This is a genomic window from Saprospira grandis (assembly GCF_027594745.1).
GTDB classification, from domain to species: Bacteria; Bacteroidota; Bacteroidia; order Chitinophagales; family Saprospiraceae; genus Saprospira; species Saprospira grandis.
In genome coordinates this window covers 2,536,888-2,594,558 of record NZ_CP110854.1, presented here as the reverse complement: position 1 = coordinate 2,594,558, position 57,671 = coordinate 2,536,888, and the positions used below count along the sequence as shown (strand labels likewise).

General features: G+C 47.6%; 44 protein-coding genes (2 of these 44 only partly in view). 27 read left to right on the top strand and 17 right to left on the bottom strand.

The window, feature by feature from the left end; all coding sequences use genetic code 11:
- A protein-coding gene (locus tag OP864_RS10335) for a hypothetical protein (protein WP_270098123.1) crosses the window boundary here: on the top strand, positions 1-702 show its 3' portion. It extends 459 nt beyond the left edge of the window; 702 of the gene's 1,161 nt are visible here — the last part of the coding sequence; its start codon lies off the left edge, out of view; its stop codon occupies positions 700-702.
- Between the two features lie 115 nt (positions 703-817).
- Entirely contained in the window at positions 818-3,220 is a 2,403-nt protein-coding gene (locus tag OP864_RS10330; RefSeq protein WP_015692931.1) for an endonuclease MutS2, read from the top strand.
- Between the two features lie 509 nt (positions 3,221-3,729).
- Here OP864_RS10330 and OP864_RS10325 read toward each other — a convergent pair.
- Together OP864_RS10325 and OP864_RS10320 are read right to left on the bottom strand one after the other, a co-directional pair.
- On the bottom strand, positions 3,730-4,383 hold the full coding sequence (locus OP864_RS10325) for an SMI1/KNR4 family protein (protein WP_270098122.1): 654 nt from the start codon (positions 4,381-4,383) through the stop codon (positions 3,730-3,732).
- Between the two features lie 242 nt (positions 4,384-4,625).
- Positions 4,626-5,420 carry a DUF4625 domain-containing protein gene (locus OP864_RS10320; RefSeq protein WP_270098121.1) on the bottom strand — a complete coding sequence of 265 codons (795 nt, stop codon included), beginning with the start codon at positions 5,418-5,420 and terminating at the stop codon, positions 4,626-4,628.
- A gap of 110 nt (positions 5,421-5,530) precedes the next feature.
- Between OP864_RS10320 and OP864_RS10315 the strand changes: the two genes are divergently transcribed.
- Positions 5,531-7,897: a TonB-dependent receptor gene (locus OP864_RS10315; RefSeq protein WP_270098120.1), complete on the top strand. Its 2,367-nt coding sequence runs from the start codon at positions 5,531-5,533 to the stop codon at positions 7,895-7,897.
- 47 nt (positions 7,898-7,944) lie between these two features.
- Here the strand turns inward: OP864_RS10315 and porN are convergent, their stop codons facing one another.
- The 4 genes from porN to OP864_RS10295 all read right to left on the bottom strand — a co-directional run bounded on the left by porN (position 7,945) and on the right by OP864_RS10295 (position 10,998).
- Positions 7,945-8,763, bottom strand: a complete 819-nt coding sequence (porN, locus tag OP864_RS10310; protein WP_270098119.1) for a type IX secretion system ring subunit PorN/GldN — start codon at positions 8,761-8,763, stop codon at positions 7,945-7,947.
- A gap of 590 nt (positions 8,764-9,353) precedes the next feature.
- Positions 9,354-9,896, bottom strand: a complete 543-nt coding sequence (locus tag OP864_RS10305; RefSeq protein WP_270098118.1) for a hypothetical protein — start codon at positions 9,894-9,896, stop codon at positions 9,354-9,356.
- Positions 9,897-9,922: 26 nt separating this feature from the next.
- Positions 9,923-10,420, bottom strand: a complete 498-nt coding sequence (locus tag OP864_RS10300; RefSeq protein WP_270098117.1) for a hypothetical protein — start codon at positions 10,418-10,420, stop codon at positions 9,923-9,925.
- Positions 10,421-10,509: 89 nt separating this feature from the next.
- The gene (locus OP864_RS10295) at positions 10,510-10,998 is read right to left on the bottom strand and encodes a hypothetical protein (protein ID WP_270098116.1); all 489 of its coding nucleotides are present in this window, start codon (positions 10,996-10,998) and stop codon (positions 10,510-10,512) included.
- 788 nt (positions 10,999-11,786) lie between these two features.
- Here OP864_RS10295 and OP864_RS10290 point away from each other — a divergent pair.
- From OP864_RS10290 to OP864_RS10280, 3 genes are all read left to right on the top strand, one after another.
- Positions 11,787-12,617: a septal ring lytic transglycosylase RlpA family protein gene (locus tag OP864_RS10290; protein ID WP_015692921.1), complete on the top strand. Its 831-nt coding sequence runs from the start codon at positions 11,787-11,789 to the stop codon at positions 12,615-12,617.
- 60 nt (positions 12,618-12,677) lie between these two features.
- Entirely contained in the window at positions 12,678-13,592 is a 915-nt protein-coding gene (locus tag OP864_RS10285) for a mechanosensitive ion channel family protein (RefSeq protein ID WP_270098115.1), read from the top strand.
- A 121-nt stretch (positions 13,593-13,713) separates the two neighbouring features.
- Positions 13,714-14,499 (top strand): CIS tube protein, encoded by a 786-nt coding sequence (locus OP864_RS10280; protein ID WP_270098114.1) that lies wholly within the window; start codon positions 13,714-13,716, stop codon positions 14,497-14,499.
- A gap of 80 nt (positions 14,500-14,579) precedes the next feature.
- Here the strand turns inward: OP864_RS10280 and OP864_RS10275 are convergent, their stop codons facing one another.
- Both OP864_RS10275 and OP864_RS10270 read right to left on the bottom strand, forming a co-directional pair.
- Complete coding sequence (locus tag OP864_RS10275; protein ID WP_270098113.1) at positions 14,580-16,232, bottom strand: VWA domain-containing protein; 1,653 nt, start codon at positions 16,230-16,232, stop codon at positions 14,580-14,582.
- Positions 16,233-16,457: 225 nt separating this feature from the next.
- On the bottom strand, positions 16,458-17,543 hold the full coding sequence (locus OP864_RS10270; protein ID WP_270098111.1) for a methylmalonyl-CoA mutase family protein: 1,086 nt from the start codon (positions 17,541-17,543) through the stop codon (positions 16,458-16,460).
- Between the two features lie 427 nt (positions 17,544-17,970).
- Here OP864_RS10270 and OP864_RS10265 point away from each other — a divergent pair, with 427 nt between their 5' ends.
- From OP864_RS10265 to OP864_RS10225, 9 genes are all read left to right on the top strand, one after another.
- Entirely contained in the window at positions 17,971-18,963 is a 993-nt protein-coding gene (locus OP864_RS10265) for an aspartate-semialdehyde dehydrogenase (protein ID WP_270098110.1), read from the top strand.
- A 192-nt stretch (positions 18,964-19,155) separates the two neighbouring features.
- Complete coding sequence (locus OP864_RS10260) at positions 19,156-19,929, top strand: exodeoxyribonuclease III (RefSeq protein WP_270098109.1); 774 nt, start codon at positions 19,156-19,158, stop codon at positions 19,927-19,929.
- Between the two features lie 31 nt (positions 19,930-19,960).
- Positions 19,961-21,325, top strand: a complete 1,365-nt coding sequence (locus OP864_RS10255) for an AAA family ATPase (protein ID WP_270098108.1) — start codon at positions 19,961-19,963, stop codon at positions 21,323-21,325.
- A gap of 2 nt (positions 21,326-21,327) precedes the next feature.
- Complete coding sequence (locus OP864_RS10250) at positions 21,328-21,981, top strand: DUF4276 family protein (protein ID WP_270098107.1); 654 nt, start codon at positions 21,328-21,330, stop codon at positions 21,979-21,981.
- A 6-nt stretch (positions 21,982-21,987) separates the two neighbouring features.
- Positions 21,988-23,013 (top strand): Holliday junction branch migration DNA helicase RuvB, encoded by a 1,026-nt coding sequence (gene ruvB / locus OP864_RS10245; protein WP_015692910.1) that lies wholly within the window; start codon positions 21,988-21,990, stop codon positions 23,011-23,013.
- Between the two features lie 260 nt (positions 23,014-23,273).
- A complete protein-coding gene (gene rnhB, locus OP864_RS10240) occupies positions 23,274-23,891 on the top strand; it encodes a ribonuclease HII (protein ID WP_270098106.1) in 618 nt (205 codons plus the stop codon).
- Between the two features lie 199 nt (positions 23,892-24,090).
- Positions 24,091-24,411, top strand: a complete 321-nt coding sequence (locus tag OP864_RS10235; RefSeq protein WP_002657994.1) for an HU family DNA-binding protein — start codon at positions 24,091-24,093, stop codon at positions 24,409-24,411.
- Between the two features lie 121 nt (positions 24,412-24,532).
- On the top strand, positions 24,533-25,426 hold the full coding sequence (locus OP864_RS10230) for a tetratricopeptide repeat protein (RefSeq protein WP_270098105.1): 894 nt from the start codon (positions 24,533-24,535) through the stop codon (positions 25,424-25,426).
- A gap of 618 nt (positions 25,427-26,044) precedes the next feature.
- Positions 26,045-27,607, top strand: a complete 1,563-nt coding sequence (locus OP864_RS10225) for an Rne/Rng family ribonuclease (protein WP_270098104.1) — start codon at positions 26,045-26,047, stop codon at positions 27,605-27,607.
- A gap of 218 nt (positions 27,608-27,825) precedes the next feature.
- Here the strand turns inward: OP864_RS10225 and OP864_RS10220 are convergent, their stop codons facing one another.
- Genes OP864_RS10220 through OP864_RS10210 form a run of 3 tightly spaced genes read right to left on the bottom strand, consistent with a single transcriptional unit; the run spans position 27,826 to position 30,365 of the window.
- Positions 27,826-28,986, bottom strand: a complete 1,161-nt coding sequence (locus OP864_RS10220) for a glycosyltransferase (RefSeq protein WP_270098103.1) — start codon at positions 28,984-28,986, stop codon at positions 27,826-27,828.
- Between the two features lie 2 nt (positions 28,987-28,988).
- Positions 28,989-29,456 (bottom strand): helix-hairpin-helix domain-containing protein, encoded by a 468-nt coding sequence (locus OP864_RS10215; protein WP_270098102.1) that lies wholly within the window; start codon positions 29,454-29,456, stop codon positions 28,989-28,991.
- A 21-nt stretch (positions 29,457-29,477) separates the two neighbouring features.
- Complete coding sequence (locus OP864_RS10210; RefSeq protein ID WP_270098101.1) at positions 29,478-30,365, bottom strand: porin family protein; 888 nt, start codon at positions 30,363-30,365, stop codon at positions 29,478-29,480.
- Between the two features lie 1,108 nt (positions 30,366-31,473).
- Between OP864_RS10210 and OP864_RS10205 the strand changes: the two genes are divergently transcribed.
- The 5 genes from OP864_RS10205 (at position 31,474) to OP864_RS10185 (ending at position 40,958) form a co-directional block, all read left to right on the top strand.
- Positions 31,474-36,042: a T9SS type B sorting domain-containing protein gene (locus OP864_RS10205; protein WP_270098100.1), complete on the top strand. Its 4,569-nt coding sequence runs from the start codon at positions 31,474-31,476 to the stop codon at positions 36,040-36,042.
- A 49-nt stretch (positions 36,043-36,091) separates the two neighbouring features.
- A complete protein-coding gene (locus tag OP864_RS10200; protein ID WP_270098098.1) occupies positions 36,092-37,078 on the top strand; it encodes a PorP/SprF family type IX secretion system membrane protein in 987 nt (328 codons plus the stop codon).
- A gap of 540 nt (positions 37,079-37,618) precedes the next feature.
- Positions 37,619-38,623, top strand: a complete 1,005-nt coding sequence (locus tag OP864_RS10195) for a Gfo/Idh/MocA family protein (protein WP_270098097.1) — start codon at positions 37,619-37,621, stop codon at positions 38,621-38,623.
- A gap of 4 nt (positions 38,624-38,627) precedes the next feature.
- Positions 38,628-39,509: a hypothetical protein gene (locus tag OP864_RS10190; protein ID WP_270098096.1), complete on the top strand. Its 882-nt coding sequence runs from the start codon at positions 38,628-38,630 to the stop codon at positions 39,507-39,509.
- Positions 39,510-39,539: 30 nt separating this feature from the next.
- The gene (locus tag OP864_RS10185; protein WP_270098095.1) at positions 39,540-40,958 is read left to right on the top strand and encodes a sugar transferase; all 1,419 of its coding nucleotides are present in this window, start codon (positions 39,540-39,542) and stop codon (positions 40,956-40,958) included.
- A 61-nt stretch (positions 40,959-41,019) separates the two neighbouring features.
- Here OP864_RS10185 and OP864_RS10180 read toward each other — a convergent pair whose 3' ends face one another.
- Positions 41,020-42,387: a pyridoxal-phosphate dependent enzyme gene (locus OP864_RS10180; RefSeq protein WP_270098094.1), complete on the bottom strand. Its 1,368-nt coding sequence runs from the start codon at positions 42,385-42,387 to the stop codon at positions 41,020-41,022.
- Positions 42,388-42,723: 336 nt separating this feature from the next.
- Here OP864_RS10180 and OP864_RS10175 point away from each other — a divergent pair, with 336 nt between their 5' ends.
- The 5 genes from OP864_RS10175 to porD all read left to right on the top strand — a co-directional run bounded on the left by OP864_RS10175 (position 42,724) and on the right by porD (position 46,819).
- On the top strand, positions 42,724-43,044 hold the full coding sequence (locus OP864_RS10175; RefSeq protein WP_015692888.1) for a hypothetical protein: 321 nt from the start codon (positions 42,724-42,726) through the stop codon (positions 43,042-43,044).
- Positions 43,045-43,146: 102 nt separating this feature from the next.
- Complete coding sequence (locus OP864_RS10170) at positions 43,147-43,959, top strand: outer membrane protein assembly factor BamD (protein WP_270098093.1); 813 nt, start codon at positions 43,147-43,149, stop codon at positions 43,957-43,959.
- The gene (locus OP864_RS10165) at positions 43,952-44,293 is read left to right on the top strand and encodes a DNA-directed RNA polymerase subunit omega (RefSeq protein ID WP_015692886.1); all 342 of its coding nucleotides are present in this window, start codon (positions 43,952-43,954) and stop codon (positions 44,291-44,293) included. The genes OP864_RS10170 and OP864_RS10165 overlap by 8 nt, the downstream gene beginning before the upstream one ends.
- A 372-nt stretch (positions 44,294-44,665) precedes the next feature.
- Entirely contained in the window at positions 44,666-45,907 is a 1,242-nt protein-coding gene (gene coaBC / locus OP864_RS10160; protein ID WP_270098092.1) for a bifunctional phosphopantothenoylcysteine decarboxylase/phosphopantothenate--cysteine ligase CoaBC, read from the top strand.
- Positions 45,908-45,913: 6 nt separating this feature from the next.
- Positions 45,914-46,819 carry a type IX secretion system protein PorD gene (porD, locus tag OP864_RS10155; RefSeq protein ID WP_015692884.1) on the top strand — a complete coding sequence of 302 codons (906 nt, stop codon included), beginning with the start codon at positions 45,914-45,916 and terminating at the stop codon, positions 46,817-46,819.
- Between the two features lie 73 nt (positions 46,820-46,892).
- Here the strand turns inward: porD and OP864_RS10150 are convergent, their stop codons facing one another.
- The 3 genes from OP864_RS10150 to OP864_RS10140 form a co-directional block, all read right to left on the bottom strand.
- On the bottom strand, positions 46,893-47,264 hold the full coding sequence (locus OP864_RS10150; RefSeq protein WP_270098091.1) for a hypothetical protein: 372 nt from the start codon (positions 47,262-47,264) through the stop codon (positions 46,893-46,895).
- A 113-nt stretch (positions 47,265-47,377) separates the two neighbouring features.
- Positions 47,378-48,364, bottom strand: a complete 987-nt coding sequence (locus tag OP864_RS10145) for a pyruvate dehydrogenase complex E1 component subunit beta (RefSeq protein WP_270098090.1) — start codon at positions 48,362-48,364, stop codon at positions 47,378-47,380.
- Between the two features lie 524 nt (positions 48,365-48,888).
- A complete protein-coding gene (locus tag OP864_RS10140) occupies positions 48,889-49,254 on the bottom strand; it encodes a DUF3127 domain-containing protein (protein WP_015692880.1) in 366 nt (121 codons plus the stop codon).
- Between the two features lie 109 nt (positions 49,255-49,363).
- Here OP864_RS10140 and OP864_RS10135 point away from each other — a divergent pair, with 109 nt between their 5' ends.
- A complete protein-coding gene (locus tag OP864_RS10135; protein ID WP_270098089.1) occupies positions 49,364-51,304 on the top strand; it encodes a hypothetical protein in 1,941 nt (646 codons plus the stop codon).
- Positions 51,305-51,708: 404 nt separating this feature from the next.
- Here the strand turns inward: OP864_RS10135 and OP864_RS10130 are convergent, their stop codons facing one another.
- Positions 51,709-55,314: a VPS10 domain-containing protein gene (locus tag OP864_RS10130; protein WP_270098088.1), complete on the bottom strand. Its 3,606-nt coding sequence runs from the start codon at positions 55,312-55,314 to the stop codon at positions 51,709-51,711.
- A 168-nt stretch (positions 55,315-55,482) separates the two neighbouring features.
- Here OP864_RS10130 and OP864_RS10125 point away from each other — a divergent pair, with 168 nt between their 5' ends.
- Positions 55,483-55,938, top strand: a complete 456-nt coding sequence (locus OP864_RS10125) for an Hsp20/alpha crystallin family protein (RefSeq protein WP_270098087.1) — start codon at positions 55,483-55,485, stop codon at positions 55,936-55,938.
- Positions 55,939-56,169: 231 nt separating this feature from the next.
- On the opposite strand, the gene OP864_RS10120 is transcribed toward OP864_RS10125, so the two are convergent.
- A protein-coding gene (locus OP864_RS10120; RefSeq protein ID WP_270098086.1) for a T9SS type A sorting domain-containing protein crosses the window boundary here: on the bottom strand, positions 56,170-57,671 show its 3' portion. 553 nt of this gene lie beyond the right edge of the window; only the last 1,502 of its 2,055 coding nucleotides appear in the window; its start codon lies beyond the right edge, outside the window — the gene reads right to left on this strand; its stop codon occupies positions 56,170-56,172.

Below are 57,671 nucleotides of genomic sequence, written 5' to 3'. Positions count from 1 at the left end.
ACAAATACCATTGACGAATCGCAATATCCCAAAACCATTACGACCATCCGCTACCAATTAGAGGACAAAGATGAGGGGGGACAAGAAGTGGTAGAGCTCAAAGAAATTGAGACCCAAACTGTAGTAGAGCGAGGCGGACAAAAAATGCTGCGCCGCCGTAAAGAGAAGCGCGAAAAAGTGACTGCTTTTACGAGCTTGCCCATGCAGCCCGTTCTTTATGATAGCCTCTTTTCTATTTGTTTTGATGCAGAGAACAGCTATGAGCAGGCGGTCCGTCTATTTCAAGGCGCTTGCCTAACGCCCAACCAAAGCAGCCGTTTGCTTGGCATGCTGTCTAAGGAGGAAGCGGCCAAATTGCCTCAGCAAGCCCAGTTGCGCTGTGCTTATCCGCCCAACTGTAAGTTTGAGGCCGCCAGCCTGCCTAGCGAAACAGATATTGCCCAAACAGAAAAAGAAGTGGTGGAAGAAGTTAAAAAAGAGGTAGAAGTTGAAATAGAAGAAAAACCCAAAACAGCTGCCGAGCTCAAAGCCGAACTCAAAGCGGCCAAAAAAGCCGAGAAAGCCCGCAAAAAGGCCGAGAAGAAAGCCGCCAAAGAAAAACGCAAAGCCGAAAAAGCAGCAGCCAAGGCCAAACGCAAAGCCGAAAAGGCCGCCGCCAAAGAAGCCAAGCGCAAAGCGAAGGAAGCAAAAAAGAAGAAATAGGCTTGAACTATTTCCGCTTTTCTGCTCTTTGGTTAGCAGCTGAATTAAAAAATTAGACCCCAAGAACTGCCCAATTGGGCAGTTCTTGTTTTAGAACAGACATTATTTTACTGTCATGAACTTAGCACCGAAAGACCTCTATCAGAAATTAGAATTTGATAAGGTCCTAGAACGATTACAGGAGTACTGCCTTGGAGAATTGGGGCGGGCTCATTTTGCCGAATTGCGCCTGAGCCAAAACCCTCAGGAAATTGAACGCTCCTTGCAGGAGTCTTTTGAGTTTCTACAAACCTATGAGCAAAATCATAGCATCCCGCTGCGGGTCTATCATAGTATAGAGGCCGACCTAAAGATGCTCAAAATTGAGGGCTATGTGCTTTCTGTAGATAGCCTTCGGAATATTGCCAGCATTTTGCTCTGTACAGAGGCCCTTTTCCGTTTCTTCGATCCCAAAACAGAGCGCCGAGAGCTCTATCCTCATCTCTTTGATATTTTGAGGCCCCTACATTTTGAGCCCGAACTGCTCAAAGCCATTAACCAGGTGGTCGATGCCGAGGGGAATATCCGCCCAGATGCTTCGCCCGAATTGCAACGCATTGCCAGAATGCAAGGCTCTAAGCGGCAAGAAATGGATAAGAAGTTTAGACAAACGGCAGGCTTTTATCAAAGTAAAAACTGGTTGGCCGATTCGGTGGAGACGGTCCGTAATGGCCGCCGAGTACTAGCCGTACAGGCCGAGTACAAGCGGCAGTTAAGAGGGATTTTGCATGATGAGTCGGCTTCTGGCCGTACCGTATATATTGAGCCCGATGAGGTGATTGATTTGAATAATGACCTCTTTGACCTGGAACAGGAATACAAAAGAGAGATTTATCGGATCCTCAGAGATCTGAGTGCTTTGCTCCGTCCTTATGTGGAAGACCTTCGGGCTTTTCAGGACCTTATGCTGCGCTTTGATGTGATCCAAGCCAAAACCCAATTGGCCTACAAACTCAATGCGACCAAGCCTTTGCTGCGCCCCAAGCCCTTCTATAAAATTGAGAAGGCCTATCATCCGCTTTTGTTGCTGAAGAATAAGGAAGAGGGCGAGCCGGTGGTCCCTTTTAGCCTCAGTTTTGAGAAAGAGCAGCGCATTTTATTGCTTAGTGGTCCCAATGCTGGGGGTAAATCTATTACCCTGAAGGCCCTGGGCCTTTTGCAGATGATGCTGCAGGCGGGCCTTCTTCTTCCTATGGAGGAAGGGAGCGAAATGGGGGTCTTCGAGCAAATCTTTGCCGATATTGGCGACCAGCAGTCTTTGGAAGATGAGCTGAGTACCTATAGCTCTAGATTGGAAAATGCCCGCTATTTTATGAAGCAGGCCAATGCCAATACCTTGGTCCTCATTGATGAGTTTGGCTCGGGGACCGACCCTCAAATGGGGGGCGCTATTGCCGAGGCCATTTTGCGAGAGCTCAATAAGGCCAAGGTCTATGGGTTGATTACCACCCACTATGCCAACCTCAAGAGCTTCGCCTTTAACCAAAAAGGCCTTGTCAATGGCCATATGGTGTTTGATATGAATAGCCTGGCCCCCACTTACCAAATGCGCATCGGCCAACCCGGTAGCTCTTACGCTTTTGAAATTGCCGAAAAAACAGGACTGCCCTTTAAGGTGGTAGAGTATGCCAAACGAAAGGTGGGCAAAAAGGTGCATAACTTTGAGCAGATGCTCTCCGATTTGCAAAGAGAACGGCAAGAACTTAAGGAAAAAGAAGCCGAGGTGGCCGAACAACAGCGGCAGTTGGACCAGCTCATTAAGAATTATAATTATGCGCAAAAAGATTTAGAGTTTGGGCGCAAAAAGCTCAAATTGCAAGTCCGTGAGCAAGAAATGCTGGCCCTACAACAAGACCGCCAAGACCTAAAGGATGCCCTCAAGGAGCTCCGTGAGGCCGAAAACAAAGCCAATGCCCGCGCCAAAGCCGAGGCCCTTTTGGCCAAAAACCGAGAGCAACAAGCCGAACTGACTGAAAAGGTCGATGATATTAAGGAAAATATTTATCAGGCTTATCATCAGCAAGTGAAGGGCGAAATTGTGGTAGGTTCTCAGGTCCGATTGCGAGCTGGCGGCATGCTGGGCGTGGTCCGAGAAATCAAGAAAAAGGAAGCCCTAGTCGAGCTAGAGCACATTAGTTTGAGCGTAAAATTGCGCGACCTCATTTTGGTGGAAGGCGCCTTTGAAAAGAAACAGGCCAATACGGTAAAAACCAATTTACAGAGCCAATCTCAGGTTTTTGATGCCAAAATTGATATTCGGGGAATGCGCTATGAGGATGCCGTAGAACGCCTACAGATTTTTCTAGACAAGGCCCTGATGTCGAATGCCTATGAAGTGGAAATTATTCACGGAAAGGGCTCTGGTGTTTTGCGGCGGGCCGTGCAGAAAAAACTGCGGGAGTATCCCAATGTAAAGGACAGCTTTTTTGCCGCCCCCCAACAAGGCGGAGATGGCAAAACCATTGTTCAGTTCGAGTAAAAACAGAAACAGTCTACATGCAGTTGTAGGCTGTTTTTTTTGGGGCCTCCCGCCTGCGGCGGGCGCTACGTTTACTCCCCTTGGTCGTCGAACTGCAGACTAAAGTCCTTGTTGTCGCAGCTCGCTGATTTTTTGGGGCCTCCGCTGCGGCTTCGCCTTGCGGCGCTACGTTTCGCAGCTCGCTGTTCGCTCGGCCCTGCGGCGGCAAAGCCGCCTGGGTCTGGCCTTCGGCCACTGCTGCACATCGCTAGGCCATTTGGCCTTCGGCCACTGCTGCACATCGCTAGGCCATTTGGCCTTCGGCCACTGCTGCAGATCGGTTACTCCCTTTGGTCGTCGAACTGTGCCCTAAAGGGCTTGTTGTGGCCATTTGGCCTTCGGCCACCCCGCCACATCGGTTACTCCCTTTGGTCGTCGAAGACGCCCTAAAGGGCTTGTTGTGGCCATTTGGGCCAAAGAAAAAGGGCGGCTAGCTCTGCTAGCCGCCCTGCAGAGGAAGCGTTTTGGTCCTATTCTTCTTTGACGACTTCAAAGCCTTCTAGGTCATCATTTTCGCTATCGTGCCAGAAGCTATGTTGGCTATCGTCGCTTACACCATTGAGGCGTTGTTTTTGGATAATCCCGCCCATTCTTTCTGAATAGCGGTAGTGGCCTTCTTCTAGATGGCGCACATATCGGCTGATCCAAGCCTCAAAAGAGGGGGCGAGTAGAATACGTTCGGCAGAGTCGCGGGGCATATAGATAATTTGGCCCAAATTGCCTTGGCGGCTAGGGGCAAAATCCATAAAAATGAAGCTGCCTGCTTTATCTGTAGTGAGGGGGAGCCAGTAGGGGTTCCACCACTCCATTCGGATGCCCTCTTGGGGTTCAGATTCTAGATCGTCGAATGCGCCCTCATCAAACTGATGGCGGAGTTGGGCCCAAATGCTGAGCATTTGCTCTAGAGGCAGTAAAATATGCGTATCAATCAGGCCCTCTTCAGATTCTGAGTATTGGCCATCATGGATGCGGTAAAATTCCTTAAAGGCTTGGGGGAGTTCTGAGCGAATAGCTCTTTCGATCGGCTCAAAATGTTCTTCTTCTGCGCCTCCATTCAAATCGTCTAGCAATAGGTTGGCATAGCGGTCTATCCAAGCTTCGAAGCGTTCCCAAATTTCTTTCATAACTAAAGTTGCAGTAAATATTTAAGCAGTAGGCTAAAGGGGCCGGAGCATTTGGCCGAGCATTTTCTGGACCGATGAGCGGCCTAGTGATGTGCAAGGGGGCGGCGAAGCCGCAGACCAAAGCCGCCGCAGGCGGCTGCAGGGCCGAGCAGACCTGCGAGCCCTGGAACGTAACGGCCGCCGAAGGCGGCAGGCCCCTAAAAAATAGAACACAAAGTTAAAGATTTATTCAGGGAATCCCACTAATTGAGCTGAATATCCACCGAGCTGCTTTCTGTGGTATTGCCCACCGCATCGATAATGCGCAAAAAGTAGCGGTAATTGCCTGCGGTCAGGCTGTTGGGGATGGTATAGGGCCAGTTAAAATTGTAGTTGGTTCCGCTGCCAGCGGTGAGGGCCAGTTCTTGGGCCAACTGCAGGTTTCCGGAGGGAGATTCATAGCGAAGTTCGAGTTTTCCGCCAGTGAGGTCCATATTATCGAGGGCCTCCCCTTCAAAGAAAATTTGGCTCCCTCGGTTGGCGATTAGGCTGCCTTGGGGGCTATTGAGGCGAATTTCGGGGGCGATACTATCTTGGCTAGAAATCAGCTTGATGCTATAGGCCGTGCTGCCGCCTGTTTCATTGCCCGAAGCATCGAGCAAGCGGAGCTGAAAATGGTAATTGCCCGCCCAGGCATCTGTGGGGGGAACATAAAAGAGCTCGAGATCCTGCTCGCTGCCGCTGAGGTCAATCAGATCGAGCACCGACCAGCTATCTAGGGTTGGGCTACGGTGGCCGTGGCAATCAAAATTGGCGTGAATATCTACTTTGAGCTGAGAAAGTTCCTCATTATCAATTAGGCCCAAATTCATTTTGAGGGTATCGCCAGTTCGGAGAGGAATCACATTATCAGGCTCTAATTGGCCGCAAATCGTATCCGAAACCCTATTGGGGCTAAAACTATATATATTTAGAATGGGGGCACGCAGATCGGTTTCGGCAGGTTGGCAGGCCTGCAAAAAGAAAAGGCCGAGGAGGAAAAGGGCGAAGCGTTTCATATTTTAACAAATTTTAAGCGAGATAAGGAGGCAAAGTTAAGACATTAGTTGCAACGGTGTTGCAGAAAAGCTGTACTTTTGTAGGAGCTTAACAAGATGAAGCCCTAATTATGCGCAATTTATACATTTTACTTTGTTTTTGGCCCATTTTCCTTTGGGGCCAAGATTATCAGATTCATGGGGAGGTTTACGATTATGAGAGCCATGAATTAGTCTTGGGGCAGCCCGTTCTTCTATTACCCGACAGTTTGGGCCAGCTCACTGATTTTGAGGGTCATTTTCATTTTGAGCTTTCGGGAGAGTTGGGCGACAGCCTTGAGTTGCAAGCCTTTGGGGAGCAGGGTAGTTTTGTATCCAAACGCTTTGTTTTGGGCCTTGAAAAAGACATCCACCTTCATTTATACTTGGCTGCGGATGCCAATTGTTTGCGTTGTCAGGAGGTGGATGTGGTTTTGGTGCAGGAGCAAGATTTGGGCCCCAAGCCGCAGCCCTCTCAGCAGCTATTGAATGCAGAAAATATTCAGAAAAACTTGGCGGGAAATTTAGCCCAGAGCTTAGCCGAAATTCCGGGGGTTTCGGCCTTATCGGTGGGAGTAGGCATTGCCAAGCCGATTATTCGGGGGCAAATGGGCAATCGGGTACAATTGCTAGAGGGGAATTTGGCCCAAGAGGGGCAACAATGGGGCAATGACCATGGTCTGGCCATAGATGCCTTGAGTGTAGGCCGTATGGAGCTGACGAAGGGAGCGGGTAGTTTGCGTTATGGCTCAGATGCCTTGGGCGGCAGCATTCGCCTCTTGCCGGCTAAGGTAGCGCCACACAACAGTTGGCAGGGGCAAATCTTGCTTTTGGGCAAAAGCAACAATGAACATTTGGGGCTAAACCTACAATTGGGTCGCAACTGGCACAACTACTTTTGGCAGCTTCAATATAGTGAGCAGCGCTATGGGGATTATCGAGTACCTGCCGATGAATTTGTCTATCAGGGCTTTGTTTTGCCTTTGTATGAGCAGCGCTTGAAGAATACGGCTGGACAAGAGCGATCTGGCAAGATAGTACTGGGCAAACTCTGGAAAAAAGGGGGCTTGCGTTGGACCAACAGTTTGTACCAGATGAAAGGCGGTTTATTTTCTGGGGCCATGGGGGTGCCCAGAGCCTATGAGTTGCAGCCCGATGGCAATTGGCGAGATATAGATTTTCCCTCTCAAGCGATTCGACATTTTAAGTCTTTTCTCAACTTCAACTATCAGCTGAGCAAACAAAAGGCCCTATATATTGACCTAGGTTGGCAGCAAAACTTGCGAGAAGAGTTTGCTTTTCCACATTTGCACAACCGCCCGGCCGATGCTAATGACCGCTTGGCCTTAGCGCTAAATTTGAGCACTTTTTCGGGCCGTCTAGAGCTGCGACAAAACTACAAATCCTGGGAGCTTGCCTATGGGGTTTCTGGCCAAAGCCAAAACAACAAAAGAGGCGGTTTTGACTTTTTGATTCCCGCTTTTGAGCAGCAGAAGTTAGGGGCCTTTGCTTTAAGTCATTGGGTAAATAAAGAAGAGCGTTTGGGCCTTGATTTTGGCTTGCGTCTAGATTATCAGCAGTTGCAATCTACAGCCTTTGCTCAATCTTTTGATGTAGATGGGCAAAATATCAGCTTAGGGGCTGGGGCATTGGAACGACAATTTTGGGGCAGCTCGGCTAGTGTTGGGCTTTGGAAAAAACTGAATGCTTGGTCCAACATACAAGCGCAGCTCAGCAAGAGTTTTCGGCCGCCACATCCTGTAGAGCTATTGAGTGATGGGGTACATCATGGCAGTTTTCGACATGAAAAGGGGGATAGTAGTCTGGGCCCAGAGTCTGGCTATCAGTTTGATGCTAGCTGGAGCTGGCGCAAGGGTAATTTTGGGCTTTTGGCCGAGGCCTATGCGCATTATTTTGATGGTTATTTATATTTATCGCCTGCGCCTCGTTTTTCGCCCTTACCCGATGCGGGCCAACTGTATGAATATGAGCAGCAGGATGCTTTGTTTTCGGGCCTAGAGTTGCGCTATGATTATCGCTATAAAGGCTTTAAGTGGAAGCAATCCTTAGAATACCTATATAGCTATGGGCTAGAAACGGACTTGCCCCTCCCCTTTTCGCCTCCTCTTTCTGTTCGCTCTCAGTTGGCTTGGAGCAAAGACTGGGCGCCCAAAAAGGGCTTAAAAACGCTAGAAATAGCCTTGGGGCATCGTTATTGGGCCGCTCAAAACCAAGTAGCTAGAAATGAGAAGAGCACGCCTGCGGCTTCTCTTTGGGATCTGCGTTTAGATTTGGATTTTGTTTGGGGCAAGCAGCCTTTGTCTGTTCGATTCTTGGCCCAAAACCTATTCAATACGCCTTATTTGGCCCATTTGAGTCGCTACCGACAGCTAGAGTTGCCCGAGCAGGGCCGCAACATACAGCTACAGCTTCGTCTACCGATTATTGTTCGGGATTAAAGGGAAAGGCCCCAAATGCTAGTGCATTTGGGGCCTTTGTTTTGGGCCTAATTTCCATAGAAATCATGCTCAAAGTTGGCCATATCGTTTTTAATTTTCTCGGCTTGTAGCAGGCGGTCGGTCCCGCTATAAAGGTCTTGTAGGCGAAGGTCCCGCATATTGCTTTCCTTAGTGATATAGCTAGAAAACTGGCGGGCTTCAAAAACGTCAGCCCAAGACAACTGTCCTGCATCCTGAAAGCGGTTGGGGGCTTGTTCTTGGCCCAAGATGGGGCGCAGCTCGTCAAAATGGAACCAAAACATAGGGGTGGCCATCAAAAAGTTGCCATTGTCGTCATAAATATTGCGGATGGGGGCAATGCCTAGAATTTGGGTTTTGAGTTGGCCATCTTTTTTGTCTACATAGGCCACCTCTTTAATACGGAAGCGGGTTACATCTTTGGGGTTGATCCGAGTTTTGACCACCTCCCAATTATCGCCCATACAGCCGCCGTCTAGGTCCATGACAAAAAAGGTATCGGTTTGGTAGACATAGCCCATGGCCTCTTCATAATCCATTCGGCTAGAAAAATCCTCATTATAAACGCTGAGTTTTTTGTCTTCTAGGGCCTGGGTGAGTAGTTCAATCAGGGGGCGATTTTCATTGGCAAAATGCTGGTTTTGCAGTTCGCCCAATTCAATTTCTCTCCAGATGCGTTTTTCCCAAAGTACATCTCTTTCTTGCAGCTGGGGCCGGTGGATCACTGGCCGTTCTCCCCATGTTTTCTGGTAAATGTCATCTTGGGGCAGGCTGGCTTCTTGAGCAAAATTATTTTGGGCCAAAACAAAGATAAGGGCAAGGCTAAGATAAAGGCGGATCGTATTCATAAGGCTATTTTTTTAAGATGGTAGAAGCGCCGTTTGGCTGCTTTTGTCTCTTTATGCCCCCTCTTTTCAAAGGTTAGCCTTTGGGGCAAAATATTTTTATTTTTTATTTTTTATTTGGGGCTGCCCCTCGCTTCGCTCGGGTCGGGCTGTTTCGCAGCTCGCTGATCGCTCGGCCCTGCGCGGGCTGCGCCCGCTGGGTCTGCCGCCTTCGGCGGCCCTGCTGTCCATCCCTCAGCCTGCGGCGGCTTCGCCGCCTTAAAAATGGCATTTTGTTTAGACAGCCCTTTGGGCTGATTGGACCCGGCCGGCGGTAGGCGGCTGGCCACTTTTTTCTTTGCGCTTTAGCTAAAATTAGCCCTCAATATATTGCATTTCAGGCAAGGGGCTGCGGCAAAGCCGCCTCCGCCTGGGGGCCTATTGCAGCCTACGACTTCGGCCTCTTTGATTCAGAGCCTGAAACATTAAAGGCCTCAATATATTGCATTTCAGGCAAGGGGCTGCGGCAAAGCCGCCTCCGCCTGGGGGCAGGCCTTGTTGGCCTTGGGGGCCAACAAAGCCTGCATGGCCTTCGGCCCTACGGGCCTCAGCTTCTAATAATCAATATCATACAACTTCATATCCCGACTACTTTTGGCTTTATCATTAACTAAGCAGAAATAATAAGCCGTATCTGCCAAATCAAAAAAGCCATATTCATAGAGTTGATAACTAAAGTGCCCTGGAGTATTCGGATAAGGAAAAGCCTCCCTTTGGCCCTCTTGAACTAATATAATTTCATCGCTCCAGGCCTCCTTAATGATTAGGTCTCCCTTTTGGGCCTTTACCCAAAGCTTCCAAGATGCACCAGGTAGAGGTAGTTGTTTAGGCGTCCCAAAGGAGTCTATAACTATAAAATGAGTAGTGGGATACCCCTCTTTTTTAGCTAAGAGCATCCCCTTAAAATGAATTTTGTTAATCACCAACTGTTCACAATCCTCCCTACTGATTAGATAATCCCAACGGCCCAATAAAAAGAAAAGCAGAGCCGCTACAATAGCGATTACTATTACGGCTATTGTAAGGAAAGAGTAGATGTTATACACCCAATCAAGGAGCTTGTTAATGATTTTGAATGGTTTTTTAGTTGAGGACATATTGTTTGTTTGATATTATGCTGCCATCACTCCTTTTCTGGACGAAAAGGCCAGGGCAGCTCCTCAGACAGCTTAAGTTTAAAGATAAAGTCTGAAAAATCATCTCCATACTCATAGATATAGTTTTTCTTCTCTTTTTCCGAAGTCCATTGAAATTCAAAATAAAACTTCTTATCGGCCAATACTCTGGCTAAAGAGTTGCCAAAACTATTACAGTCTTTACAACTGCTTTCCTCCTCACAGGTCGGAATAATATTATAAACTCGATAAATAGAATCATTGGAGTTATTCTCTTTGATAAAGAATACGTAAAAAAGTGGCTGTTGTTTTATCTGTTCCCAGCGTTCTTCTGAGTTATATTTTAGCCCCTCTTCCTCTAGATTGAAATCAATATAAATAGAGGTACCTCTGTATCCAGGCATAGGAGGATAATATATAAACAAGCTCCTTGTACTATCCTGCTGCGCCTGAGCTAGCCAACTAAAAGAGAGCAAGAAAAATAGAATTAAAAGGTAGTTATTCATTGCTGGAGGGAGTTAAAAGGCTATTCTAAGGGAATAGGTTGATCAAGTGGTAGGTAGTCAGGACAAGCTTGCTGAAAAGAAATGCTCTTCTATTCTTCTGTTTGTTGCTGATCACTTTTGCGGCCATACTTTTTAAAACAAACTTGTAGCCGTTCATAGGCAGTAGCATAACCGGGCAAACTACTATTGGCCAAGGCAGCCAGTAAGTGATAAACCAAACTACTTTGGCCATAGGCCTCACTGCCCACTAAGGCGGCACTATCCTTTAAGCGCTTCAATAACTGCTCTACCTGAATAATGAGCTGCTGCAACTGCTCATATAGAGCCAAATCTTTCGCAATTTCATCGGCGCCAATATGAGGCGGCAAAGGCAAATCTACATAATTCATGACGGCTAGCGTCTCTTGTACAAAATGATGATGGTCCAAATTGATCCGCTTGAGCATTTTCCGCTCTTTGCTGTCTAGCTCTGTTAAAAAAGAAAGGATTTGTTGACAGTTGTCGAGCTGTTGTTTTAGGTCTTGCATCTCCTGATCTGTTAGTACTCTGGAGATCCGATTGAGATTTAAATTCGCCATATCGATCTGTTTTTTTGTAGTTTTTTTAGTTAGAACTTTGTCTATATGCTGTTTATGGCGAAAACTGCATTATTGTTACCTCTTTAGTCGGACTTTTTCTAAAAAAAGTAACTCTTCCGCTAAATGGAGCTAGCCGAAAGTTAGGTTGAGCTAATGAGGAGCTAGCTTGAGCAAGCATAAAGTTAGGTCGAGCTAATGAAAACCTAGGTCGAGCTAGTCGAAAGTTAGGTGGAGCTAATGAAAACCTAGCTCGAGCAAGTCGAAAGTTAGGTGGAGCTAATGAGGAGCTAGCTCGAGCAAGTAGGAAGTTAGGTCGAGCTAGTGAGCGCCTAGCTCGAGCAAACAAAAAGTTAGGTCGAGCTAATGAGGAGCTAGCTCGAGTAAGCAAGAAGTTAGGTCGAGCTAATGAAAACCTAGCTCGAGCTAGCAAAAAGTTAGCTCATGGAGGTTTTTTGTTAAGTTCAGTTAGTCTGCACTTTAACAAAAGTCTAACAAATTACCTAAGCCTCTGCCCCTAGACCGTAGAAAGAGCTACATTTAGTGCCGAAGCGGAAAGCCAAGAGCAGCACAACAGTTGAGCGGCCTAGCGATGCGAAAGGGGGCGGCGAAGCCGCAGACCAAGGCCGCCAGAGGCGGCTGCAGGGCCGAGCAGACCTGCGAGCCCTGAAGCGTAGCGCCTGCCGAAGGCAGGAGGCCCCAAAACATAGGGGGAAAAAAATCCTTTGCTAAAATATTGGGTCAATTAGGGTTGAACTTGTATATTGTTTTTCTAACAAATAGAAATCGTTATGAAACAAATCCTCTTTATCTTTTTGCTGACATTCAGCTTACAATGGGCCTCGGCCAACAATAATGATTTACCGCCTGCAGAAGTAGGGATTGCGACCTTTTACGACGACAGTTTTCATGGGCGCAGGACGGCTTGTAGTGGGGAGACCTATGACAAGACCCAGTTGACGGCGGCGCATAAGACCTTGCCTTGTGGGAGCATGATTCGGGTGACGCATGCGGGCAACAAGAAATCGGTAACGGTTCGGATTATTGACCGTGGGCCTTATATTGCTGGACAGATTGTTTCTTTATCGAGAGCAGCGGCGGCAGAGATTGGTTTATTGGCCGATGGTCAGGCCAAGGTAAAAGTGGAAGTAGTGAGTGCACAGCAGCCTAGTCCCAGAGTGGCTAAAAAGGAAGCGGAGGCGCCCAAAGCGGTGGCTAAAGCGGCCCCAAAGACGGCTCCAAGGCAAGTAGCGCCAGCCTCTAAGCCAGCGGTAAAAAGCACAAAGGCCGATGGGTTGAACATCATTAAAGAAGCTTCTGCCCTAGACAAAGGGGGGCTATACAAAATGCAGGTCCTCAAGTTGGAGCCCAAGGGTTTTGGCGTACAGGTAGCGGGATATAGCGACTATGAATCGGTGGTACAGCAAGTAGCTGTTTTGCAAAAAAACTGGTTTAAGGGCGCATTGGTCTATGCTGATGAGTTGAATGGCAAGCCCTACTACAAGATTATCATGGGGCCATTTTTCACTAAGGCCGAGGCCGAAAGCTATCGGAAAAACTTGCAGAAAAAGTACAAATTGAAAGGGGCCTTTGTTGTTGAGTTGGATAAATTGGACAAATAGGAATACCTTATATCATCTAATAAAAGGCGGCTTTGGCTGCCTTTTTTTGATTTTAGAACTATGTTTGAGCAGATACTAATATACTGGAAGCAGTACTTGGGGCAAGACTGGAACGACTGGCAGATCAAGCTAGCCTTATCTGTTGTTTTATGGATCTTTTTTAGTTTGCTCAAGCGGCTGCTCAAGAACTCGGTGGCTAGGCGGTTGAAGGGGAACCCCGTGGCTCGATACAACTGGAACAAAGGCATATCTTATATCATTAATGGAGTTTCATTGCTCTCCTTAGCCTTTTTGTGGTCCAACCAATTTGAGTCCTTTGCCACCTTTTTGGGCCTATTATCGGCGGGATTGGCCATTGCCTTTAGGGACCCCATAGTAAACATGGCGGGTTGGTACTACATTGTCTTGCGCAAACCCTTTAAGGTGGGCGACCGCATACAAGTAGGCGATAAAACGGGAGATGTCATTGACATCAAGCTCTTTGACTTTGTCATGTTAGAATTGGGCAACTGGGTACATAGCGACCAAAGCACGGGCCGGCTGTTGTCTATTCCGAATATGCGTGTTTTTAATACCGACATTGCCAACTACAATGCGACCTTAGACTTTATTTGGAACGAACTAGAGCTAGACATCACCTTTGATAGCAATTGGGCCAAAGCCAAATCTATTTTGACAGAGATCCTTAACCAAAAAGCGCCCACCTACTACGAGCAAGCTAGAGAGAACCTGCGCAACATGAGCGGAGAATACCTGATCTACTACAACAAACTCACGCCCATTGTCTATACCTCTGTAGAGCGAGAAGGGATACGTTTTTCCTTGCGCTATCTTTGTCCACCCAAGCAAAGAAGAGGATCGGCGGAGCAAATTTGGGAAAGCATCCTACTGGCCTTTGCCAAAGCGGAGGATATAGAATGGGCCTATCCGACGCAGCGAATTATAGGCTGGCCAGAAAATGAAAACAAGGCTTAGAGGCTTAACTTTTCAGTGGAAAAAATTTGACTAAAAGTCGAAATTTCAGCGGAAAAACAATATCTTTAAAGCACTCAACGACAAAATACTTCCTCGACTAACCATAAAACGCATTCTACTCATGCAGAAAGTAGTAATCACTGGCTATAAAGATGTTGCTTGCCAAGATGCAACGGGCAACGCCATTGCCTTGCAAGTAAACCCACAAGAACTACAGCTCGACTATAATATCTCTTATGGCGATAAGGGCGGTAGTGGTGGAGACACCAAAACCACCGAGCATGCTGGTGGAGAGTCGGCGCCTCTTCCTGGGGCAGCTAACTATGAAACGCCTGATTTAACGATTGAGACCGTAGTAGATGCCACGGGGGTATTGCCTGATCCAGGTGGATTACCCACTAGTGTGGGAGGAGCGATTATGGCGGCCATTAAGTTTGCCACCGGAACGCCCACGGTAGAAGATTATATCAAGAAGTTGAAAGACACTTGTTATTATTATGTAGAGGAGACCCACGGTCCTCCCTACCTTACCGTAACTTGGGGTTCTGTATTGCCTTCTCAATCGACCAATATTGTTTCTTCTAAGGGGGTATATAAGTGCCAGTTGCAGAGTTTGTCTGTAAAGTATGTTTTGTTTAGTGCGCAGGGGCATCCTGTTCGGGCAGAGCTAACCTTAAAGTTTAAGGGAGTGGAAGATCCAGAGGCTAGAGCCAAGGGTAACTCTCCTGACTTGAGTCACTTTATTGAAATTAAGCATGGCGATAACCTGCCTAAGCTTTGTGAAGATATTTATGGTAGTCCAGAGTTCTTTATGGCGGTGGCCAGAATCAACGACTTACCTTCTGTTTATGCGATTGAGCCAGGCATGCGCCTACTCTTTCCGCCTCTAGATAAGGCTTCTCGCTAGTTCTATTCGAGGAGGCTATAATAAAAAGGCTGCTGGATCTTGAAGATCCAGCAGCCTTTTTTTCTGCTTTTTTCTTTGTTTTAGGGTGTATTTCGGACCGATTGGGCCTCGATGAGCAGCGCTTGTTTGGCATTTTGGGCCGTAATATAATTATAGCTACCTTCTCCCCAGAGCACAATCTCTTGCAGATTATTCTTTACATAATCGTACTCTTTTTCAGAGAAATAGAAAATGCTGAGTTGAATATCTTTGCGGGCACTTTTTCGGATCAGGCGCTCTGTTTTTTTATCGAGGCTAAAATTGCCATCGGTGGCCATAATGATGCGATTATTTCCGCCCTCAATAAAGCTTTCTCTAGCAAGCAAATAGGCTTTTTGCAGGCCTAAATCGGCATTACTGCTCGTACGGACCTTTAATTCCTCCAAGATGCCCATAATTTTTTCTTGCTCTTGGCCAGAAATGGGCGGCAGCAGCAGCTCGGCTTTATCCGAATAGGCAATAATTGAAATATTATCTTCTTTACGCATCAAAGAAAGGAGCTGCGCCAAAGAACTTTTAAGTAGGGGCAGCTTTTCTTCATCCTCCATAGAAGAAGAAATATCAATGAGGAAAATGAGGTTATTGGTGGCAAAGCCCTCTAGGCTCGGCTCTCCCAATTTGGGCGGTTGCTCCTTAATTCGGGCCAAACTATCGGCTCTAGCCAGACTATCCCTGCGGTTTTTCTCCATCTGCGCCAAGGCCCAGGCGGGATCCGCTAGGCTATCCTTGCGCAAAGAATCAAAAGCGGGATGGTTTGGATATTTTAGCTCAAAAATAGGCGGCAACTCATCGGCTAGCAGTCTGGGCTCTGTGGTATAATCCAACATCTTATTATAGAGGGCCGTCAAGCCATTGCCATAGCGATTATAATGGCCCAGCATATCTCTATAATAGTGGTAATCGGCCCCCAAGGGCTTATTCTTATATTTTGTTTGGGCCAAATAAGAGCGGGCATCGGCCAGCAGCAGATCGGCCCGATTGATCATCTGCTCATAATAATCTCGGATGATTTCCTCATCTTTTGGAATAGCCCCCAAATATTGCGCTTTTTCCTTTTTAAGCTTGAAGATCAGGTTCTCAAAATACATGCAGTTGGCCTTAAAGCCTGCGCTGCGGTCTTTGGCCCGCACCCCTCGGCTAATTCGACGCCCCTCCTGCCATAACTCATCAAGTTCTAACAGAATATTGGCGTACAACTGATTCCTAACGGGCAGCTCATAATGATGAAAACTAGCGTCTAAGCGCCAATATAACTTTTCCTCTAAGGCATAGGCATCATAGTATAACAGCTCTATGCGCTCCAAATACTTATAGCCCTGCAATAGCTTCTCATCAGAACGGTAACGGCCCGTCTCCATGTACTGGGCCAAGGCCTCATAGAGCTCTTCCAATTCTTCTACGACCTTATGATATTGCCCAATCAATTCTAAGGGCTTCCCTCGCTCCTTAGAGGGAATATAAAAATTGTCATCATACAATTTGACATAAAGGTCTCGGGGCAAAACTGGAAAATAGTCGTAGTTCCGCAAAATGATCCTTTGATCAAAGGCAATATCTTTTTCGCCCTGCTCTATATAGTCATTAAAAGCATGATTCAAATAAGCAAAGTCATTTTCCATGATGTGTAAGGCATGCACCAACTCATTACTATATATAACGTAGTTGTTGTATGCCTCATGGGTCTGGGCAGACATAAGATCGCCTTGCGCCCTCCCAACTAGAGAGGACAGGCATAAAAGAAGGAAAATATATAAAACAGATGTTCTCATAGGCGATGGGGGGACAGCTTAAAGTCTATGACTTTAATGAATTCATTGCTTAGCTGCAGGAAGCTTTCAATGAATGCAATATCAACAGCAAGCCAACCTAAGGAATTTAAGCTGAACTTGAAATAAAGAAAAAACTAACGAAATAATACGCTAGGCTTTCTCTAAAAACTGTTCCCAACTCGCCTTAACCAGCATTTGACTGTATTTTTCAATATAATAGGCCCCCGCAGCAGGGTCTTCTACCTCATTAAGATGACTCTCTAGCTGTAGCAAATGCTGAGCATTACGAGCAATCCGGCGAGCAAAAGGACGCTGCTCGGCCGTACCCAAAATAGGCAATTCCAAACTATTAACCTGCCCAACTGCCGCCGCCAAAGCCTGCGTACTATTGGCGATCATTTGCCAATACAAATCTTCTTTGCGCTCGGCCACTACCGCCTGCGCATGAATCCAAGGCCAGCTCACTTTCTCTAGCCCCTGAGCTTCTAATACCCCCAACCAAAGCCGCTTAAAGGCCCGAATGGCCGAAATAGAACGGAAGTAATTCTCCTCCAATTCAAAGTTGATCTGAAAATAATGCTGGGCATCCCAAGGGGGGGCTCCTGCAGCCCGCAACTCCTCAAAGGCAAATTTAATCTCCGTCAAGGCATCCGATAAAGCCGTAATAGCCCCATCTTTCAAGCAGATGTTAATCTGAAACGCCCGCAATTTAGGATAGGTGCCTCCATACAATTGCTGCCAAGATAAAGCCTGAAAACTATTGCCGCTCAGCAAGAGGTCCAAATCAGAAGAGTAGCTAAAACGCCCCAACTCCCGCAGATAATCCTCTGCAAAAATCCCTAAGGCCTCTCCCTGCATCTTTAGGCTAATCATATTCAAATGAACACCCTGCAAAACCTCTTTAATATCTTTCCCTTTGCCTTTCTGAAAGTCCAAAATAAGCATATTGGCCCCGCCATTCAAGGCCTCGGCCACGGCTTTTTTACTAGCGGCCAAATCACCAGCTACCTCAATTTTTTCAGCAATAGCCCAAGTTTTAGGCGCATTTAAGCTAGGCAAACGCAAGGGCGCCACCTCTTCCTTTCGGTAAAAAGGAGCCATACTATAGCCCTCTTCAATGCTTTGCTCTAGCTCCTCTAAAGGCTTTCCCTTTAGGTATTTTTCAATGCTGGCCTTCCATTCTTCTGTGCTAAGGCCCTCAAATTCAGACCAATTGATTTTATTCTCTACAGACATAGTTGATAGTGCTTTCGGTGGGGGAATATTGGGGGTAAAACAATCTTTATGCGCTTACAACATTTTTAAGGGGAGGGTTAAGCCTCTAATTTAAGAATTAGTCGCTTAAACTTCTAAATTCTTAGTTCTAACTTTTTAAGCTGTCCTTAGCTTGTCCTTTTTGATCGCTCATTTTTTCTTTTTATTTGTTTTTTTGGGGCTGCCCCGGCCTTTGGCCGGGTCGGGCTGTTTCGCAGCTCGCTATTCGCTCGGCCCTTCGCCAGCAAGCTGGCTCGGTCTGGCCTGCGGCCACTGCTGTCCATCCCTCAGCCTGCGGGCCTTCGGCCCTGCAAAACCGCAAATTGGCAACAGTTTTCAAGCCGTTTGCCCCCAAAGCCAAAACTTCTTTTGTACTTTTGGCTTCTTATCATTTGCAAAATATATACGCATGAAATTAGCCCTTGTCGGTGCCAGCGGAATGGTTGGCCAAGTGATGTTGAAACTCTTAGAAGAACGCAATTTTCCAGTTAGCCAACTCTTGCCCGTGGCCTCTGCCCGCTCCAAAGGCAAAACAATCCGCTTTAAAGGCCAAGATATTCCGCTGCTTTTGGCCGAAGAGGCCCTGACCCAAAAACCCAATTTGGCCCTTTTTTCTGCCGGCGGTAGCGTTTCGCTAGCACTAGCCCCAAAATTTGCCGCCATTGGCTGTAAGGTCATTGATAATTCTTCGGCTTTCCGCATGCAGCATGATAAACCCCTCATTGTGCCCGAGGTCAATCTGGACCAACTCAAAGCCGATGACTTTATTATTGCCAATCCCAACTGCTCAACAATTCAGCTATTGTTGGCCCTTTGGCCCCTAGAAAAAAAATATGGCCTAGAACGAGTTCTGGTCTCTACCTATCAATCTATGACGGGAACAGGCATGAAGGCCCTCCAACAATATCAAGAGGAGTTGCAGGGCAAAACGCCCCAAAATCCCGCCTACCCCCACCCCATTTTTGAAAACTGCCTGCCCCATTGCGATGTTTTTGTAGAAGATGGTTATACTAAAGAGGAAATCAAGCTGCTGAACGAAAGCCGCAAAATCATGAATTTGCCCGAGCTTCGGCTCAGCGCCACGGCGGTCCGTGTGCCCGTTATGGGCGGCCATTCCGAAGCCGTAAATATTGCCCTAAAAACGCCCTTCGAGCTCGCCGATATTCGAGAATTGTTGGCCCAGTCTCCAGGCGTAGTGGTCCAAGATAATCCCAGCGAAAACCTCTACCCCATGCCACTTTCGGCCAAGGGAAAAGATGAGGTTTTTGTGGGCCGCATCCGCCGCGATTTTTCTCAAGAAAATGGCTTGCATCTTTGGATCGTTGCCGATAACTTGCATAAGGGCGCGGCCACCAATGCCCTACAAATTGCAGAAGCCCTCATTGAAAAGGGCTGGCTGTAAATGGTCCAAAAAGGCCCAGCGCTGCGCAGCGGTGGCCGAAGGCCAGACCAAGCAAAACGAGCGCTAGCGAAGTTTTGCGCAGGGCCGAGCAGACCTGCGAGCCGCGCAGCATAGCGGCGGCCGACCTAGCCGAAGGCTAGCCGGCCGCGGGCCCCAAAAAAAACAAAACATCAGTAAAATTAAAAGCAAGAAATGAAAGTACTATCCTACAATGTAAATGGACTAAGAGCTGCAATTCGGAAAGGTTTTGTGGATTGGGTGAAGGAAAATGACATTGATATTATTGGCCTGCAAGAAGCTAAGGCTTTGCGCGAACAAGTAGATTTGGAAGAGCTGCAAGCGGCTGGTTATGAGCACATTTACTGGCATGCGGCCGAAAAAAAAGGCTATAGTGGAGTAGTCGTTTTGTCTAAGGTAAAAGCCGATTTGGAAGTGCAGGGCATGGGCATCGAGCGCTTTGATAAAGAGGGCCGAGTTTTGCGCCTAGATTTTGGCGATTGGACCCTATTGAACTGCTATTTTCCTTCGGGTACATCGGGCTCTGTCCGCCAGGAGGTCAAATATGATTTTCTGGATAGTATTTATGATTGGGTGCAAGAATTGAAAAAAGAGCGGCCCAAAATTTTGCTGCAAGGCGATTATAATATTGCCCATGAAGAAATTGATATTCACAACCCCAAACGCAACCATAAAACCTCTGGTTTTTTGCCCGAAGAGCGGGCTTGGATGAGCAAATGGCTAGAAGAAGGCGGCTTTGTAGATAGCTTTCGGCAGTTGCATCCCGAGGAGCAAAAATTTAGCTGGTGGAGCATGCGCTCTAAAACCGCAAGGGCCAACAACAAAGGCTGGCGCATCGATTATCAGTGCGTTTCAGAAGATTTAGTGCCTGCCATCAAAGGCGCTGAGCTGTTGAATGATGCCGTACATTCTGACCATTGTCCCTGCTTAATTGAGCTGGATATATAACCCTTTTTAATCTACTTTAAAAGCCACTACTATGATTAGTAAAATAGCCATTAGCGGTTTTAAGTCCTTTCATAACTTTGAAATGGATTTGGCTCCTTTTACGCTAATCGCAGGAGCGAACAGCTCGGGAAAAAGCAATCTATTTGATGCTTTAGCGCTCATATCGGCTTTAGCTAACTCTTCAAATTTGAAGACTGCTTTTGCGACTCAAAGAGGGGAGCTAATCGAGCTATTTACGCAGTATGCGCCAGACATTTATGCAGAAGAAATGTCTTTTATCGTAGAGGTTTTACTAGATCGTCAAATTACGGATTCTTGGGGGCAAACGGTAGATTTAGACTATACTCGTTTGCGTTATAGCTTAAAAATCAAGCGCTCAACTGATGAAAATTCTATCAGCTCCTTGCGTGTTTTAGAAGAAAAGCTAGAGCGCATTTTGGTCAAGGAAGATGCTTGGATAAAACATTTTGTTCCTGGAAAAAAAGAGCATTGGCGGCCTAAAAGTATAGGCCGTCAGCTCCCCTTTATTCAAACTAAGGGCGATTATTTACAATTGGAGGAAGATGCTAAAGGCAGCCGCGACAAAAGGTTTCCTTTAAAACAGGCCCAACGGACCATTCTTTCTACAGTAGATACTATTGATTACCCACATGCACTAGCCTTAAAAGAAGCGTTTAGCTATTGGCAATTTCTTCAGCTTCAGCCAGAAGAATTGCGAAAAGCAACAGCCAAAGCTGCTGCTCAAAATGTTCTGGGCCAGCAAGGTCAAAATATGGCTGGAAACCTACAACGACTCATCAATAAATCGCCTAAGCTGTTAGCTAAAATCAGGCGGAATTTCAATCGTTTTTTGCCCCATTTTATAGACTTAGAAGTAGTCGAAGATCAGCTGAACAAGGCTTATGTTATTCGCTTGCAGGACCAGAATAAACAGTGGTATTCAGCCAAGTTACTCTCTGAAGGAACCTTACGCATTTTGGCTCTCTGCATTATGTTGGCCGACCCCATGAGACAGGGCCTGCTTTGTTTTGAGGAGCCAGAAAATGGCCTGCATCCTGCTCGTATCAAAGATATGGCAGATTTGCTGGAGAAACTGACGACTGATTTTAAGGATAAAGAGGAAAAGCTTCAACAACTCATTGTCAATACCCATTCGCCTCTTTTTGTACAAGAAGTGTACGAAAAGAAAAGTCTAGGCAGCCTGATTGGCTTGGCTCGAATTAGCAGTCGACTAGATATTTACCAAAATAAAAATGTAAATTTTAACCATAGCCAAATTCTTCCTATAAACTCTCCAATTAGGCCACTTCTTAAGGGCGTAAAAGCGATTAGTCTAAGAGAACTAAACGATTATCTAGGTACTCGCATAATTGCAAATGAGCCAAAGAAGCACTAAATATGGAATATCTGATTATTATACTCGCAGCAGAAGGCCCTACCGATTATCGCTTTTTAAAACCCTTGTTAGAACGCTATTTGTCCCAGCTAGATCTTCGTCGCCCAATTGAGCTTCAAATAGAAGAAGTTACCAAAAATACAGGCGGTAGTTTCTCAGACTATTTAGCTAAAATTGATACAAAAGCAGAGGAGTATGCCGCTAATTTTATTGTTCTTCATCAGGATGCAGATGCCAATGAGTTGAGCGATAAAAATCAACAAATAAAAGATCGTTGGGCGGCGCAAAGTTCTGCTTACTCACTGGTCGCGGCTATCCCTGTTAAAATGATTGAAGCCTGGTTGCTTGCCGACCCCATTCTACTCTTAGAAAAGGGATTGGGAGAACCGCTCCCAAAAAAACCAAAAGATCAAAAACAGCGTTTAGCCGAATTAGGACTCAGCCACCCTCCAGAATCTATTGTAGATCCCAAAGCCTTTTTGAGCGCTTTAATAGGAAAACTATTAGGCCCCAAAGAAGTCAATGAAACCCTGAGCGACCTATATAATTTACTGGGCAATCAATTATCCTTTGATGCGCTAAAAAAACGACCTTCTTTTCGAGCTTTTGATCAGCAAATGAAAAAGCTACTTACAGATCAGCAGCTAATGAATTAACCAACTATGCGTAACGAACACCTCGATCCCACCAACGATAATTTCTCAGAACAAGAGAATAATATAGAGAAGGCGCTACGGCCCCAACTCTTGCAAGATTTTACCGGCCAACCCAAATTGGTCGAAAATCTCCAAATCTTTATTCAAGCCGCCAAAAGAAGGGGCGAAGCCCTAGACCATGTGCTCTTGCACGGCCCTCCCGGCCTCGGAAAAACCACCCTCTCGCTGATTATCGCCAATGAGCTGGAAACCGAAATTAAGATTACTTCGGGCCCCGTGCTCGAAAAACCCGGCGATCTTGCGGGCCTATTGACCAACCTAGAGGAGGGCGATGTCCTTTTTATTGACGAAATTCATCGCCTCAATACGGTGGTGGAGGAGTACCTCTATTCGGCCATGGAGGATTATCGCATCGATATTATGCTGGATACGGGACCCAATGCCCGAACCATCCAAATTCAACTCAATCCCTTCACTTTGGTGGGCGCAACTACCCGAAAAGGCTTGCTCACGGCCCCTATGCGCGCCCGTTTTGGCATCGATTGCCTGCTCGATTATTACGATTTGGCCACCCTGATCAAGATTATCAAGCGCTCGGCTCAGATTCTACAAGTGCCCATTACCGAGGATGGCGCCAACGAAATCGGCCGCCGCTCTAGAGGTACGCCCCGTATCGCCAATGCCCTGCTCCGAAGAGTCCGCGATTTTGCCGAAATCAAAGGAAATGGAACCATCGATGCCACGATCGCCGCCTATGGCCTCGATGCCCTACAGGTCGATAGCCAAGGCCTCGACGAAATGGATAATAAGATCCTGCGTGTGATGATTGAACACTTTAAAGGCGGGCCCGTCGGCCTAACCACTATCGCTACCGCCGTGGGCGAAGATGCCGGCACGATCGAGGATGTTCACGAGCCTTACCTGATCCAACAAGGCTACCTCAAACGCACGCCTAGAGGCCGATCGGTCACCTATAAGGCCTATCAACACCTCAATTTGGCCGCCCCCGGAGAAGAAGGGGAGCTCTTTTAATCTGATACTGTTTTGGGGCCTCCGCCTCGCTTCGCTCGTCGGCGCTACGTTCCGCAGCTCGCTGTTCGCTCGGCCCTTCGCCAGCAAGCTGGCTCGGTCTGGCCTTCGGCCACTGCTCCACATCGCTAGGCCGTTTGGCCCTGCGGGCCATGGCTGCCGCATCGGTTACTCCCTTTGGTCGTCGAACTGCGGACTAAAGTCCTTGTTGTGGCCAGGCGCTGCGCGCCTTCTGGACCAAATTCAATTAGACTATAATATAGATGTCAAACTTAGCATTTTCTTATCAAGATACTTTAATAGAAGCGGGCTGCGATGAAGCGGGCCGCGGCTGTTTGGCGGGGCCTGTTTTTGCCGCCGCCGTAATTTTAGATCCCAAAATGGACCTCAGCGAGCTCAATGACTCCAAAAAGCTAAGCGCCAAAAAACGAGAGGAGCTCCGAGAAATTATTGAAGAAGGGGCAGTAGCTTGGGCCGTGGCTCAACTGAGCCCTGCAGAAATTGATAAGCACAATATATTGCAGGCCTCTTTTTTGGCCATGCATCGGGCTTTGGACCAACTAAGTACAACTCCCCAACTCTTATTGATTGACGGCAATCGCTTTCGGCCCTACAAAGAGATTCCACATCATTGCATGATTAAAGGCGATGGCCGCTTCCTCAGTATTGCCGCCGCTAGCATCTTGGCCAAAACCCATCGCGACGAATATATGCTCCAACAAGCCGAAAAATATCCAGAATATGGCTGGAGCAGTAATAAAGGCTACCCCACCAAAGCCCACCGAGCCGCTATTGCCCAATTTGGCGCTACGCCCCTACACAGAAAAAGCTTTCGCCTCCTGCCAGAAGCAGAACAGAAAAAACTGTCATTTGAAGATTAAAAAATAGAGTCTGTCGAATAAAATAGATTGAACAGCTTTTTAAGCTATTGATTTATAAGGGCTTATTTAGCAAATATTTAAGGCGCACTAAACTAAAAAGGATGGACTTTTATTCGCTTTTTATAAAAAAAATGCGACATTTGCCCACACTTTCAGAATATTACAAATTTCAAGAACCGCTTTAAATAGATAGGAGAGCATGAGAAAAGCTGATTTGGTAGCTCGTATCGCCGAGAAAACAGAAATCCCCAAGGTTGATGTTTTGGTAACACTTGAAGAATTCTTCAAGCAAGTTAAGGATAGCATCGCAGAAGGCGAAAACGTCTACGTTCGCGGTTTCGGTAGTTTTATTGCTAAAAAACGCGCCCGCAAAGTGGGCCGCAACATTAAAGCAAACCGTGCCATTGAAATCCCCGCACACTATATCCCCGCTTTCAAGCCTGCAAAAGTATTTGTAGAAAAAGTGAAAACAAACTTGAAGGTAGAAGAAAAGGAGCAAAAAGAAACAGTTTCTAAATAAGCTGATTTTTTAAGCAAGAATTTTTCAAAGATGGACAAAACCTCTAACTAGCCCGTTTGTTGGCTAAAAGGGTTTTGTCCATTTTTTTTAGGGGACCGTCAAGGACCAAAAATAAAAAGTTATGAATGCAAAAACTTGGCAGTGGGCTGCCGTTACTATCGCCATCTTGAGTTTTATCGGATTGATTGCCTTGGGGAGAACCACCCCCAACAAAAAGAAGGTAGATGGCCAAGACCCAGAAACCGATAGCCTTGCCTATACCGATGATGTTTTGATGGCTGGTGCTCGAGCCGCCCTCGATAGTAGCCAATTGGCCTATATGAATAGCCTAGAGCAAGAGCTCAAAAAAGCCCAAGACCCAGAACAAGAAATCCTTAGGCTCAAACTCCTCTCTAGAACCTGGAATGAGTATAAAAATTTTGGCGCAGGAGGCTTCTATGCCGAAAAAGTAGCCCAGCTCTCTCCAGATGCCGAGGCCTGGAATATTGCCGGAAGCACCTACAGCATCGCTTTCAATAAAGAAAAAGCTGATGTGAAGCTAAAACAGTTTTTGGCCCGCAAAGCTATCTCCGCCTTTGAAAAAGCCATAGAACTGGCCCCAGATTCTGTCAATTATGCCATCAATGAAGCGCTCATGTATATTGACCTCGCTATGGTAGACGCCTCTGTTATGCCCATGACGGGCGCCCAAAAGTTATTGGCCCTAGACAAAAAATTTCCCAATAACCTCAAATTGCAAATGCAAATGGGCCGCCTCTCCCTAAACCGTACAGGCGATATCAAAAAAGCAATTCCCAGATTCGAAAATGTAGTGGCCCTAGCCAAAAACGAAGAAGTCAGCGAAACCCTTCTGCTCGAAGCCCATTTCTCTCTGGTTGAATGCTATAAAAAAGAAGAAAAGCCCGAAAAAGTCCTCGAACACTACGACGCTTGCATCGAATTAGCAAAAAATCGCCCCGATTTAGCCATTGAACTGAAAAAGGGTAAGCAGAATTATGAAAATAATAGAAAATAAGTAGTAGATTTGCAGCCCAATATGTTGGGATGCTTCCCAATACTATTTATGAATTTTAACTTTTATCTAATTTTATAAAAAACTAACGCCTATGCCATGTGGAAAAAAGCGTAAGAGACATAAGATTGCTACGCACAAAAGAAAGAAGCGCCTTCGTAAAAACCGTCACAAGAAGAAGAAGAAGTAATTTCTTTTTGTAGATGGATGGGCATGCTTCCTATCTATATAGAATTGTTGGCGGATCTAATTTAGGTTCTGCCTCTCCAATATTTAGGGTAAGCTGGCTTTGTTCAACTTACCCTTTTTTTGTAGCTCCAACCGCCTAAGGAACTACAAAATGGCCGCCCCTACCTGAGTGGTCCTACTGCCCGCCTTAATTAGCTGTTTGTTTATTTAAGCCTAACTCATAAAAATGCCTTTTTTATGAGTCGTTCATATATCTGGCTAGCCACAAAAGAGTGACTGGCCACTACCGAATTTTGCGCCAAGCCCTTGGCGCTTCGCTTTTTATCAAACAGAACGCCTCGAGCTCATTGCCAATGAGCTCCTTATGGGCCATAAGCTTCCTAGCCAATTCCTTGGCAAAAAAGAAAAGGAAGTCAATAAATATATATCATTTTGGAAAAAGAGTTAATCATCAGCTCAGGCGGCAAAGACACAAGAATTGCCCTGCTTGAGGATAAAAAACTGGTGGAGCTCCACTATCAAAAAACAGTCAATAGCTTGGCTGTTGGAGACATCTACCTTGGCCGTGTGAGCAAGTTGCTGCCCGGCCTCAATGCGGCCTTTGTCAATATTGGCCAAAAAGGCAAAGACGCCTTTTTACATTATACCGACCTCGGCCCAAAACTCCGCTCGCTCGTTAAGTATACCAATGGCGCTATTAGCGGAGGCCAAGAAAGCCATCTTCTCGATAACTTTAAGATGGAGGCCGATATCCCTAAAATGCCTAAGGGAAAAATTACTAATGTACTGAAGAAGGGCCAGCTCATTATGGTCCAAGTACTCAAAGAACCGATCTCTACAAAAGGACCCCGCCTCTGCTGTGAAGTAACCATCGCTAGCCGCTACCTGGTCCTCAACCCCTTTAGCGAAACAATTGCCGTTTCTAAGAAGATCCAATCTGAAGATGAACGCAATCGCCTGAAACTCCTGATCGAAAGCCTGCGCCCCAAAAACTTTGGCTTTATTGTGCGCACCGCCGCCGAAGGCCGCAAAGTGGCCGACCTGCATGAGGATATCCAACAATTGATGGCCAAATGGGAGGAGATCTATAAACAAATGCACAATGCAAAAGGCCCCGTTAAATGCCTGAGCGAACTCAATAAAACGCAAACTCTTATTCGCGACTTCTGGAACGATGACTATAGCCGAGTGATCGTAGACGATGAAGCCATTTATGAGGATGTTGTTGAAGAACTCAATAAGGTGACCGATGGCAAGAAGGATTTGGCCAAACTCTATAATGGCCAACGCCCACTCTTTGACCAATACGGAATCACCCGCCAAATTAAGGCCTCTTTCGGTAAAACAGCCACTATGTCTAGCGGCGCCTATATCGTCCTAGAACATACGGAAGCCATGCATGTGGTTGATGTGAATAGTGGCCACAAAATGAGTAGCAACGACCAAGAAAAGAACGCCCTTCGCGTTAATCTTGAAGCCGCCGAAGAGGTGGCCCGCCAACTCCGCCTCCGCGATATTGGTGGAATTATTATTATCGACTTTATTGATATGCGGCAGGCCCCGCACCGCAATGAGCTCTTTCAGCATATGCGAAATGCCATGAGCAATGATAAGGCAAAACATACCATTTTGCCCCTCAGTAAGTTTGGCCTGATGCAAATTACCCGAGAAAGAGTCCGTCCGCAGGTTAATATCCAAACGACCGAAACTTGCCCTAGCTGCCAAGGTACGGGCAAGGTTCAACCTACTCTGCTCATCACCGATGATATCAAAAGAGATCTGGACTTTGTGATGAAGTCGCAAAAACCCAATAAGGTGACCCTACTGGTCCACCCCTTTGTTCAAGCCTATATCAAAAAAGGCTGGTTGCACAATCTGCAAATCAAATGGTGGAGAGAATACAAAAAATGGATTAATGTACGAGCCGATAACGACTTGCCCATTACTTCCTATAAGTTGTATAATGAAACGAATGACGAAATTCGTCTAAGCTAATCAAAAAGGCCTCAGCTATTGCTGAGGCCTTTTTTGCTCTAGGGCCGAAGCCGAGCAGCTAGTAGCAAAGCCGCAAGATGTGCGGCCTAGTGCTGTGAAGGGGTGGCCGAAGGCCAGACCCAGCTTTTGAGCGAAGCGAAAAAGCGCAGGGCCGAGCAGACCTGCGAGCCCCGCAACATAACGCCCGCAGCTTGCTGCGGGAGGCCCCAAATCCTCCCCTATTTTTCGGGAATCTCTACCAATAGCTCATCAAAAGCGGCTACCATGGCGGGCCAAGCATAACGCTTTTTGGCCGCTTGCAAATAGCTTTTGAAGCCATCGTTTTGGTCGTACTCAAAGAATTGCAAGATGGCGTCCGCCACGGCCTTGGGGTTTTCGGGCGGAACCACATAGCCCGCCTTGCCATGAGGCACGATTTCGGGCAAACCACCCACCTCGGTCACCAACATGGGCCGCTCAAAATGATAGGCCAGCTGAGAAATGCCGCTTTGGGTGGCCCGACGATAGGGTTGCACCACCAAATCCGCCGCACTGAAAAATTGGCCCACCTCTTCTTCTGGAATAAAATCATTGTAGAGCTGTAGGCGATCGCCCAGTTGCAGGCGCTCTATTTGCTGCCGAAAAGGAGCCTCATCCTCATAAAATTCTCCTGCTACCAAGGCCTTGATGTTATATTGAGCCAAACGAGGATCGCCCAGGGCCTCTAGCAAAATATCTAAGCCCTTGTATTGCCGAATGAAACCAAAAAAGAGCAAATATTTGCCCTCGGGATCTAGCTTCAACTGCGCTCTGGCCTCCGCCTTGGGCAATAAAGGCCCATAGCTATCATAGACCGGATGCGGATGAAAATGCGCCGGCCGAGGGGCAGGCAAAAACTCCTGAATATCTTGAACGACCTTCTTCGATAGGGCCATAAAGCCATCTAATGGGCCCACAAAATAGCGGTTGAAAAGCGCATCGCCAGGGCGGCTTTCGTGAGGAATCAGGTTGTGCACCAGCCCTAGTAGTTTGGTATTGGGCGAGTACTTCTTGACGATCCGCAGGACGGTCCCGAAACTAGGACCCATAAAAGGCAACCAATAAGAGACAATCAGAACATCGGGCTGGCTTTTGGCGATCTTGCGGCCTACGGTCCACCAATTGAAAGGATTGACCGAATTGAGGCAGACCTCAATGTCTAAATCTGGCGCCTTGGCCGTAGAAAACTGGCTTTTGCCCGGAAACAAAAAACTGGGATACTGTAAACTAAAGCTATAAATTTTCACCTCTCGCCCCTCTTCTATAAAGGCCTTGGCGAGCCGCTCATTAAAAGCAGCCAGCCCGCCCCGCAGGGGGTGGGCTGGCCCAAGAATAGCGATTTTTTCTGCTTGCTTAATCATGTTTAAGATTCGGCGATGAATTGTTGTGCCTGTTCCTGCCAATTATAGCGTTCTAGGCGATTTTGAAAACCCGAAATTTCAAGATCTAAAGCCTTTATTTCCTCTGGCCCTAGCTCGGCCAACTGCTCAAAACGATGAATACCCGCAGCCGCCAATTGCTCCGCCATCACTTTTCCGATGCCCTTAATTTGGCAAAGGTCATCTTGGGCGGGGGGTTCCTCTTCAGGGCTGGGGCTGGTTTCTTCTTGGGCAGCCTCTTCTTCTTGGGGGGCGGCTACTTGCTGCTCTGCCAACTGGTCCAATCGTCGATTCAATACATCCGAAAGCTCATCAATGCGGCTTTCTAAGGTTTCCAGACGATCTTCCAGATGTCCATAAACACGATGCTCAAACTTTTGGAAAAGGTCCTCCATCTTCTCATAGCGCTTCTGCAGGTCCTTTTTAATCATTTTCTTGGCCTTTTTAAACATGGGATCTTGGTTTTGTAGGGCCTAAAACTGCAAACCGACAAAAAACTGCAAGCTAAAGTTGCGGTCAAAGTCATCTCTTAGGATGAAGTTGCGGTTGTCGTCTAGACGCTGTTGTTCTATATCATAATTATTATTCGTAATATCAAGGAGACCATAATAGGCCCGAGCCCCCATTCTCAACCCTTTGGTAAAGTAGTAAGAGGCGCCAAAGTTGAGGCCCATATCAAAGTAGCGGTAGGCGGGTCCATCTTTTTCATCAAAGAAATAGTAGGCGCCCAAATCTGCCGGATAAGTAATGCTGCGCTGGTCCAATTGCCCCGTTCTTGTAAAGTCACTATTGAGCTCGCCAGCCGCATCGGTCAAATAACTATGGTCCAAATTGATTTCTACAAAGTCATCGCCCAAAACCGCATCCTCGCTAAGGTCTCCATACTTTAATATACCTAATCCTCTAGAAGAGACCAAAAAAGAAAAGCTCGGTCCAAAATCTAATTGCAATTTGTCCTTAATTGGGCGGACATAAAACAAGATCGGAACCTCTACATAACCATTGGTAATATTTACGGACTTTACCCGGCTTTGTCCCTCAAAGGTTTCACTAAGTTCTGGGATGCTCAAGTAGGCATTATCTGCCTCAAAGCGGTAGCGGCTCCCCCGCTGAGAAAAGCCCAATTCTGCCGCCAAACCTATACGTTCATTGATCGGAACCTCTACGGTGGCCGAAATATGCACCTTGGTGGCCCAACTATAGCCATCTAGGCTTTCGCCCTGGTCATTCTCTTCCGCAGGCCCCATGATGGTCCCAATATTGGCCCCCGCCTTAAATCCAAAACGAGCATCAATTTGCGCAAATAAAGCGGTCGATAAGCTGCTAAGCAAAAAACAGCAGAGTACTAAGAAGTTTTTCATGATCATGATTTTAGTTTAGGAGCCTAAAGGTACTGCGAAGAGATTTAAAATAGAATTTTTTTATACAAGGCCTTTGATTTGGGGCCTCCGCTGCGGCCTGCGGCCTTGCGGCGCTACGCTTTGGGGCTCGCAAGTCTGCTCGGCCCTTCGCCAGCAAGCTGGCTCGGTCTGGCCTGACGGCCACCCCGCCGCATCGCTAGGCCTGCTCATCTGTCTTTTTTCTTTTGGCGTTCTTCTTCGGCGGCTGGGTAGTTTTTGGCCCATGGCCCTAAACAACTTCCTGTTTCTAAAGGCAGGAAAGAGAGCAGCCAATCATCGCCTAGGGACAAGCCCCTAGGCGATGATTGGCCAAATCCTAACAGGCTAAAGGCCCAAATTTTATTCTAATACACAAAATCCTGAACAGTCCCAACACCAGACCTAACTAGTTTACCGCCAGACCTAACTAGTTTACTTCTAGACCTAACTTTTGCCTTTTTTCATTTTGTTGCGTTTTTTAAGTTTTTAACAAAATTCTAACAATTGGGCATAAAAAAAGGCGCAAAACCTAGGTTTTGCGCCTTTTTCCCTGGCCGAAGCGGGAGGTCTAGTTTGAAAATAGCTGTTGAGCGGCCCAGCGCTGCGTAGGGGTGGCCGAAGGCCAGACCCAGCCGCCGAAGGCGGCGCAGGGCCGAACAGACCTGTGAGCCCCGCAGCATAGCGGCGGCCAGCTTGCTGGCCGCGGGCCCCAAAACAAAAAATAAGGCCCTAACAATCAAACTATTAAAAAGCAAGACATCCGCTAGGGCAGAAATAAGAGTATAAGTAGAAGGGAATAAGCCTAGGCCAAAAGGGAAAGACGAACTATTTTCTGTTAGAAGTTTAATTTTTTCTTAACTTAGCTCAGTAAAATAGGGCCTAGACAACAGCCCAAGAGCAACAAAAAGCAAGCAGAGCCACCTACTGCTTGCTTTTTATTGGCTTAAAGTCATTTATTAACAAATAATATCTTTTTATGAGATTATTTTACACTATGCCAAAGCGGAAAAGCTGGCTAGCTTTAATACTCTTTCTTTGCCTGCCTTTTTTGGCTTGGTCGCAAGGCCGCATTGAGGTCAGAGTAGTGAGTATGTCTGTAGCTAACAACGTAGACTGCGACGGCTTTTTGAATGGAGACAGTGATTTTGTCTTTGAATTTTTGGCCACAGATAACACCATTGGTTTGGTCAATAACAACCCTGCAGCCATTGGTGTGTTGGGTGATTTTAACTATGGGTTTCGGAATGGGGACAATGGGCCTTGGACCGTTAATGCCCCTAGTGGAGATTTGCGGCCCAATGATGGGATATTTTTTAACCAAGAGTATATCTGTCCTGCAGATGTGCCCAGCCTCATCAATATTGATTGGCGGGGCTATGAAAATGATATCTTGGGCTTTAACTACAGCTTGACGGGAACCAGCTTTGATGAGGACCTACAAACGATGAATCAAGTTGGGGCTATTGCCGTGCCTGCTGTAGGGGGAGTAAATACCCAAAGCTTTACCGCCACAGCTACTGATGGTTGTGGGAACCAGAGCTATACTTTAGTTTTGGAGGTAGAGCATTTTGCCTTGCCCGTTACCTATTTGCCTGACGCTATTTGTGCGGCACCCATGCTCAATTTGAACCAAACCTATACTTATGGTTGGTGTCCAGCAGTTACTTTAGAGCCCAATGAGCCCAATGCTAGTGATGTGACCGATAATGGTTCGGTTTGGTTTGCCTTTACGGCTCCTGCTTCTGGAGAAGTACAGATTACCACCGACCTAAGCGGTACGGAGATTGGGACCTATATGCAGTTTTATCATGCGGCAGATGGGCATGGCTGTACGGTAGGGAATAACCTGAATACAGCTGCTCAAGTAAAAGATAAATTTGAGTACCTCTCGCATTTAGAGTTCTCGGATGGGACAGATGGTTTGGGTTTAGATCCTGAGGCAGAAATTGAATTTGATGCTTGTGATCCGGTAGGAGGCGTGAGCTACCAAAAGCTACATCCGGGCGAAGTATATTACGTTCAGCTCACCTCTGATGATGCTGGAGAAAGAGGCTGGGTACAGGTCCGAATCAATGATTTGGGTGGTTCTTCGCCCCCCAATGTAGAGGATATTCCCTGTACGGCTCCGCAAATTGCCTTGGGCACTAGCCCTATCTCTTCGGGGGCCAGCTCTACGCCTAGCATTACCCTAGACTTTGACTGTGCCTTTGATGGTGGAAACGATTATGGCGAAACAGGAGCGGCGCATACCAACTCCAATCCTGAGAACTATCATGCCTATGATTATGATCATCCCGCCAGCAATAACAACACCGTTAATGAATCGGTTTGGACGCATTTCACGGCCCCCAATAGTGGTCGCGCTTATGTAGAAACCGACTATACGGGATCCGTCTTTAGCGAGAACATCGCCTTTTTTGGACCAGATCCTCGCTTTGCGCCTGGTACCCCTGGAGATTTCTCCTGTGCCAACCTCACTAACCTCGATGCTGCCGATGGAGGCCGCAATGGGGTGTTGGGCAATGCCCAAGAAAGTGCTATTGTCTATAGAGAATGTATGGAGCCCGGTTATGAGTACTATGCCATGGCCGACCCCGTTAGTGGGCTTAACCCCTTCAATGACCAATTTATTGCGGTTTGGGCCTATGATCCCTCTGTGGATGAACCCTTAGAAAACCCTCCACCCAATGATATTCTTTGCCTTACATTACCTGATCCCTTCTATAAGATTCCCGTTCAGTTAATCGGGCAACCTCCTCTCCCCTTTCAGGCAGTAGCAGGAAGCAACGAACGCGCCTGTATTGAGCGTTTGGCGGGAGAGCCCGTTTCTGACCCCAACCCTGCTAATCGCGCAGATCAGACGGTATGGCACTACTTTACGGTTCCGCCTTCTGGGGTAGTAGAAATTCGCTTGAGAGCTTATACCAACCTCAACCGCTTGAACTATGCCATCTATCCTTTGCTCAATGGCACGGATTGTTATGGCGGTTTGCAGCCAGCCACTTATACCAGCACAGGGGCAGCCAACGGTGGCGCACTAACGCCCATTGCTTCTGGCCATACCGACTTCAACGGCTCTACGATTAGTCTTTGCTGCCTAGAACCAGGTACCACTTATGCCCTTCAGTTGGATGGTGGTGCTCCTGGTGACCAAGGCCAATACATCATCGAATATATCGAGGAGATTGAGGTTTATGCTGGCGACTCTCAGTATGAGACCGAGCAAGGCGATACCATTGCCTTTAATAGCATGGACACCGCTTATATCTGCTATGGCGATAGCATCTTCCCTTCTGTTATGCTAGATCCTTTGGGCCAAACTACTTCTGTAGTGCCTGGCTGTTTGGATGTGGGCTTTATGCTGCATAATACCTTCCCTATTCCCGATACGATTGCCAACATTGGCTTTATGTATATTGACTCTACCCGAGACAGCTCGGCTTATTTTGTCAATAACACCAACAACTCGGGCAGCATGGGCAACCCGCTTTTCAACCAAGTCTACTATGTATCTGCAGTAGCTGATGAAGATGTGAGTTGGGGAGACTTAACTTGCCCAAGTGCAAGTATGGAAAATGGAGCCCCTCTGGTCTTCCTACAGCCCTTGAATATTGTTACGGGCTACGATCCCAACAACTGTACAATTAGCCTAACGCTTTCTGGTGGTTTGCCCGCCTATGATGGTAGCAGCTACGACTATCTATTGGTCAATAGCTTTGGCGATACCATTCAGGGACAGGCCTTGGCCAACCAAACTGTTAGCCTCCCTATTTTGGGAGCCGATATTTATGATATCTATATCAATGATGGCGTCAACTGCACGGCCCAATCTAGCGTCAATGCCAGTCCTTGTAATGACCCTTGTTTGAGCGATCCTATCCGCTTCTTGCCTAGCCCAATTGATAGTACGGTCTATCAATGTCAGGCTGGGGGTAATGTAGCCACGGCCACGGTACTCATCAATGGTGGATATCCTGCCCAGAATGGATCGGACTATACTATTGTCGTAAGTGGATCTTCTGTAGCAGGCCAAAACGGTAGCTATACCGTAGCGGGCTCTGGAAACGCCACGGCCATTTCATTCAGCTTTGATGTAGCCGATGGCGATCTTTGGAGCTTGGCCGTTAGTGATAGCAGTGCATGTACGGATACCACTAGCCACCTATTTACCTATGATCAGACCAACTGTCCTGATTTCTGTGTAGCGAATCCAGTAGTCGCTAGTTCTGGCTACAACTGTTTCCCTACAGGCAGTGCTTTAGTAGAGGTTACCCTAGGGGGTGGAGCGCCTTCTATCTTTGGCTCTAACTATACCGTTAGCGTTTCTGGCTCGACGGTATTTGGACAAAGCTACAGCAATGCTCAGATTGCTGGGACTATTGGTAGTACTAGCTTCCTCTCTTTCTTGGTGAATGATGGCGACAGCTGGACCGTTACGGTCATTGATGACAATGGCTGTACTGATACCCTCAGCAGTACCTATATCTTTAATAGTACCAACTGTCCGATTAGCTGTGATTCGGTGCCTTTGGCCATTACGCCTTCTAGCTACAACTGTAATCTAGACGGTACCGCAGAAGTCACTATTGATATTACAGGCGGTACGCCTTTCTTTGATGGTTCTGACTATAGCTTGACCATTACAGGCCTAAGCACTGGAGACAATGTCTTGAATACGCCAGTAGCAGGCAACATTGGTGCTTCGGCCACTTATAGCTTTACCGTAGCTGATGGCGACATCTGGCAGGTCTTTGTGGAAGACATCGAAGATTGTCAGGAGACGCTCATCGATACCTTTGCCTGGAATGCCACCAACTGCGGCAACATCTGTACAGCCGCAGGCTATACGCCTGTCTTAATCAATGGCGGATCGGATTCGGTCAGTTATGATTGTGATGGCCAAGGCAATGCGATCTTGTTCTTAGAACTTACGGGTGGCTTGCCTGCAGCAGGAGGTCCCAACAACCTCTATACGGCAACTGTTACGATCAATGGCCAAACGACTAGCCAGCAGGCGCTCTATAGCGGCGGCTTTGCTAGCCTGGGGCTCAACTTGACTTCTGGCGATGACTGGAAGGTGGTCCTTACAGATGCTTTAGGTTGTTCTGCCGATAGTATTGAGGCGACCTTCCAAGCGGTTACAGCCGTAGCCACTAGCGATGCTGGTTTTGAAATCTTGGTAGGAGAAGCCGTTACCCTAGATGGTACAGGTAGCCAAGGAAACATTACTTCTTATCTCTGGACCCCCATGACGGGCCTCAATGATCCCACTCAAGCCACAACCATTGGCTTCCCAATTGAGACCACCACTTATAGTTTGGAGGTAAGAGATGATAATGACTGTGTAGACTACGATAGCGTGACCGTTAATGTGGGCGCTTGTGTGGCCCAGCATTCTGGCTTTACGCCTAATAATGATGGCGTCAATGACCTTTGGGAGATTCCTTGCTTAGGTTTGCTAGAAGGCGACCTAGAGGTTTATAACCGCTGGGGGCAATTAGTTTACCGCAAGGAGGCTTATGATAACAGCTGGGACGGTACCGACTTCCGTTCTGGGGCCAATTTACCTGATGCCACTTACTACTATGTGCTCAAGGTGAACTACCCCTCTCAGCCTAATCCGGTTCTCTTTAAAGGTACGGTGACCATTATCCGTTAATGTTTTGAGAAGGCGCCCTTCGGGGCGCCCTCTACTAAATTCATAGCTTATGAAACGTTTTTTCTTTACGCTATCGCTACTGCTGCTTTTTGGCTGGCAGGCAGAGGCCCAACAAGAGCCTCTTTTTGCGCAATACAATAATAATAGCTACCTCATCAATCCTGCGGTGGCAGGCTCTAAAGGGATTCACTCGCTACAGCTCTTTCATCGCTGGCAGTGGGTGGCTTTTCCTGGGGCCCCCCAAACTTTTGGCATCAATTATCAGGGACTCATTGGCCAATCGCATGGCGTTGGGGGGCTTATTTTCTCTGATATTACGGGACCTTCTCGCCGTTTTGGAATGAAGGGTTCTTATGCTTTTCATTTGCCCGTGGGCGATGATATGCGTCTATCGATGGGCCTAGCGGGCCGCATTGTCCGCCAGCGCGTCAATACCAGCGAGATTACTTTTGTCGATGATAATGACAATGCTATCAATAACGGCAGTGAGGCCGTTACAACTGGCGATGCCGAATTTGGCATTTACTTTTATGCCCGCAACTTTTTTGTTGGGGCCTCGGCGCCCAATTTGGTCCAATCTAAATTGGATTTTGCAGGCAGCAATGCCACGGGCCGCGACCCTATTGGCTATAATTATCGCCATTATTTTGTGACCGCAGGCTATAAGTTTTTCTTTGATGACCAAGAGATGAGCCTAGAGCCTTCTATTATGCTTCGTTATACCCAAGGCCCCCGCCCACAGATTGATGGCGGAATTAAGGCCACTTTCTTGGGCGACCAATTGGGCTTTGGCGTTTTTTATCGCTCGCCGGGCTTTTTGTCTTTCCAAGCTCGCTTTGTTTTTGACAAGCAGATGCCGCTTTTGCTCTCTTTTGATGTGGCGACCAATAATTTCCAGAATTATAGTGTAGGCGCTACGGAGGTCAATTTTGGCTATGACTTTGGCGGCCAACCCTTTTATGGGCCCGCGGGCCAGGCTGGTCCAGATATTCCCTCTCTTCCCTCTTCTTCTGAAGATCGAAAAGGAACGCTTTAATGATTTAAAAGGTCGCTGCTTTGCAGGGGCCTTTTTTTTGGGGGCCTCCGCCTCCCTTCGGTCGTCGGCGCTACGTTTCGCAGCTCGCTATTCGCTCGGCCCTGCGGCATGACGGCCTGGGTCTGCGGCTTCGCCGCACTGCTGCACATCGCTAGGCCAGTCGCTTCGCTCCTTTGCGGCGGCTTCGCCGCCTGTCTGCTGCAAATGGACCAGCCTCCCCCAAGGGATTCCTTAGGGAATCCCGCAGAGGGGTGGGTGGGCGGGGACATATCAAAGCATGAGGAGCGCAGCGACGAATACCACTTATACGGTTCTACAGGCCCGAAGGGCCGCAGGCTGAGGGGCTGGAGCAGGGCCGCCAAAGGCGGCAGACCGAGGCGCTTTGCGCCGAAGGGCCGAGCGAGCAGCGAGCTGCGCAATGGCCCGACCCGAGCGAAGCGAGGGGCAGCCCCAAGAAATTCTAAAAAAGGAGCTCCTTCAGTTTAAGGAGAAGAGCGCTGCGTTTTAGTATCTTTGCGCCAAACTATAAATACTAAAAGGATGCAGAAGCTAAAAATTGGCCTCTTGGGTGCAGGCCATCTCGGAAAAATACACCTCAAATGTTTGCAACTACTACCCGATGTTTATGAGCTTGTCGGTTTTTATGAACCGCAGGCCGAGCGGGCTGCCAGCATTGCCGAAGAACTGGGCCTAAAGGCCTACGACCATCTAGATGAACTGATTGCAGCCGTGGACGTAGTGGATATTGTAACGCCCACTAGCAGCCACTTTGAAATGGCAAAAAAAGCCATTGCAGCAGGCAAACACATCTTTGTAGAAAAGCCCATTACCCAAACACTAGAAGAGGGCAAAGCCCTTTTGGCCCTAGCCCAAGAAGCCGGCATCAAGGGACAAGTAGGTTTTGTAGAGCGTTTTAATCCCGCCTATTTGGCCATGGCCGAGCAAGATATTTCGCCCATGTTTATCGAGGCCCACCGATTGGCCCCCTTCAACCCCAGAGGCAATGATGTTTCTGTTGTTTTGGACCTCATGATTCATGATCTGGATATTTTGCTCAAATTGGTCAACTCGCCCGTGCGTTCGGTACAAGCTAGTGGCGTAGCCATTGTGAGCCCAGCCGAAGACATTGCCAATGCTCGGATAGAATTTGAGAACCGAGCAGTAGCCAATATTACTGCTAGCCGCATCTCTATGAAAAGCATGCGTAAGTTTCGCCTTTTCCAGTCAGATGCCTACATCAGTATGGACTTTTTGGAGAAGAAGAGCGAGCTCATCCGCCTATACGATAGCCCTGAGGGGGTAGAAGAGGCCGACCGCCTCATGGCCCTAGAAACCCCTCAAGGAGAACGCTATTTGTTGGTGGACCAGCCCGAGACGCAGGCCGTTAATGCCATCAAAACCGAACTGGAGCTCTTTGCCAAAAGCATTATCGAGGATACAGAGCCAACGGTTAGTTTAGAAGATGGCGTTAAAGCATTAGAGCTAGCCTACCAAATCTTGGCGGCTATCTCGGCACATCGCCAAGCCATACAAGAACAATTTTAGAAAAATGATGAAACAACTGAGTCTATTCCTTTTTAGCCTTCTTCTTTTTAGTGCCTGCAGCAAAGACCGCCAGGTAGCCGTACCCGCCTATGTTTGTGTGCCCAGCATACAACACACCCCAGGCGACCCTTTTGTAGAGGGCAGCAGCCAACACAACTTTGAGGATGCCTGGATTGCCGTCGATGGTCAAATTATAGGGGCCAACAACCTCCCCACCACCCTAGCGGCCATTTTGGGAGAAGGGCCCAACTATAATGTAAGCATTTATGCCGGCGTTCCTAGCGATGGGATTTCGACCCACCGCATCATCTACCCCTTCTTTGATCCCTATGAAGTAAATATGGAACTAGAAGCAGGGCGGATAGATACCGTCTCCCCCAACTTCCAATACAATGATGAGGTCGAGTTTTTCATTGTAGAAGATTTTGAGAATGCGGGCGTAGCCTTTGGCGAAGACCGCGACGCCTTTGCCGACAGCTATCTAGAAAAACAAACAGATGATGTTTTTGAGGGGGATTACTCGGGACAAATGCTCTTGGATACTGCCCATTGGGAATGTTATGTAGCCACCTCTTTTCGCCTTTCTGATTTGCAGCGGCCCAATACGGCCACCCCTGTATTTCTAGAAATGCACTACAAAACCGAGGAAGTGATTTCGGTAGGCCTGATTGCTCATTATGATAATGGCTTGCCCGATGAGGTCTTTGTCAAAGGAGGGGTTAACCCTAGCGATGGCTGGAAGAAAATCTACTTTGACCTCACCGAAGATATTTTCACCTTAAATGCAGCCCGCTACACCCTCATTTTGCGTGCTGCCGTCAGTGATTTTGAGGAAAATGTCAGCCCCAAGGTATACCTAGACAATATTAAGATTCTACATTTTTAAGGAAGGTTTTCCTTTTTATAAGTTTGCCACATGAAAAAGCAAGCCCTAGGGCTCTGGCTCTATATTTTACTAGACTACTTAACGGCTACCTTTGCTTGGTGTCTATTTTTTATCTTTAGAAAAATAGCCCTAGAGCGAATTGCTCCCTTTCATTGGGATTGGTTGTGGAAAGACCCCAACTTTATTTTCGGGTTCTTGGCCATTCCGCCCGCCTGGCTGCTTCTCTATGCCCTAACCGATAGCTATCGCAATATTTATCGGATGTCTAGAACCACGGAATTTCTCCGTAGTCTGGCCAGTATTTTCTTGGGGAGCCTGGTTCTCTTTTTTAGTATTCTGCTCAATGATTTGCCCAATTATAGCGAGGGCTATCGGGCCTACTATGCCTCTTTTGGGGCCTTATTTGGGCTGCAGTTTGTCCTGACCTTTTTGGCCCGTATGATTTTATTGGGCCGAGCGCATGCTCGGGTGCAAAAAGGCGAAATTCGCTTCAAGACGCTGCTCATTGGGAGCCGAGAGCGAGCCGCCCAGCTCTATGCAGAAATTGAGGAAGGGCAAACGGCTGGCTACTATGAGTTTGTAGGCGCTCTGGCCCTTAATGAACAGCCCTTAAACTATGGCCTGCCCTATTTGGGCCAAATAGAAGAGCTAGAGAACGTATTGCAAGAGCAGGAAATTCAGGAGGTGATTCTGGCCCTAGAGGCCGATGAGCAACAACAGCTCAGCTTTTTGCTCAACAGCTTGGCGGGTCGGCCACTACTCATCAAGGTGAGTCCAGAAATGTATGAAATTCTCTTGGGCAAGGTCAAAATGAGTAATGTCTATGATGCCGCCCTCATTGAGATTTCGCCCAAGTTTATGCCGCTTTGGTTTAGCGTACTCAAAAGAGCAATTGACCTCATCAGCTCTAGCCTTTTTCTGCTCATTTTTGCCCCCCTCTATGCCTATATTGCGCTGCGAGTACGGCTTTCTTCTGCTGGTCCAATTTTCTATTTGCAAGAGCGGGTGGGCCGAGGCGGACAGCCCTTTTTCATCTATAAGTTTCGCTCTATGTATACCGATGCCGAGCAAAATGGGCCACAGCTATCTAAGGATGCCGACGACCGCTGCACGCCCTGGGGCCGCATTATGCGCAAATACCGCCTAGATGAATTGCCGCAGTTTTGGAACGTCCTCAAGGGCGATATGTCCTTGGTAGGCCCCCGGCCCGAACGGCAATTTTATATTGACCAAATTGCCCAAAAAGCCCCGCATGTCCGCCACCTCCAAAGGGTGCGGCCAGGCATTACCTCCTGGGGCCAGGTAAAATATGGCTATGCCTCTAATGTAGAGGAAATGATTCAGCGCCTAAAGTATGATATTCTCTATATCGAAAATATTTCTTTGGCCCTCGATATTAAGATTCTTTTTCATACCGTGCTGGTTATCGTAAAAGGAGAAGGCAAATAAGGGCATAAAAAAAGAGGATGATCAACTGATCATCCTCTTTTCATTTTTAGATAAGCCGCAATTAGCCAATCGTCTGGATCATATCATATTTGGTAATGATATGCGGAGTTCCCGCCTTATCAATAGCAATAACTGCAGGCGTTTTATGGTTAAAATAACCCCCTACCTTCTTTACCGATAGTTCCAAATCCACAAGAGGGAAGGGCGCACACATGATTTCGCTCAAGGGGCGCTCACTGTTGCTCATTGGGTTTTCAAGCAAGCAGCTAAGGACCAAAGTTTCGGTAATAGCGCCTACAATTTTGCCCGCCTCATCGACCAAAGGCAACTGAGAAAGATCATGCTCTTTCATAAATTGCAAAGCTTCCTTAACGGTTTGGCTGCTCTTGAGGGTAAAGAAATCTGAATTGTCTTTTTTAGCAATTAGGTCTTTCACCTTGAGCTCATCTTCCAAAAAGCCACGCTCGCGCATCCACTCATCGTTAAACATTTTGCCCACATAACGGCTACCGTGGTCATGGAAAAGCACCACCACCAGATCATCTTCTTTGAGCTCGCTAGCCAATTGCTTAACGCCCATAATGGCCGAACCAGCGGAGTTACCTACCATAATACCTTCTTGGCGAGCCAATTCTCTGGTCCCAATCGCAGCATCTTTATCGGTCACTTTCTCAAAGTGGTCAATGATGTCAAAGTCTACATTTTTAGGCAAAATATCCTCGCCAATCCCTTCCGTTACATAAGGGTAAATCTCTTTTTCATCAAATTCGCCTGTTTCATGGTACTTCTTAAAAACAGAACCATAGGGATCGATTCCCCAGATTTTGATATTGGGATTTTGCTCCTTGAGGTAGCGACCAACGCCAGAAATCGTTCCGCCGGTCCCTACACCTACTACAAAGTGCGTAATTTTTCCTTCCGTTTGTTCCCAAATTTCAGGACCCGTGCTCTCATAATGCGCTAGGCGGTTAGAGAGGTTGTCATATTGGTTGCACCAAAAAGAGTTGGGAATTTCCTTGCTCAATCGCTCAGCTACAGAGTAGTAAGAGCGGGGGTCTTCTGGCCCCACATTGGTCGGGCAAACAATTACCTCGGCCCCTACGGCCCGCAAAATGTCTACCTTCTCCTTAGATTGTTTATCTGTTGTGGTAAAAATACATTTGTACCCTTTTACAACTGCCGCAATGGCAATGCCCATCCCGGTATTTCCAGAGGTACATTCAATAATGGTCCCTCCAGGCTGGAGCAAACCCGCTTTTTCCGCATCTTCCACCATTTTTAGGGCCATGCGGTCCTTGACCGAGTTACCGGGATTGGTGGTTTCTACCTTCGCCAAAACTGTGGCGGGAACCTCTTTGACAATTTTGTTGAGCTTGACCAATGGCGTGTTGCCAATGGTTTCTAGAATGTTGTTATAGTAGCCTGCCATTTTCTTTTTTTTGATTAAAATGAACGCTTTAAGGGCGCAAAATTAGGCTTTTATATGCAGAATGCAGACTTTTAGGGCCTTAGAATTCTTTTCTCTTTCCTTTGGGGCCTCCGCCTCGCTGCGCTCCTCGGCGCTACGTTGCGGGGCTCGCTATTCGCTCGGCCCTGCGGCCTGACGGCCTTGGTCTGCGGCTGCGCCGCCCCCCTCCACATCGCTAGGCCAAAAAAAGGCCCCTTGGGCCTTGCGCTCGACAAAGAAGAAAGTCTAGCTCCAAAGGCAAAAGCTTTGGGCCTAGCCTGATAAAAAACTATCTTTGCGCAAAAATTAGGATCTGCCATGTCAAAACGACTAGAACAACTTCAACAGCTGCTGGGCCAAAAACCCCAGGATGCCTTCCTCCGATTTGCCCTTGCCAAAGAATATGAAAAACAAGAAGAAATAGAATTGGCCCTGCAACAATATGCGGCCCTATATAAAGATAGCCCCCAATATATGGGCCTCTATTACCATTATGCCGCCCTGCTGATAGAAAATGAAGAAGAGGAAATGGCCATGCGCATCTATGAAGAAGGAATCGCCCTGGCCCAAAAAACTGGAGACGCCCACAGCCTCTCCGAACTCAAAAATGCCAAGACCAACCTAGAAATGGGCCTCTAAACCCTGCCTTTTGGCCTTTAGACTCGTTCTTTAGGCTGTAGTTGCCCAAAATAAATAATCCTAGGGCCTTGATAATCTTAGAAAAAGCTTATATTTGCAGTTATGTTAAAACTAAAAGTAGGCCTTTATAGCCTCCTCTTCATCCTCCTCAGTTTTGCCTGCCAAAGGGAAAACATTGATAAGATTCGGATGAACCCCGACCTCGACTATCGCTATGAGAAAGCCGTAGCCTTTTACGAAGCCGGAGATTACCAAAAAGCGCAATACCTCTTAGAGGACCTCATGGGGCTGGTGCGCGGAAGTGAGAAATCGGAAAAAGTGTATTACTACTATGCTAGTACACACCACCGAATGAGAAATTACAGCTTCTCTTCTTATTATTTCCGCCAATTTTACAATACCTTCCCCAATTCTGAATTTGCAGAAGAAGCCCTCTTTTTGGCCGCAGAATCTAGCCGAAAGTTATCGCCTAATTTTCGACTTACTCAGGAGGATACCGAAGAAGCCATAGAAGGCTATCAGTTCTTTGTCAATATGTACCCCCTTAGCGATAGAGTCAGTTTGTGTAACGAACAAATTGATTTGCTTCGGGCCAAATTAGAAACCAAAGCCCTAGAAGCCGCCAAAGGCTACTACAAGCGCAGCCACTACCTAGCGGCCGTGCATAGTTTTGACAACCTCTTGCTGGATTTTCCAGATACCCAAGAGGCCCCTTATATCCGCTACATGATTATTAAGTCTTCTTTTGGCTATGCCGAAAAAAGTATCTTATCTAAACAAGTAGAACGCTTTGAAGAGGTGATCGAAAAAGCAAAAATCTTTGAGCGCAAACATAGCGATAGCCGCTATGCCTCAGAGGTGAAAAACATGATTAACATTAGTAAGCAGCGAATAAAAAGATTGCAAAATGAGTGAAATTAAAGAGCGCGCACAAGGAATCAACCCTTACATCGAAGCCCGTAACGTTTTTGCGATGTCCGCAAAAGGTGGCGGCAACATTTATGAGTCTCTAAATGTAATTGGTAGCCGTTCGCGCCAAATTTCTGTAGAACTCAAAAGAGAACTACACTCTAAACTAGAGGAGTTTGCTTCTGCTACAGATACCTTGGAAGAGGTGCACGAAAACAAAGAGCAGATTGAAATCTCTAAGTTTTATGAGCGTCTGCCCAATCCCGCTATCATTGCTCTTAATGAGTTTATGAATGACGAATTGGAGTATCGCATGCGTGAAGATGAAGAAGAAGCATAATTATATGCCTGATTTCTTGACCCTAAGATAGGGGCAACAGCAGTTGGAAAAGTCTATTATTTTGATTAGCCTATGGCTTAGACTTTTTCAACTGTTTTTTTATGCCCCTAGGGCAAGCCTTTTTGGACCTAGCAGGCGGCGAAGCCGCCGGCTGAGGGATGGAAAAGGGGGCGGCGAAGCCGCAGACCAAGCTTTTGAGCAAAGCGAAAAAGCGAAGGGCCGAGCAGACCTGCGAGCCCTGACACAGCCCGACCCGAAGGCCCAGAGGGCCGTAGGGGCAGCCCCAAAAAAAGCTCCCCTTTGTCCCTATTTATTCCTTAATTTTCGACTGAGCGCATACAGACCGCCCCCTGCGCTACAAAATGCTTTTTTATGTTAAAAGGGAAAAAAATACTTTTGGCCGTAACCGGTAGCATTGCCGCCTACAAAACGGCAAGCCTAACAAGATTACTCATTAAGGCTGGCGCCGAGGTACAGATTGTCATGACCGATGCCGCCACCAAATTTATTACTCCTCTTACACTTTCGACCCTATCGAAACGTTCTGTCTATAGTTCGGTGACCTCTGAAGAAGGTTGGAACAACCATGTGGAACTAGGGCTTTGGGCCGATGCCATGCTGGTGGCTCCCGCTACCGCCAATACTCTGGCGGCCATGGCCAACGGTTTTTGTAATAATATGGTGCTGGCCACCTACCTCTCTAGCCGCTGCCCAGTTTTCTTTGCTCCCGCCATGGACCTCGATATGTTTACCCATCCGGCTACCTTGGCCAATATTGATAAGCTCAAGAGCTATGGCAACATTTTGATTGATGCCGAAGAAGGCGAGCTAGCTAGTGGTTTGGTAGGCAAAGGCCGCATGGCCGAGCCCGAGCATATTGTAGCCGCCTTGGAACTGCATTTTATGCAGCAAGGACCACAACCGCTCAAGGGATTAAAAGCAATTTTGACCTCTGGCCCCACCGTTGAAGCCATTGATCCCGTTCGTTATATTACGAACCATTCTACAGGGAAAATGGGCACCGCCATTGCCGATACTTTGGCCAAATTGGGCGCAGAAGTGACCCTAATTTCTGGTCCAGTTCAGGTAAAACCCAAGCATCCCGCCGTTAAAATCATTGATGTAAAATCGGCCCAAGAGATGTATGAGGCAGCCATTTCGGCTTTTCCGCAGGCCCATATTGCCGTTTTGGCAGCAGCCGTAGCCGACTACACCCCAGAAAATGTAGCCTGTGAAAAGATCAAGAAAAAAGATGGGGACCCCATGCGCATTGATCTTTGTCGAACCAAAGACATTGCCCAAGAACTAGGAAAAATCAAGACCGAGCAGCAATGTATGGTTGGTTTTGCCCTAGAAACCCAGAACTTTAGAAAAAATGCCAGCAAAAAACTGGAGAAAAAGAACTTTGACTTTATCGTCCTCAATAGCCTCCGTGACAAAGGTGCTGGTTTTGGCCATGACACCAATAAGGTCACCTTTATTGACCGACAGCTAGAGATTGAAGAGCATGAACTAAAATCTAAGCTGGAAGTCGCTGAGGATATTGCGGCAAAAATCTGCAAGATGCTCCAAAAAAAAGCTGAAAATGCCCAGGAGCTAACTGCCCAACTTTAGTCTGATATGATGCGAAAATTATTGCTTTCTTTGGCCTTGGTTTTTGGGCTGACACAAGCCTGGAGCCAAGAAATCCGAAGCTCGGTAACCATTAACACCCCCAAGCTACAAACTGCCGACCCCAAGGTCTTTAAGAGTTTGAAAACCGCCTTGGAGGAATTTGTCAATAACCGAAAGTGGACCGACCAAGAATACGAGCCCGAAGAACGAATTGAGATGAATATCATCTTAACCGTAGATGAGGAAATCTCGCAAACTAGTTTTAAGGCCCAACTAACGGTGCAGGCCAGCCGCCCAGTTTATAAGAGTGGCTATAATTCGGTGCTTTTTCAATACCTCGATAAGGACTTCTACTTTAATTATGGAGAGTTTGAGGTGCTTGATTTTACCGAGGGGAGCTTTACCTCCAACCTGACCTCTACCATTGCTTTTTATGCCTATATTGTTTTGGGTATGGACCATGACTCTTTTGAGGAGTTGGGCGGAGAGAAGTACCTCAATAAGGCCCAAGATATCCTGAATGCCGTGCCTAGAGGTACCGCCAAGGGCTGGACCGTAAACGATGGGAACCAAAGCCGCTATTGGCTGATTGAAAATTTGCTCAATGTGCGGGTAAAGCCTATGCGCCGTGCCATGTACAAGTATTATCTTTTGGGCCTAGATCGCCTGAGCCAAGAAGATAGCCGAGCAGAAGGCATCAAAGCCATGGAAGAAGCCCTAGTAAGTATCAAGGCCGTCAATGCAGCTTATCCCAGTATGCTGCTGATGCAAATTTTTACGAATAGCAAAAGAGAGGAGATTCTCAATGTCTTTGAGGTAGCCGATTTTCGGACCAAGCGAAAAATCTACGACTGTATGGTCAAATTAGATGGTACGCATGCCTCCGATTATCAAGTGCTGACTCAACCCTAGGACTAGCATGCAAAAAGGGCTGCCGAAGATTCGGCAGCCCTTTTTTTGGCCCAAATTAGTTCAGCTTCTTAAACTAATACTCTTTGCCATTATTATAGATGAAAATACTACGTTCGTTTTCAAAACGAAGCTTTAATTTATCATCAAAGGGGAGGCTATCGGCTTTGAGCTGGATAAAGCTGCCATCTTGGGCAACCTCCCATTGGCCCTTATTCTCCAACTGGTCAATTTTGCTCTCATAGCTGCCATTTGCATTAAACTTGAGATAGCCCGCATTGAGGGCCTCAAAATCGTAGTTGCCGCCATAGCCTGCTTTGAGAATAGCACTCACATTGCTCAATTCCCATTTTCCTTCTAGTTTTTCTGCATAATTGATGCTATCGCCACTACAGGCCACAAAAAGTGCAAGGGCCAAGAGCAATAGACTTGATTTGAGGTAGTTCATAGCTAGTGTATTTTCTAGAAAGTTAGGGAAGCTTTTGATGAAAGCGAAAACTTCAGCAAAAAAAAGGCTCCACTAAGGAGCCTTTCTATCTTTTGTCCACTGATCTACGCCTTTTAGAGCTTGTACATAACGGCTTTGGCCGCTTTTACGACTCTGGCGGGATTGGGCATATACTCATCTACATATACAGAAGAATAGCCCAAAGAAGTATCGGCAGAATTGATGCGCATAACGGGCGCATCTAGGTAGTCAAAAGCATGGCGCTGAATGACATAAGCAATTTCTGAAGATACAGAAGCATAAGGCCAAGACTCATCAACCACCAGCAGGCGGTTGGTCTTTTTAACCGAAGCGACAATGGTATCAATATCCAAAGGACGAATGGTTCTCAGGTCAATTACCTCCGCAGAAATGCCCTCTTTGGCCAATTCATCGGCAGCGGCTTGAGCCACCAACATCATTTTGTTATAAGAGACAATAGTCACATCGGTTCCTTCTCGCTTAACGGCCGCCTTACCGATGGGGAGAATATACTCCTCCTCGGGTACTTCGCCCATATTAGAATAAGCCAATTCCGACTCCATAAAACAAACGGGATCCTCATCGCGGATAGCGGCTTTTAGAAGACCCTTAGCATCATAGGGATCTACCGTAGAGATTACCTTGAGGCCAGGGACCTGCCCCATCCAGCTCTCAAAGGTTTGAGAGTGCTGCTGCGCCAATTGTCCAGCTGCACCAGAAGGGCCACGGAAAACAATAGGGCATTTAATTTGTCCGCCAGACATATGCAAAATCTTGGCGGCATGGTTGACGATTTGGTCAAAAGCCAAAACCGCAAAGTTCCAAGTCATAAATTCTACAATTGGACGCAAGCCCGCCATAGCTGCACCAGTACCAATAGCCGCAAAGCCGAGTTCGGCAATGGGGGTATCAATAACTCGCTTTGCCCCAAATTCATCGAGCATGCCTTGGCTGACCTTATAGGCTCCATTATATTGAGCGACTTCCTCGCCCATCAAGAATACATTTTCATCTCGGCGCATTTCTTCTACCATTGCTTCTCGCAAGGCTTCGCGCAAACGAATCTGTCTTGTTGCCATAGTTGCTGTTTCTGTTTATAGCCTAACTCTGTTGGGCTGCGTTAAAAACTGGGCTCAAAATACAAAGCTCTATTTGATTGTACAATTTTTTTATCGCTACTATTGATCTTTTTGTAGTTTTTGGCCCTTCTGCGTCTAGCAGGCGGCAAAGCCGCCGCAGGCCATAGCCAAATTTAAATGCACTCACTTTTATAGTTTGCAGCAATTTTCCGCTAGTCGGCCCTATTTTTCTCAGCCATAGCGAAGGCTATGCCCTTAAAAAATAGCTAGTCTAGCCAAAAATTCATAGCAAACTATAGCCAAAGCAGCGCAATTAAATCTGGCTGAGGGATGGATAGCAGTGGCCCGCAGGGCCAGACCAAAGCGCTGAAAGCGCTGCAGGGCCGAGCGAACAGCGAGCTGCGACAACCAGCCCCGAAGGGGCGCCAGTTCGACGACCAACGGGAGTACCCAGCCCGACCCGCCCGCAGGGCGGGGCAGCCCCAAAAAAAAGACCCAGCCAATCAGCTAGGTCTCTTCTTATATTAAAAGGGCAAATCATCTTCATAATCATTGCCTACGGCATCCTCTTCGGGGGGAGGGGGAAGGTCGCCAACGGGGGCGTTATTGGCAGCGGGAGCGCCGACACGCTCTAGGCGCCAGGCATTGAGGTTGGTAAAATAGCGGCCATTCCACTCGCGGCCACGGATATTAAAGTGTACACGCACCTTATCGCCTACTTTGTAGTCATCGATCAGGCTACATTTATCTTGAGTGAGTTCGGCCTGAATGAGCTGCGAGTAGTTCTCGTCAGTTTCTACAACAAAGGCACGCTTCTTAAAGCGGTCTGTGACCTGTTGAGTATCTTCAATTTTGATAATCTTCCCTTCATAGATCAGATTGGCATCCATAGTATTTCAATTCAATTGTTACGCTAAAAAGTAAGTGCTCAATAACGGCATTTTCCGTAATTTGGGCAAGCCGCTGCCCCAAAGATACGCCCATAAAAACAATTAATCTATGCGTTACTTATTTTTGTCTCTTTTTTTTCTTCTTTTTTTACCCTTAATGGCCCAAAAAATAGATCAATTTCCCACCGAGGACCCCAAACTGCTCAAATTAACGGCCGAGGCCAGCCCTTTGCAATCTGTTCGGATGGGGCAAAGCCCTGTTTATTGCAGCGAAATTGATTGGGAGGCCCTGATTCATGCTGCCGCTTCTATGCTCGAGCTAGAGCGCATGGAGCTAAGCGATAAAAAGCTGTTGAGCTCGGCGGCTTTGTCGATTCGCCTGCTTTCTGATTTTGAGTCTTCGGTCTGTTATCATCGGCCCAAAACCTATGCAAAGTACCTCAAACAATGGTTGAGCAAAGAAGAACAAGACGATTTGGATGCGGAGCTTTTGCGGATGTTGCAATGGGACAAAAAAACGCTTTTGTGGCATTGGGAGGCCTATCTACAACGCTTTCCGAGCATCCAAAACTTTAACCATTATGGCGACAGCCTGCTGCTTTGGGCCAAGGAGCTGCCCGAACTAGATGCCCTAGATTATGAGGCGAGTATTCGAGCGCATTGGGGCTTGGCCCTCTATGATACCGATTATCTGGAGGAGGCTGTGCATCATTTTGAGCGCTGTTTTGAGATCAGAATGCAGCGCAAGGACCCACTTTATTATGTAGAGTGGCGACTGGCCGATGTTTACGATAGTCTAGAAGAGGATGCTCAGCTGGCGCAGTTTTATAAACGCATTTTGGAGGTTGGCCGCAGCGATTTGGACCGCCTGCAGCCTGTGCAGCTTTGGCGGGCCATGGAAACCCTGATCCAATTGGAGGAGCCCGAACCTGCCCTAGCTTTTTATGAGGAAGTTTACCTGCCCAATGCCGATTTACCCCAACTTTGGGAGGATGCTAGCCGCTCGCCCTATCGCTGGGCCATGATGGAGTCGCATTCTTGGGCCCAGGCCAAGCCCTATGCGGTCCGCTGGTATAAAAATCTCAAAAAGTATTGCCCCAAACCCCGCTGGAGAGAGGCCAGTAGTTATTTGCTCCGTACTTGCCGCCTCTACCAAGGCGAGGCCGATGCCCGCGATTTTATGCAAACTTGCTTTGAGGAGCTGGTCTTTACGCATCTAGAGAGCTGGGGCCAAGATGAGTTTTACTTTAAGTGGGAGCACTATCTGCCCTATGCCTATCAGCTCAAATATGCCCCCAGTCAAGGGGATTCCCTACTCGTTTTGGACCGCTGGACCGAGCAGGCCCTACGCACAAAAGATACGGCCACCATCCAAAGTATGGGCCTCAGCCTCTCGGGCAAATACCGCAATATGGGCCAATGGGAAAAAGCCGATCAGTATTTTGAGGATTATTATTGCCGCTACCTCCCCCCCTATCTCCAAAATCCAGCCGATGAACTGCTCTACGACAGCTATATTCCCTGGTACCACCAAGCCCCCTACTACTATGCCCTTGCTCAAGATCAAGACTATGATCGCTGGGCCAGTCGATGGGTCCAATTGGCCGACCAATACGGCTTTCAAAAGCTCCGCAATTGGTGCCGCCTGAGCCGTGCTGGCCTCGCCTGCCGAGCAGGAAATTTTGCCCAGGGGCTCGCCTATTACGAACAAAATGTAAATGAATTAGCCGCCCTAGGCGATACGGCTGCCGTGATCCAACAATGCTATTATTGGCTGGGCCAAAGCCGCGCTAGCCAAGATGTTTTGGCCATCTGGAAGGCCGCCAGCCAAAGCTATGCCCTAGAATGGCAATACTACAAAGAAGACCATAGCGAACACCTAGAAGCCGCCATTTCTACGATTATTCAACAACCCTATCAGCGGAAAATTAAACGCAAATTGCTCCGAAACATGAATAAATGGCGCAAACAACAAAAGAAAGCTGGAGAATTTGGCGCTGCCGCTCATGCCAAACGATTAAGGCAGTTTATTAAGAAAAATTGGCGATAATACTGCTGTTTTGGGGCCTCCGCTGCGGCTTCGCCTTGCGGCGCTACGTTTCGCAGCTCGCAGGTTTGCTCGGCCCTGCGCGGGCTTCGCCCGCTGGGTCTGGCCTGACGGCCACTGCTGCACATCGCTAGGCCTGCGGCCCTTCGGGCCTGCTATATGGGCCTGTAGGTTGAAACCTACAGCTCTAGGATCTGCGGCCTTTAGGGCTACAGATAGCGGCAAAGCCGCCATGGCCGAAGGACAAACACCTCATCAAAACCTTTTTGCCCTATTCTGCAGTTGCAAAACGGCATATTCCAGTTGGAGGAAGCTATTCTGCAGAAACAAAAAGCGGCAGTCGATTTAAATCGACTGCCGCTAGGCAGGGCCAGTACTTGGCCCATAAAATTTAGTGATTGACTAGATTAAGGGGCGGCCTTAATAAAGGGCTTAGAATAACTAAAGTCATCTGTTTTGATACTTAGAATATAGGCACCATTAGCTTGATTGCCCAGATGAATTTGGCGTTGGAGCTCGGTTTGGGGTTGTTCCACTTCCTCCCAATACATCAACTGCCCCAAAGCATTATGGATAAAGATTTCCATCTTATCTTGTTGTTGGGGTAGCTCGAGTGTAAACTGCAAGCTAGTTTGAACGGGATGCGGGAACAACGCTAGAGCTAGTTCGGGCTTAGCCGATTGGCTAACGGCATTAGTAAGATCTACGGTGACCAAAAGGCTATCTTGATCGCTACAATTATCGCGAAGAGCGCTAAGGACCACCCAAAACTGCCCCGCTTGGCTATAGCTATGGCTGAGGCTAGCCAAGCCGCTAGTATTGCCATCGCCTAGGTTCCATTGGTAGCTAGCTGCATTTGTAGAGAGCACCGACTGTAAATTGATGGTCGCCCCTTGGTCCAAATACAACTGTGTACTACTGCTACTAATTTGGGCCGTAGGAGCTTGTTGTTCTGTAATTTGAATGGTCGTGCTACTTTGTTGGCCTTGCCCATCTTGTACATAGACCGTATAATTACCTGCAGCCAAATTATTAAAGACTGCATTGGCTTGGAAAGAGGTCCCATCTAAGCTATAGCTATAGTTTCCGTCTCCACCAGAGGCCGAAGCGGTCAGGCTAGCATTAGTTTGGCCGCAGCCTGCCACCGTAGCCTGTGGAGTTCCAGCTACCAAAGGAGCGCTTTGGTTGAGGCAAAAAGCATTACTTTCTTGGGTAGTAAACTGTCCTGTACTATTGACCAAAATATTGCCTTGGGCATCTAGGAGTTGGTAGCTTCCGCTGCCGTAGCTGCAACAGATCCCATCGCCATAGCTATCATAAACATTTAGGGTAAAGCACCCATTTCCTAGGCAGACATTTTCAATTTGGCTATTGGCTCCATTGGCATAGCCTCCACCGCTGGCCAAGACTTGGCCATTTTGGTCCAAGACCTCCCAAGAGGTTTCTGAAGCATAATTATCAAAATCGAGGACGAGGTTTAGTTCATTGGGCGCATAATTAACCTGAACCTGTTGCTGTATGGTATCGGCTCCATGTTGGTTTTGGACAATCAGGCTGGCGGTATAGCTGCCCGAGGCGGGATAATGCACCTTGGGGTTGGCTAAAGTAGAGCTAGCGGGACTCCCGCCGGGGAAGCTCCATTGCCAGCCAGGGCTAGCATTACTAGAGAGGTCGGTAAACTGTAGCGAATCTAAAGCACAAAGCAACTGACTATTATACATAAAGCTTGCTGTGGGAGGCGTGGGGATACTCCCAAATAGATCAGACTCCCAAACGCCACGGCCATAAGTTGCTGCTCTAATTTTATCAATCCCATCATGGATTTCTAATTCATAGACAGGAACATTGGGAAGGCCCGTCATATAAGACTGCCAATTGCTGAGGGTAGAATCGGTATAATAAACCCCTACGTCGGTCCCCACATAAATACCATTATGCGAGTTATTTTGGTAGACAATACAATTGATGGGCAGATTGGGTAGATTCCCAGATACATTAGACCAAGTTTGTCCCCCATCGCTAGTGCTCACTACTTTTTCGCCAGCATTATAGCCAGAGAGGGCTAGCCAAATTTGGTCGGGATTATTGGGATGAATCGCCACATACTTAATCGCTGAATTATTGGGCAAGTTGGGGGTAATCGTAGACCAGTTTTGGCCCCCATCGCTTGTGCGGTAGAGCGTGCTATAGGTCCCGGTATAAATATAATTTGCATTAGAGGGCGCAATATGTAGATAGCGAAGATTGGAGCCCGTTCCAAAATTTGATATTTGGGTCCAGTTATCTCCACGGTCTGTAGTTTTCCAGACCTCCTCATAGCCCGCAAAGAGTTCGTTGGGGGCGAGGGCGTTAATTTGGTAGGGGGTAATCCAGGCGCCGCCATTGGCATTAGCGGGTTTGATATTGGACCAGTTTTGGCCGCCATTGGTGGTTCTTCTGAGGGTTCCATTTTGGATGCAGCCGTACATAATCTGGCTATTGGAGGGATCAATAGCGGCCTCCATGCCATCGCCACCAAGGGCGTGCAGCCAAGTTCCGTTTTCTAGATAATTGGTACCATTATCTTGGGCTCCACCAATCATGCGGTAGGCATTTTGGGCCGAAACACCAATGCGGTAAAATTGTGTAATTTCCATCCCTGCCGAGCGGAAGGTCCAAGTAGCACCGGTATCGGCAGAAGTAGAAAAGCCGCCATCGCTCCCGCAATGCAAAACAGAGCCAAAGAAATCTAAGGTATGGATATCGGCATGTACATAGCCGAGGTTATTGGGGTGGACCCAATGCGTTTGGCAGCGCCAGTTGGCTCCCCCATCATTAGATTTCCAGACATTGATCCCGCCAGCATAGACCTCATTGGCATCGCTGGGCGATACTGCTAGGGCCATATCATACCAGCTTTGGCCACCTGTTCCGCTACCGTCGGTTTCATAGGTAAAAATATTGGGCGAATTAGATTGCAGGCTAAAACTTTGGCCGCTATTGGTAGAGCGATAAATACCATAATAACCGGCATCGCTACTTGCGCCAAAAAGGATATAGAGATAATTGGGGTTGGCGGGAGAAACGGCAATAGAGGCTCTATTGACATCGGCGGCGGCGGGTAGGCCCACCGTAATCTTACTAAAAGTTTGGCCCCCATCGGTAGACTTATAAAACTCGTCGGTACAGGCATAAACGGTATTGGGGTCTCCGGGTTTAAACTCTACATCTCGCATGCTGCCCGTTTGGGTTCGGCTCCAGTTGGTCCCCCCATCTGTTGTGCGATAGATTCCATTATTGGTCGCGGCAAAAATAATTTGATTGTTTGTGGGATGCATAATCATTCTACGGATCAGGCGGTTGCGGCCCGTAAAGCTCAGGCCTGTAGTGGACCAATTGGCTCCGCCGTCTACTGACTCTAGGACGCCAATACTATAGGTATCTGAGCCATCGCCATCGCCAGTGCCGATATAGAGATGATTAGAATTATTGGGATCGACAAGGATAGCAGAAACACCCAGTACGGGCAGATGGTCCGTTAGGCAGCTCCAAGACTGGCCGCCATTTGTGCTTTTCCAGAGGCCACCAGAGGGGGCGCCTGCATAAAGGACATTTGAATTATTGGGGTCGGTAGCGGTACAATTGATACGGCCATTGCCGGGGTTCCAGCCCGTTTGATTGGTCCAGTTATTTGGCCCAAGGGGCTGCCAATTGGCGGAGCGGCTGCCCCAATTTTGGCCTTGGCGGTATTTATTTTTAAAGGCGAGATGTTCCTCCCAGGCCTTATTGGGTCGGGGGCGTTTGCCATGCGGAAAAGAGCGATCTTCCATAAAGAACTCCCAGCGTTTGTACTGTTTCCAGCCCTTTCCTCTTTCGTAGGGGCGGTTTCCCCATTGGCTTTCAAAGGCTTGTTGGACCTGATTAAAATTCACTTCGGGATCCTCTAATAATTCGACCCAAGTTTGGGCAAAGAGGGAGCTGCCCCAGCTCGTTAAGCAGAGCAGCAGTAGGGTTGTTTTGACGGCTTGATTCATAAGCTTTGTTTTGGCGGAAAGAATGCTCTAAAATAACTTAAAAGGAGTAATAAGCGCTAGAGAACTGCCAAAAAGACGTATATATATAAGCTTAAACTGACAGAGCGTCAGCTTTTTAGGCTTGGTATTTTTTTCGTCTGTAGATGGAAAACAAACAGCAAAATACTTATGCAACTACCATCATCATCTGGGGGGAAGCTTCCTGCTTTTCCCATGTACTTTGACGATCCTTATACCCGTAAACTATTTGAGTGGTCTGTATTTCAGGCCAAGCAGGCGCAGTCGGTGCCTGCGGTCAATTTGTTGGTCCAATCGGATCAGTATATTTTAGAATTGGCGGCGCCGGGTTTTGCTCAGGAAGACTTTGTGATAGAATGGAAATCGGGGGCCTTGCGGGTAGCGGCTCGGCAATCGGCCCAGCAGGCATTACGTTCTCGGGAAGCGCAATTTTTGCATCGGGAGTTTGCTTATGATCAATTTGAGCGGGTATTTGCCTTGCCCATGCAAGACATTGTAGCGAGCCAGCTATCGGCCAGTTATGAGGCGGGGGTACTGCGTATCTATTTGCCCAAGCAAAAGCCGAGTCCTCCAGAACTGCCTCAATCAGTAGACTGGAAAAAGTAGGCCAAACGGCAATGGCCGAAGCGCAAGACTTGCATTTGGCCTAGCGATGTGCAGGGGGGGCCGTCAGGCCAGACCGAGGCGGCAAAGCCGCCGAAGGGCCGAGCAGACCTGCGAGCCCCGAAACGTAGCGCCTGCCGCAGGCAGGAGGCCCCAAAGAACAGATAAATCAAAAGAAAAGCCCTAACTGCGCAGCGGCAATTAGGGCTTCATTATGATGGCTAGTTTTATATTCTATTTTTGGACCACAAAGCGTTTCATGCTAGTATTTTGGCCGGCGGAGAAGCGCAGCACATAAACGCCATTGGGCAAATCGTTAATATCGACTTGTTTGAGGTGGTAGCCGGCCTCGAACTGTTGGCTTTGCAAAACATCCTTAACTAGGCGGCCATTCATATCATAGAGTTGGATTGTAATTTTGTCGGAAGAGACGGTATGGAAAGGGATATTGATAGCATCTTGGGCTGGGTTGGGGTAGAGTTCTTGGACCATAGAGACGCCAGACTCTTGGACGGGTGTAATAGACTTAATGTTGGTATGTCGGTAGCTTCCATCGGTCATTTCTTGGCGGAAGCGATAATAAAGCACCTGAGCTTGGGGGAGGTCTTGGTCGATATACTCATATTGGCTATCTAATTCGGCAGTGCCATAGGCGGGGATAAAATCGATATCTTCAAAGTCGATAGCATCAAAAGAGCGTTGGACAAGGAAGCCTTCTTGATCTTCCTCATACTCTAGTTCCCAGTTCAGTTTTGCGCTATTGCTTGCCTCTTTGTACTCCAGATCAAACTCCTTGAGTTGGATAGGGAGTAGAGGGCCATTGATGGCTTCACGAAAGACCCAATCGCATTGGGCTCCGGCATTGCCATCTACCACCAAGACAAAGTTGCCTGGGGGCAAGGAAGCGATATTCAATTGGACCGCACCAACACCTACCGAGCAGCCATAGCCTGTTTCGCTGGCGAGGTCGCAGCTAGGAGAAGCTGCGGTACCAGAATTAGAGAACACAGCAATTTGAGCAGCGGCGGCGCCACCGGTACAGAGCATATTATCTACAGCAATATTGAAGGGGCCGCCCGTATGGTCAAAAGTATACCAAACCATATTTTCGTTAGAAGACCAGACCGTATTGGTTCCGGGATCGCTATCGCCATCTTGGCAAATGCCGCCGGGGTGGGCGCCTGCGGTCCAAGAGCTGATATCCGGTTCGGCATAGGGGCCAGAAGCGTCTGAGGTTGCCTGATAATTGCAGCCTAGAGTAGAGAGTGGCATAGCGGTATAGCAGCGATCTGCGGGAGCGATCGGTTGAATTTGGTTAATGGTAATATCAAAACCTTGGTCATCTTCTTCCCAGATACGGACCCAAACATCTTCATTGGCACGACCATCTACACGGATTTCGCCATCGCTACAGCCAATAAAGCAAGAAACGGCATCGCAACCTCTATACTGTAGGCCTGAGCAGCTTCCGTTAGAGCTGGTATACCAAGCGTAGGCAATATTGGTATAACAGGCAAAGCCAGAGCAGCCCCCATTATTTTCAAACTGGATAATCACTCCTCCAGAAGAATCGGGGATAGTCGTACGAACCCAAACATCTTCGGGAGAGCTACCATCAATATCGCAAGAAATTCCGGCTGTGCTATGGCTATTTTGAGAAGCGTCGGCAGGTTCGCGGGCGCGGATAGGCACATTTAAAGCCATTGTAGATTGTGTGCCATTACATTCATATTCGG

Excerpts from the sequence above, each read along its gene's own strand:
- OP864_RS10165 (WP_015692886.1), top strand. The coding sequence starts at position 43,952 with ATGAGTGAAATTAAAGAGCGCGCACAAGGAATCAACCCTTACATCGAA.
- OP864_RS10330 (WP_015692931.1), top strand. The coding sequence starts at position 818 with ATGAACTTAGCACCGAAAGACCTCTATCAGAAATTAGAATTTGATAAG.
- OP864_RS10215 (WP_270098102.1), bottom strand. The coding sequence starts at position 29,456 with ATGTTTAAAAAGGCCAAGAAAATGATTAAAAAGGACCTGCAGAAGCGC.
- OP864_RS10230 (WP_270098105.1), top strand. The coding sequence starts at position 24,533 with ATGAATGCAAAAACTTGGCAGTGGGCTGCCGTTACTATCGCCATCTTG.
- OP864_RS10305 (WP_270098118.1), bottom strand. The coding sequence starts at position 9,896 with ATGTCCTCAACTAAAAAACCATTCAAAATCATTAACAAGCTCCTTGAT.
- OP864_RS10295 (WP_270098116.1), bottom strand. The coding sequence starts at position 10,998 with ATGGCGAATTTAAATCTCAATCGGATCTCCAGAGTACTAACAGATCAG.
- OP864_RS10210 (WP_270098101.1), bottom strand. The coding sequence starts at position 30,365 with ATGAAAAACTTCTTAGTACTCTGCTGTTTTTTGCTTAGCAGCTTATCG.
- OP864_RS10250 (WP_270098107.1), top strand. The coding sequence starts at position 21,328 with ATGGAATATCTGATTATTATACTCGCAGCAGAAGGCCCTACCGATTAT.
- OP864_RS10290 (WP_015692921.1), top strand. The coding sequence starts at position 11,787 with ATGAAACAAATCCTCTTTATCTTTTTGCTGACATTCAGCTTACAATGG.
- OP864_RS10275 (WP_270098113.1), bottom strand. The coding sequence starts at position 16,232 with ATGTCTGCCCAGACCCATGAGGCATACAACAACTACGTTATATATAGT.
- OP864_RS10285 (WP_270098115.1), top strand. The coding sequence starts at position 12,678 with ATGTTTGAGCAGATACTAATATACTGGAAGCAGTACTTGGGGCAAGAC.
- porD (WP_015692884.1), top strand. The coding sequence starts at position 45,914 with ATGATGCGAAAATTATTGCTTTCTTTGGCCTTGGTTTTTGGGCTGACA.
- OP864_RS10220 (WP_270098103.1), bottom strand. The coding sequence starts at position 28,986 with ATGATTAAGCAAGCAGAAAAAATCGCTATTCTTGGGCCAGCCCACCCC.
- OP864_RS10260 (WP_270098109.1), top strand. The coding sequence starts at position 19,156 with ATGAAAGTACTATCCTACAATGTAAATGGACTAAGAGCTGCAATTCGG.
- OP864_RS10145 (WP_270098090.1), bottom strand. The coding sequence starts at position 48,364 with ATGGCAACAAGACAGATTCGTTTGCGCGAAGCCTTGCGAGAAGCAATG.
- OP864_RS10140 (WP_015692880.1), bottom strand. The coding sequence starts at position 49,254 with ATGGATGCCAATCTGATCTATGAAGGGAAGATTATCAAAATTGAAGAT.
- OP864_RS10200 (WP_270098098.1), top strand. The coding sequence starts at position 36,092 with ATGAAACGTTTTTTCTTTACGCTATCGCTACTGCTGCTTTTTGGCTGG.
- OP864_RS10125 (WP_270098087.1), top strand. The coding sequence starts at position 55,483 with ATGCAACTACCATCATCATCTGGGGGGAAGCTTCCTGCTTTTCCCATG.
- rnhB (WP_270098106.1), top strand. The coding sequence starts at position 23,274 with ATGTCAAACTTAGCATTTTCTTATCAAGATACTTTAATAGAAGCGGGC.
- OP864_RS10280 (WP_270098114.1), top strand. The coding sequence starts at position 13,714 with ATGCAGAAAGTAGTAATCACTGGCTATAAAGATGTTGCTTGCCAAGAT.
- ruvB (WP_015692910.1), top strand. The coding sequence starts at position 21,988 with ATGCGTAACGAACACCTCGATCCCACCAACGATAATTTCTCAGAACAA.
- OP864_RS10315 (WP_270098120.1), top strand. The coding sequence starts at position 5,531 with ATGCGCAATTTATACATTTTACTTTGTTTTTGGCCCATTTTCCTTTGG.
- OP864_RS10175 (WP_015692888.1), top strand. The coding sequence starts at position 42,724 with ATGTCAAAACGACTAGAACAACTTCAACAGCTGCTGGGCCAAAAACCC.
- OP864_RS10270 (WP_270098111.1), bottom strand. The coding sequence starts at position 17,543 with ATGTCTGTAGAGAATAAAATCAATTGGTCTGAATTTGAGGGCCTTAGC.
- OP864_RS10190 (WP_270098096.1), top strand. The coding sequence starts at position 38,628 with ATGATGAAACAACTGAGTCTATTCCTTTTTAGCCTTCTTCTTTTTAGT.
- OP864_RS10205 (WP_270098100.1), top strand. The coding sequence starts at position 31,474 with ATGTCTGTAGCTAACAACGTAGACTGCGACGGCTTTTTGAATGGAGAC.
- porN (WP_270098119.1), bottom strand. The coding sequence starts at position 8,763 with ATGAATACGATCCGCCTTTATCTTAGCCTTGCCCTTATCTTTGTTTTG.
- OP864_RS10135 (WP_270098089.1), top strand. The coding sequence starts at position 49,364 with ATGCGTTACTTATTTTTGTCTCTTTTTTTTCTTCTTTTTTTACCCTTA.
- OP864_RS10320 (WP_270098121.1), bottom strand. The coding sequence starts at position 5,420 with ATGAAACGCTTCGCCCTTTTCCTCCTCGGCCTTTTCTTTTTGCAGGCC.
- OP864_RS10265 (WP_270098110.1), top strand. The coding sequence starts at position 17,971 with ATGAAATTAGCCCTTGTCGGTGCCAGCGGAATGGTTGGCCAAGTGATG.
- OP864_RS10180 (WP_270098094.1), bottom strand. The coding sequence starts at position 42,387 with ATGGCAGGCTACTATAACAACATTCTAGAAACCATTGGCAACACGCCA.
- OP864_RS10130 (WP_270098088.1), bottom strand. The coding sequence starts at position 55,314 with ATGAATCAAGCCGTCAAAACAACCCTACTGCTGCTCTGCTTAACGAGC.
- OP864_RS10300 (WP_270098117.1), bottom strand. The coding sequence starts at position 10,420 with ATGAATAACTACCTTTTAATTCTATTTTTCTTGCTCTCTTTTAGTTGG.
- OP864_RS10325 (WP_270098122.1), bottom strand. The coding sequence starts at position 4,383 with ATGAAAGAAATTTGGGAACGCTTCGAAGCTTGGATAGACCGCTATGCC.
- coaBC (WP_270098092.1), top strand. The coding sequence starts at position 44,666 with ATGTTAAAAGGGAAAAAAATACTTTTGGCCGTAACCGGTAGCATTGCC.
- OP864_RS10185 (WP_270098095.1), top strand. The coding sequence starts at position 39,540 with ATGAAAAAGCAAGCCCTAGGGCTCTGGCTCTATATTTTACTAGACTAC.
- OP864_RS10150 (WP_270098091.1), bottom strand. The coding sequence starts at position 47,264 with ATGAACTACCTCAAATCAAGTCTATTGCTCTTGGCCCTTGCACTTTTT.
- OP864_RS10235 (WP_002657994.1), top strand. The coding sequence starts at position 24,091 with ATGAGAAAAGCTGATTTGGTAGCTCGTATCGCCGAGAAAACAGAAATC.
- OP864_RS10195 (WP_270098097.1), top strand. The coding sequence starts at position 37,619 with ATGCAGAAGCTAAAAATTGGCCTCTTGGGTGCAGGCCATCTCGGAAAA.
- OP864_RS10170 (WP_270098093.1), top strand. The coding sequence starts at position 43,147 with ATGTTAAAACTAAAAGTAGGCCTTTATAGCCTCCTCTTCATCCTCCTC.
- OP864_RS10255 (WP_270098108.1), top strand. The coding sequence starts at position 19,961 with ATGATTAGTAAAATAGCCATTAGCGGTTTTAAGTCCTTTCATAACTTT.